Annotated in this window: 56 protein-coding genes and 1 tRNA gene (2 of these 57 cut by a window edge); 21 read left to right on the plus strand and 36 right to left on the minus strand. The window is 68.2% G+C overall.

Features of this window, described 5'->3' with window-relative positions; all coding sequences use genetic code 11:
* On the minus strand, positions 1-366 hold the 5' portion of the coding sequence (locus ESP70_RS01515; protein WP_149687617.1) for an MFS transporter. It extends 1,149 nt beyond the left edge of the window; 366 of the gene's 1,515 nt are visible here — the first part of the coding sequence; its start codon is at positions 364-366; its stop codon lies beyond the left edge, outside the window.
* Between the two features lie 143 nt (positions 367-509).
* Between ESP70_RS01515 and ESP70_RS01520 the strand changes: the two genes are divergently transcribed.
* Positions 510-1,328, plus strand: coding sequence for an MBL fold metallo-hydrolase (locus ESP70_RS01520; RefSeq protein ID WP_149687618.1), 819 nt, complete (start codon positions 510-512; stop codon positions 1,326-1,328).
* Here the strand turns inward: ESP70_RS01520 and ESP70_RS01525 are convergent.
* The 3 genes from ESP70_RS01525 to ESP70_RS19935 are packed head-to-tail and all read right to left on the minus strand — an operon-like array spanning position 1,325 to position 3,352.
* A complete protein-coding gene (locus tag ESP70_RS01525; RefSeq protein WP_149687619.1) occupies positions 1,325-2,194 on the minus strand; it encodes an NAD(P)H-hydrate dehydratase in 870 nt (289 codons plus the stop codon). The genes ESP70_RS01520 and ESP70_RS01525 overlap by 4 nt on opposite strands.
* Entirely contained in the window at positions 2,178-2,906 is a 729-nt protein-coding gene (locus ESP70_RS01530) for a histidine phosphatase family protein (RefSeq protein WP_149687620.1), read from the minus strand. Before ESP70_RS01530 ends, ESP70_RS01525 begins: the two co-directional genes overlap by 17 nt.
* A 41-nt stretch (positions 2,907-2,947) precedes the next feature.
* Positions 2,948-3,352 carry a hypothetical protein gene (locus ESP70_RS19935; RefSeq protein WP_188110433.1) on the minus strand — a complete coding sequence of 135 codons (405 nt, stop codon included), beginning with the start codon at positions 3,350-3,352 and terminating at the stop codon, positions 2,948-2,950.
* Positions 3,353-3,483: 131 nt separating this feature from the next.
* Between ESP70_RS19935 and ESP70_RS01540 the strand changes: the two genes are divergently transcribed.
* Positions 3,484-4,053: a 1-acyl-sn-glycerol-3-phosphate acyltransferase gene (locus ESP70_RS01540; protein ID WP_149687621.1), complete on the plus strand. Its 570-nt coding sequence runs from the start codon at positions 3,484-3,486 to the stop codon at positions 4,051-4,053.
* Here ESP70_RS01540 and ESP70_RS01545 read toward each other — a convergent pair.
* Together ESP70_RS01545 and ESP70_RS01550 are read right to left on the minus strand one after the other, a co-directional pair.
* Positions 4,050-5,450, minus strand: a complete 1,401-nt coding sequence (locus ESP70_RS01545) for a YncE family protein (protein ID WP_246161735.1) — start codon at positions 5,448-5,450, stop codon at positions 4,050-4,052. The genes ESP70_RS01540 and ESP70_RS01545 overlap by 4 nt on opposite strands.
* A 104-nt stretch (positions 5,451-5,554) precedes the next feature.
* Positions 5,555-7,603 (minus strand): DEAD/DEAH box helicase, encoded by a 2,049-nt coding sequence (locus ESP70_RS01550; protein ID WP_246161737.1) that lies wholly within the window; start codon positions 7,601-7,603, stop codon positions 5,555-5,557.
* A gap of 119 nt (positions 7,604-7,722) precedes the next feature.
* Here ESP70_RS01550 and ESP70_RS19940 point away from each other — a divergent pair, with 119 nt between their 5' ends.
* Both ESP70_RS19940 and ESP70_RS01555 read left to right on the plus strand, forming a co-directional pair.
* Positions 7,723-7,869, plus strand: a complete 147-nt coding sequence (locus ESP70_RS19940; RefSeq protein WP_188110434.1) for a hypothetical protein — start codon at positions 7,723-7,725, stop codon at positions 7,867-7,869.
* A gap of 184 nt (positions 7,870-8,053) precedes the next feature.
* Entirely contained in the window at positions 8,054-9,121 is a 1,068-nt protein-coding gene (locus ESP70_RS01555) for a DNA polymerase IV (RefSeq protein WP_149687623.1), read from the plus strand.
* On the opposite strand, the gene ESP70_RS01560 is transcribed toward ESP70_RS01555, so the two are convergent.
* The 6 genes from ESP70_RS01560 to ESP70_RS01585 form a co-directional block, all read right to left on the minus strand.
* Positions 9,118-9,681, minus strand: a complete 564-nt coding sequence (locus ESP70_RS01560) for a dihydrofolate reductase family protein (RefSeq protein ID WP_149687624.1) — start codon at positions 9,679-9,681, stop codon at positions 9,118-9,120. The two genes, ESP70_RS01555 and ESP70_RS01560, sit on opposite strands and share 4 nt — an antisense overlap.
* 93 nt (positions 9,682-9,774) lie before the next feature.
* The gene (locus ESP70_RS01565; protein ID WP_149687625.1) at positions 9,775-10,191 is read right to left on the minus strand and encodes a DUF1003 domain-containing protein; all 417 of its coding nucleotides are present in this window, start codon (positions 10,189-10,191) and stop codon (positions 9,775-9,777) included.
* Positions 10,192-10,251: 60 nt separating this feature from the next.
* Entirely contained in the window at positions 10,252-12,300 is a 2,049-nt protein-coding gene (locus tag ESP70_RS01570; RefSeq protein ID WP_149687626.1) for a vWA domain-containing protein, read from the minus strand.
* On the minus strand, positions 12,293-13,678 hold the full coding sequence (locus ESP70_RS01575) for a MoxR family ATPase (protein WP_149687627.1): 1,386 nt from the start codon (positions 13,676-13,678) through the stop codon (positions 12,293-12,295). Before ESP70_RS01575 ends, ESP70_RS01570 begins: the two co-directional genes overlap by 8 nt.
* 89 nt (positions 13,679-13,767) lie before the next feature.
* Positions 13,768-13,852 (minus strand) — tRNA-Leu (locus ESP70_RS01580).
* A gap of 484 nt (positions 13,853-14,336) precedes the next feature.
* The gene (locus ESP70_RS01585; RefSeq protein WP_246161739.1) at positions 14,337-15,614 is read right to left on the minus strand and encodes a DUF445 domain-containing protein; all 1,278 of its coding nucleotides are present in this window, start codon (positions 15,612-15,614) and stop codon (positions 14,337-14,339) included.
* Positions 15,615-15,666: 52 nt separating this feature from the next.
* Between ESP70_RS01585 and ypfJ the strand changes: the two genes are divergently transcribed.
* From ypfJ to hrpA, 3 genes are read left to right on the plus strand one after another with little or no spacing between them, the layout of a single operon-like run.
* Complete coding sequence (gene ypfJ / locus ESP70_RS01590; protein ID WP_149687628.1) at positions 15,667-16,569, plus strand: KPN_02809 family neutral zinc metallopeptidase; 903 nt, start codon at positions 15,667-15,669, stop codon at positions 16,567-16,569.
* 2 nt (positions 16,570-16,571) lie between these two features.
* Positions 16,572-17,333 (plus strand): CPBP family intramembrane glutamic endopeptidase, encoded by a 762-nt coding sequence (locus ESP70_RS01595; protein ID WP_246161741.1) that lies wholly within the window; start codon positions 16,572-16,574, stop codon positions 17,331-17,333.
* Between the two features lie 4 nt (positions 17,334-17,337).
* The gene (gene hrpA / locus ESP70_RS01600; RefSeq protein ID WP_149687629.1) at positions 17,338-20,937 is read left to right on the plus strand and encodes an ATP-dependent RNA helicase HrpA; all 3,600 of its coding nucleotides are present in this window, start codon (positions 17,338-17,340) and stop codon (positions 20,935-20,937) included.
* 142 nt (positions 20,938-21,079) lie between these two features.
* Here the strand turns inward: hrpA and ESP70_RS01605 are convergent, their stop codons facing one another.
* Positions 21,080-21,439: an FKBP-type peptidyl-prolyl cis-trans isomerase gene (locus ESP70_RS01605; protein WP_056396355.1), complete on the minus strand. Its 360-nt coding sequence runs from the start codon at positions 21,437-21,439 to the stop codon at positions 21,080-21,082.
* A 42-nt stretch (positions 21,440-21,481) separates the two neighbouring features.
* On the opposite strand from ESP70_RS01605, the gene ESP70_RS01610 reads away from it, so the two are divergent.
* The gene (locus tag ESP70_RS01610; RefSeq protein WP_149687631.1) at positions 21,482-22,525 is read left to right on the plus strand and encodes a zinc-dependent alcohol dehydrogenase family protein; all 1,044 of its coding nucleotides are present in this window, start codon (positions 21,482-21,484) and stop codon (positions 22,523-22,525) included.
* On the opposite strand, the gene ESP70_RS01615 is transcribed toward ESP70_RS01610, so the two are convergent.
* The 4 genes from ESP70_RS01615 to ESP70_RS01630 all read right to left on the minus strand — a co-directional run bounded on the left by ESP70_RS01615 (position 22,503) and on the right by ESP70_RS01630 (position 25,960).
* Entirely contained in the window at positions 22,503-22,832 is a 330-nt protein-coding gene (locus ESP70_RS01615) for a DUF952 domain-containing protein (RefSeq protein WP_149687632.1), read from the minus strand. The two genes, ESP70_RS01610 and ESP70_RS01615, sit on opposite strands and share 23 nt — an antisense overlap.
* Positions 22,829-23,278, minus strand: a complete 450-nt coding sequence (locus ESP70_RS01620; RefSeq protein WP_149687633.1) for a MarR family winged helix-turn-helix transcriptional regulator — start codon at positions 23,276-23,278, stop codon at positions 22,829-22,831. Before ESP70_RS01620 ends, ESP70_RS01615 begins: the two co-directional genes overlap by 4 nt.
* A 130-nt stretch (positions 23,279-23,408) precedes the next feature.
* Positions 23,409-24,629, minus strand: a complete 1,221-nt coding sequence (locus ESP70_RS01625; protein ID WP_149687634.1) for an acyl-CoA dehydrogenase family protein — start codon at positions 24,627-24,629, stop codon at positions 23,409-23,411.
* A gap of 14 nt (positions 24,630-24,643) precedes the next feature.
* Positions 24,644-25,960: an acyl-CoA dehydrogenase family protein gene (locus ESP70_RS01630; RefSeq protein WP_246161743.1), complete on the minus strand. Its 1,317-nt coding sequence runs from the start codon at positions 25,958-25,960 to the stop codon at positions 24,644-24,646.
* 188 nt (positions 25,961-26,148) lie between these two features.
* Here ESP70_RS01630 and def point away from each other — a divergent pair, with 188 nt between their 5' ends.
* Positions 26,149-26,754 (plus strand): peptide deformylase, encoded by a 606-nt coding sequence (gene def / locus ESP70_RS01635; RefSeq protein WP_246161746.1) that lies wholly within the window; start codon positions 26,149-26,151, stop codon positions 26,752-26,754.
* A gap of 73 nt (positions 26,755-26,827) precedes the next feature.
* Here def and ESP70_RS01640 read toward each other — a convergent pair whose 3' ends face one another.
* The gene (locus tag ESP70_RS01640) at positions 26,828-27,631 is read right to left on the minus strand and encodes a TrmH family RNA methyltransferase (RefSeq protein ID WP_149687636.1); all 804 of its coding nucleotides are present in this window, start codon (positions 27,629-27,631) and stop codon (positions 26,828-26,830) included.
* 18 nt (positions 27,632-27,649) lie between these two features.
* Here ESP70_RS01640 and ESP70_RS01645 point away from each other — a divergent pair, with 18 nt between their 5' ends.
* Positions 27,650-28,177, plus strand: a complete 528-nt coding sequence (locus tag ESP70_RS01645; protein ID WP_149687637.1) for a YbhB/YbcL family Raf kinase inhibitor-like protein — start codon at positions 27,650-27,652, stop codon at positions 28,175-28,177.
* A gap of 56 nt (positions 28,178-28,233) precedes the next feature.
* Here ESP70_RS01645 and ESP70_RS01650 read toward each other — a convergent pair whose 3' ends face one another.
* From ESP70_RS01650 to ESP70_RS01660, 3 genes are read right to left on the minus strand one after another with little or no spacing between them, the layout of a single operon-like run.
* On the minus strand, positions 28,234-29,349 hold the full coding sequence (locus ESP70_RS01650; protein WP_149687638.1) for an SPFH domain-containing protein: 1,116 nt from the start codon (positions 29,347-29,349) through the stop codon (positions 28,234-28,236).
* Complete coding sequence (locus ESP70_RS01655; protein ID WP_149687639.1) at positions 29,350-29,802, minus strand: NfeD family protein; 453 nt, start codon at positions 29,800-29,802, stop codon at positions 29,350-29,352.
* On the minus strand, positions 29,799-30,629 hold the full coding sequence (locus tag ESP70_RS01660) for an ABC transporter ATP-binding protein (RefSeq protein ID WP_149687640.1): 831 nt from the start codon (positions 30,627-30,629) through the stop codon (positions 29,799-29,801). Before ESP70_RS01660 ends, ESP70_RS01655 begins: the two co-directional genes overlap by 4 nt.
* 80 nt (positions 30,630-30,709) lie before the next feature.
* Between ESP70_RS01660 and serB the strand changes: the two genes are divergently transcribed.
* Positions 30,710-31,915 (plus strand): phosphoserine phosphatase SerB, encoded by a 1,206-nt coding sequence (gene serB / locus ESP70_RS01665; protein WP_149687641.1) that lies wholly within the window; start codon positions 30,710-30,712, stop codon positions 31,913-31,915.
* Here serB and ESP70_RS01670 read toward each other — a convergent pair.
* Positions 31,912-32,220, minus strand: a complete 309-nt coding sequence (locus ESP70_RS01670; protein WP_149687642.1) for an ArsR/SmtB family transcription factor — start codon at positions 32,218-32,220, stop codon at positions 31,912-31,914. The two genes, serB and ESP70_RS01670, sit on opposite strands and share 4 nt — an antisense overlap.
* A gap of 85 nt (positions 32,221-32,305) precedes the next feature.
* Between ESP70_RS01670 and ESP70_RS01675 the strand changes: the two genes are divergently transcribed.
* Positions 32,306-33,508, plus strand: coding sequence for an MFS transporter (locus ESP70_RS01675; protein ID WP_149687643.1), 1,203 nt, complete (start codon positions 32,306-32,308; stop codon positions 33,506-33,508).
* 99 nt (positions 33,509-33,607) lie between these two features.
* Here the strand turns inward: ESP70_RS01675 and ESP70_RS01680 are convergent, their stop codons facing one another.
* Complete coding sequence (locus ESP70_RS01680; protein WP_149687644.1) at positions 33,608-33,823, minus strand: dodecin; 216 nt, start codon at positions 33,821-33,823, stop codon at positions 33,608-33,610.
* A gap of 63 nt (positions 33,824-33,886) precedes the next feature.
* Here ESP70_RS01680 and ESP70_RS01685 point away from each other — a divergent pair, with 63 nt between their 5' ends.
* Positions 33,887-34,222, plus strand: a complete 336-nt coding sequence (locus ESP70_RS01685; protein ID WP_149687645.1) for a DUF3099 domain-containing protein — start codon at positions 33,887-33,889, stop codon at positions 34,220-34,222.
* Positions 34,215-34,403 carry an acetone carboxylase gene (locus ESP70_RS01690; protein WP_149687646.1) on the plus strand — a complete coding sequence of 63 codons (189 nt, stop codon included), beginning with the start codon at positions 34,215-34,217 and terminating at the stop codon, positions 34,401-34,403. The genes ESP70_RS01685 and ESP70_RS01690 overlap by 8 nt, the downstream gene beginning before the upstream one ends.
* On the opposite strand, the gene moaA is transcribed toward ESP70_RS01690, so the two are convergent.
* A complete protein-coding gene (moaA, locus tag ESP70_RS01695; protein WP_149687647.1) occupies positions 34,400-35,386 on the minus strand; it encodes a GTP 3',8-cyclase MoaA in 987 nt (328 codons plus the stop codon). The two genes, ESP70_RS01690 and moaA, sit on opposite strands and share 4 nt — an antisense overlap.
* 70 nt (positions 35,387-35,456) lie before the next feature.
* Here moaA and ESP70_RS01700 point away from each other — a divergent pair, with 70 nt between their 5' ends.
* Together ESP70_RS01700 and ESP70_RS01705 are read left to right on the plus strand one after the other, a co-directional pair.
* On the plus strand, positions 35,457-36,227 hold the full coding sequence (locus ESP70_RS01700) for an SURF1 family cytochrome oxidase biogenesis protein (RefSeq protein ID WP_188110435.1): 771 nt from the start codon (positions 35,457-35,459) through the stop codon (positions 36,225-36,227).
* Positions 36,224-36,877 carry an N-acetyltransferase gene (locus tag ESP70_RS01705; protein ID WP_149687649.1) on the plus strand — a complete coding sequence of 218 codons (654 nt, stop codon included), beginning with the start codon at positions 36,224-36,226 and terminating at the stop codon, positions 36,875-36,877. Before ESP70_RS01700 ends, ESP70_RS01705 begins: the two co-directional genes overlap by 4 nt.
* On the opposite strand, the gene ESP70_RS01710 is transcribed toward ESP70_RS01705, so the two are convergent.
* Positions 36,874-38,472: an ABC-F family ATP-binding cassette domain-containing protein gene (locus ESP70_RS01710; RefSeq protein ID WP_149687650.1), complete on the minus strand. Its 1,599-nt coding sequence runs from the start codon at positions 38,470-38,472 to the stop codon at positions 36,874-36,876. The genes ESP70_RS01705 and ESP70_RS01710 overlap by 4 nt on opposite strands.
* A 225-nt stretch (positions 38,473-38,697) precedes the next feature.
* On the opposite strand from ESP70_RS01710, the gene ESP70_RS01715 reads away from it, so the two are divergent.
* Entirely contained in the window at positions 38,698-41,592 is a 2,895-nt protein-coding gene (locus tag ESP70_RS01715; protein ID WP_149687651.1) for a hypothetical protein, read from the plus strand.
* A gap of 109 nt (positions 41,593-41,701) precedes the next feature.
* On the opposite strand, the gene ESP70_RS01720 is transcribed toward ESP70_RS01715, so the two are convergent.
* The 9 genes from ESP70_RS01720 to ESP70_RS01760 are packed head-to-tail and all read right to left on the minus strand — an operon-like array spanning position 41,702 to position 50,371.
* Positions 41,702-42,064 carry a metal-sulfur cluster assembly factor gene (locus tag ESP70_RS01720; protein WP_149687652.1) on the minus strand — a complete coding sequence of 121 codons (363 nt, stop codon included), beginning with the start codon at positions 42,062-42,064 and terminating at the stop codon, positions 41,702-41,704.
* A complete protein-coding gene (gene sufU / locus ESP70_RS01725; RefSeq protein WP_149688528.1) occupies positions 42,061-42,534 on the minus strand; it encodes a Fe-S cluster assembly sulfur transfer protein SufU in 474 nt (157 codons plus the stop codon). The genes ESP70_RS01720 and sufU overlap by 4 nt, the downstream gene beginning before the upstream one ends.
* 34 nt (positions 42,535-42,568) lie before the next feature.
* Positions 42,569-43,822: a cysteine desulfurase gene (locus ESP70_RS01730; protein WP_149687653.1), complete on the minus strand. Its 1,254-nt coding sequence runs from the start codon at positions 43,820-43,822 to the stop codon at positions 42,569-42,571.
* Entirely contained in the window at positions 43,819-44,583 is a 765-nt protein-coding gene (gene sufC / locus ESP70_RS01735) for a Fe-S cluster assembly ATPase SufC (protein WP_149687654.1), read from the minus strand. The genes ESP70_RS01730 and sufC overlap by 4 nt, the downstream gene beginning before the upstream one ends.
* Positions 44,584-44,588: 5 nt before the next feature.
* Positions 44,589-44,906 carry a non-heme iron oxygenase ferredoxin subunit gene (locus tag ESP70_RS01740; protein ID WP_149687655.1) on the minus strand — a complete coding sequence of 106 codons (318 nt, stop codon included), beginning with the start codon at positions 44,904-44,906 and terminating at the stop codon, positions 44,589-44,591.
* Positions 44,903-46,075 carry a Fe-S cluster assembly protein SufD gene (gene sufD, locus ESP70_RS01745; RefSeq protein WP_149687656.1) on the minus strand — a complete coding sequence of 391 codons (1,173 nt, stop codon included), beginning with the start codon at positions 46,073-46,075 and terminating at the stop codon, positions 44,903-44,905. Before sufD ends, ESP70_RS01740 begins: the two co-directional genes overlap by 4 nt.
* Positions 46,072-47,517 carry a Fe-S cluster assembly protein SufB gene (gene sufB, locus ESP70_RS01750; RefSeq protein WP_149687657.1) on the minus strand — a complete coding sequence of 482 codons (1,446 nt, stop codon included), beginning with the start codon at positions 47,515-47,517 and terminating at the stop codon, positions 46,072-46,074. The genes sufD and sufB overlap by 4 nt, the downstream gene beginning before the upstream one ends.
* Entirely contained in the window at positions 47,514-48,200 is a 687-nt protein-coding gene (locus ESP70_RS01755) for a helix-turn-helix transcriptional regulator (protein ID WP_149687658.1), read from the minus strand. The genes sufB and ESP70_RS01755 overlap by 4 nt, the downstream gene beginning before the upstream one ends.
* Positions 48,201-48,247: 47 nt before the next feature.
* Positions 48,248-50,371, minus strand: a complete 2,124-nt coding sequence (locus ESP70_RS01760) for an MMPL family transporter (protein ID WP_149687659.1) — start codon at positions 50,369-50,371, stop codon at positions 48,248-48,250.
* A 62-nt stretch (positions 50,372-50,433) separates the two neighbouring features.
* Here ESP70_RS01760 and ESP70_RS01765 point away from each other — a divergent pair, with 62 nt between their 5' ends.
* Entirely contained in the window at positions 50,434-50,919 is a 486-nt protein-coding gene (locus ESP70_RS01765) for a YbaK/EbsC family protein (RefSeq protein ID WP_246161748.1), read from the plus strand.
* 113 nt (positions 50,920-51,032) lie between these two features.
* Here the strand turns inward: ESP70_RS01765 and ESP70_RS01770 are convergent, their stop codons facing one another.
* Positions 51,033-52,325, minus strand: a complete 1,293-nt coding sequence (locus ESP70_RS01770; protein ID WP_188110436.1) for a DUF2786 domain-containing protein — start codon at positions 52,323-52,325, stop codon at positions 51,033-51,035.
* Positions 52,326-52,450: 125 nt separating this feature from the next.
* On the opposite strand from ESP70_RS01770, the gene ESP70_RS01775 reads away from it, so the two are divergent.
* Positions 52,451-53,506, plus strand: coding sequence for a DNA polymerase domain-containing protein (locus ESP70_RS01775; RefSeq protein WP_149687661.1), 1,056 nt, complete (start codon positions 52,451-52,453; stop codon positions 53,504-53,506).
* 60 nt (positions 53,507-53,566) lie between these two features.
* The gene (locus tag ESP70_RS01780) at positions 53,567-54,346 is read left to right on the plus strand and encodes a GTP pyrophosphokinase (RefSeq protein WP_246161749.1); all 780 of its coding nucleotides are present in this window, start codon (positions 53,567-53,569) and stop codon (positions 54,344-54,346) included.
* Between the two features lie 78 nt (positions 54,347-54,424).
* On the opposite strand, the gene ESP70_RS01785 is transcribed toward ESP70_RS01780, so the two are convergent.
* Positions 54,425-55,522: an ATP-dependent DNA ligase gene (locus tag ESP70_RS01785; protein ID WP_149687662.1), complete on the minus strand. Its 1,098-nt coding sequence runs from the start codon at positions 55,520-55,522 to the stop codon at positions 54,425-54,427.
* Positions 55,523-55,572: 50 nt separating this feature from the next.
* Between ESP70_RS01785 and ESP70_RS01790 the strand changes: the two genes are divergently transcribed.
* On the plus strand, positions 55,573-55,810 hold the start of the coding sequence (locus tag ESP70_RS01790) for an ABC transporter ATP-binding protein (protein WP_246161750.1). It continues 698 nt past the right edge of the window; 238 of the gene's 936 nt are visible here — the first part of the coding sequence; it begins with the start codon at positions 55,573-55,575; the stop codon falls past the right edge of the window.

The following is a 55,810-nucleotide window of genomic DNA, read 5'->3' on the forward strand; positions in this document are numbered from 1 at the left end:
GCCCTGCAGACCTCTCGCGGCGTAGAGCAGGCCGGCGGTCGACGCGACTCCGCCCAGCGCGGAGGCGCCCGCGAACCCGATCAGGCCGATGATGAAGGTGCGCTTGCGGCCGGTGTAGTCAGCGATGCGTCCGCCCAGGAGCAGCAGGCCGCCGAACGCGAGCGTGTAGGCCGTGACGACCCACTGCCGGTCGGCGTCGGTGATGTTGAGGTCCTGTTGCGCCGATGGCAGCGCGATGTTGACGATCGAGGCGTCGAGGATGATCATCAGCTGCGCCACGGCGATCACGCCGAGCGCGAGCCAGCGCTTGGGGTCGAGCGGCTCGGACGGTGCTCCCGAACCGGTGGTGGGGATGCTGTCGGACATGGGTTTCTCCCTGCAGATGGAGGGGATTTCCGAGGTGAAGCTGGATACCGACGAGCGTAGTGGCGGGATCGGACACAATTCGATGGTTCGTGCGAATCAATTGGCCCCGGTGCGCGCGGTCCGCCGTGTTCTACCGTGGGCCCATGAGCGACTTCTGGATCTGTCAGACCTGCGCCGTGGAGCACGCCGAGCAGGTGGACGTGTGCGCGATCTGCGCCGACGAACGGCAATGGGTGCCCGCTGAGGGGCAACTGTGGACGACCCTGGACGAGCTGACCGCAGGCGGCCATCGCGCCGAGATCGCTGACCTCGAGCCGGATCTGCACGCGATCACGACGACACCCTCGACGGGCATCGGCCAGCAGTCCAAGCTCCTGCGCACGTCCGCGGGCAACCTGCTGTGGGACCCGGTCGGCTACGTCGACGGCGACATCGCCGACCGCGTACGTGCGCTGGGCGACGTACGCGCGATCGTGGCGAGCCACCCGCACATGTACGGCGTGCAGGTCGAGTGGAGCCACCTGCTCGGCGGCGCTCCGGTCCTGGTCGCCGAGGCCGACCGCGAGTGGGTCGCGCGCCCCGATCCGGTCATCGAGACGTGGTCCGGCGACCTCGAGGTCCTGCCGGGCGTCACCCTGAGCCAGCCCGGCGGTCACTTCCCCGGCAGCGCTGTCGCACATTGGCGGGCCGGGGCGGAGGGACGTGGAGTCCTGCTGACGGGCGACACGATCTTCGCCAACCCTGACCGGACGTCGGTCAGCTTCATGCGGAGCTATCCCAACCGGTTGCCTCTCTCGGGAGCCGTCGTGAAGCGCGTGGCCGAGCACGTCGACCGGTTCGACTACGACCGGCTCTACGGCAACTTCGACAACGCGATTGCCGCGGACGCCAGGGCGATCGTGCGCCGTTCAGCGGAGCGGCACGCCGCGTGGGTCAACGGCGACTTCGACCACCTCACCTAGACCATCGCGATGGTGGCGGCGACCTCGTCGACGAGCTCGCGCGCGAGATAGCCCGTGCGCCCCATCCGGGGGACGAGCCGTTGTCCCGCCATGGCGTGCACGTACGTCCCCCAGCACGCCGCCTGCGCGGGTTCGGCTCCACGCGCCAGCAGGCCGGCCATGATGCCCGCTAGGACGTCGCCGCTGCCGGACGTACCGAGGCCGATGTCGGCGTTCTCGTCACGCCACGCTCCCCCGCCGGGCTCGGCCACGTGACCGTAGAGCGAGACCACCGCGCCGAAGCGCTCCGTCACAGCCGCTGCCTCCGCGTCGAGGTCGTCGCCGGGATCCCGGCCCAGCAGGCGTCCCGCTTCGTGCACGTTGGGCGTCAGGACCGTCGTCGGCGCGTGCTTGCCGAGCAGGTCCGGGTGCTCACCAAGAGCGCCCAACGCGTACGCGTCCACGACGAGTCTCGCGTCGCTGGAGACGGCGTCGACGACTCGTCGCACGATGGCGGCGGTCTGTTCGGGATCATCGAGGCCTGGACCGATCGCCACCACGTCCGCATGAGCGGCGAGCTCGAGCAGGTGCTCCGGCACGTCGCCCTCGACGGAGCCGCCGTCCGTGGTCGGCAGCCCGACGACCTTCGCCTCGGGGACGGCGATGCTCAGCGCTTGCGCGTTGTCGTCCGTGGTCGCGAGCTGCAGGCGGCCGGCACCCGCGCGCAGAGCCGATGTGCCAGCCAGCAGCACCGCTCCCGGCGTGAAGCGCGATCCGCCGACGACGAGCACGGTCCCGCGCGCTTCCTTGCCGCCGTCGGGCTCAGGGAGCGGCCAGTCACGCAGCAGCTGCGGCGTGATGACCTGGGCGTCAGACGGCCGGGGCATCGATGCCCTCCTCGGCCGTCGGGTGCGCCGCATCGTCCTGCTGGAGGTGCTGGACGTCGTTGAAGCGCTCGTTGACCCACTCGCCGTCCCACCGCCAGCTGCTGATCGAGCAGTTGGCGATCGGCGACTTCTTGGCGCTCGACATGAGCTCCTCCTCGTCGAGGCCCTCCAGGACGTACCGGAACAGCGAGACGACGGCATCGTGGGCGATGAACAGGACGCGTTGCTCAGGGTGGTCCTCGGCGACGTCACGCAGGAGGCTACGGAGGCGCAGCAGGACGTCGGCCCACGACTCGCCACCGGGCGGGCGGTAGTAGAACTTGCCCAGCCGCTGACGCCGCTCCGACTCCTCCGGGAACTTCGAACGGATCCCGTGGACCGTGTGGAGGTCGAGCACGCCGAGCTCCCGGTCGCGCAGCCGCTCGTCACGCACGGTGGGGATGTCGAGTCCCTCGAGCGCGATCTCGGCAGTCTGCTTGGTTCGCAGGTACGGCGACACGATGACGACGTCGGGCCGCTCTTCGTCGGACAGGTCGTCGAGCCAGCCCGCCACCGCCTGCGCCTGCTTCTCACCGGTGTCGGACAGCGGCACATCGGCGTCGCGTTCCGCGATGTCGATCAGGTCCGAGCCCTTCTCCTCCGCGGTCGCCGCCGCGACATTCCCGACGCTCTCGCCGTGCCTGATGATGCCGATCCACTCGAGCTGATGCATGGAGTGGCCCTAGCCGTCGGCCCGGCGGGCAATGCGTGAGCTCATGCTCGCAGGTCGTCCTTGGACACGTTCGTCGTCACCTCAGGACCGGTGCTGTGGACGACGGGATCGGCATCGACCGGGGCACGATCCTCGTTGAGCGCAGCCGCAGGCTTCTTCGGCGCCGACCTCGTGGCGGCACTCTTCTTGGCGGCCGCTCGCTTCGCCTGCGCCTTCTTGGCCGGCATCGTGTTGGTCGTGGCCCTCTTGGTCGTCGTGGTCGGCGACGGCGGCTGGCGGACCGGCTCGGTCTTGATCCGCGGCGACGGATCCTGCTCCGGGCTGCCTTGATGGTCCGGCAGGACCCGCTTGACGACGGCACCGGCTCCGCGCAGCCCGCCGCGGACGACTCCGCCGGCCACGTGCTGGGCGATCGAGACAGGGGTGTGCAGGATCTTCGGGATCACAGGTGGTGCTCCGTTCGGTCGGTGGGAGTGACGATCCGTTCGTACCCTTCCGACGCGCTGTCACACGTATGCCGTGCCGCCCACCCGCCCTGGCGGTCCCCGACCCGATGGCGCACCCATAGGATCGCGGGATGATCCGCCAGCGACTCGCCCGCTTCATCGTCCGCCGTGCGGGCTACGAGATGGTCGGCGAGGTGCCCGAGACCGGCATCCTCGTGGGCGCTCCGCACACGTCCAACTGGGACTTCGTGACGATGCTCCTCGTGATGTGGCACGACGGCGCTCATCCGCGGGTCCTGGTCAAGAAGCAACTGTTCCGCGGTCCGCTCGGCTGGTTGCTGCGCCGCTTCGGCGGCGTCCCCCTCGACCGCGACAACGCCTCGGGTGTCGTCAGCGACTTGGTCGAGGAGTCCCGCAACGGTGAGCCGTTCCGCCTGATCATCGCTGCCGAGGGCACCCGGACCAAGGGCGACTACTGGAAGTCGGGGTTCCTGCGAATCTCCCGCGAGACCGGTCTGCCGATCACGCTTGCGTTCTTCGACCCGCCGACCAAGACGATGGGCTTCGGGCCCACGTTCCACCCGTCCGACGACGTCAAGGCCGACATGGACCTGGTACGGGCGTTCTTCGCCGACAAGCACGGCATCAAGCCGGCGAACGCGACCGAGCCCCGGCTGCGGGACGAGACGCGCGCGCCCTAGGACGCCAGGTCTGCCGCCAGCGCCTCCGGGACGTACCCGTGGCGTATGCGCTGGGGGTGGTCGCCGACCGGCAGGTAGGCGATCTCCTGCTTGGTGTTGGTGTCGATCACCGCGACCGAGTCCGCCTCGCTCAGCGAGATCCAGCAGGTGTCGTTCAGGCTTTCGGTCGTCCAGTACGGCTTGCCGTACGAGTGGCCGGTCGTCTCGGTGTCGAAGATCGTGAAGTCGCCCGAGGCGCGGTCGACGAGCGCCGCGTAGTCGTCCATCGTCCCGGCCGCGCACAGCGTCGTGCCGGCCGCGTTGATCGACAACCCATGGTGAGCCGAGTCGTTGACGTACTGCTCGCGTGGCATCGTCGGAACCCGGTTGGGCAGCGGGATCACGCGCTTGACGGCGCCGACACGCGGCTCGGCGATGCCGCCTGCCGTGTAGCCGACCTTGCCGTCGATGTCGGGCGCTTGGGTGTCGAACTCCACCAGGCCGTGGAAGAAGGACACCTGGAAGTAGATGAACCGCTCGCCGGGGGCGACCGCCATCGGGCGTACGGCAGAGCTCATGCCGGGATGACCTGCCTCGGCGAGCTCTTTGCCGATGTCCCAGCGCTGCTTCACGGCGAAGCTGGCGTTGTCGACAACCTGGAACCAGCGATCTCCCTTGATCGTGTTGTGCACCAGGCTCAGGTCGAGCGATCCGAGGCTCGTCGAATCGCCCGGGAGGTAGACCCGGCCGATCGACGCGTGGAAGATCCGCGAGCCGTCCTTGCTGTACGTGTTCTCGTGCGGTGTCTCCCCTGAGACGAACGTCCGCAGGCGCTGGCCCATCGTGATGGTCTTGCCGCCGACGACCTCGTCGACCATGGAGTACTCGATGACCTGGCGGCTCATGGAGTCCGAGACCACCAACCGGCGCCCATCCGGCGACAACCCCATGTGGTCCGTACGGTGGCCGTCCATCTGCTCCTCGTGGACGATGCTGTTGGGTTCGCCCGCGACGGCCTTGGCGATGTCGATCCACACCACGTCGGCGAAGCTCGGCCGCGACACCGCCAGGTACTTGCCGTCGTTCGTCGTGAACATGTCGTCGACGTACTGGTCGTGGCCCTCACCCGGTCCGGCCTGCACGACGAGGTAGAACACGAGCTTGACGGGGTTGGTCCGGATGTCGTTGAGCTCCTGCGTCTTGTCGGGGATCAGGTTGATGCCGGACTTCAACATCTCGCGGGTGTTCGCGTCGACGATCGACGCGGTGCCCTGCCAGTTGTTGCCGACGAACATCACGTCGCGCAGCCCCGGAGCCACCGTGGCGACCTCAGGCGTGGCAGCGGTGGCCGGCGGCACGCTCAACAGGGTGGCGGCGACAGCCAGGACGGCCGAACCGATCGACAGGGCACGCTTCATGGCTGCTCCTTGCACGTGAGGCCCCGCGAACGTACGGGGTATCGCGTCGTCACCCGAGCTCCGACATGGACTGCTGCAGGTTCAACGACCCTGAGCGGCAGGCGTCACGTGTCCTGTTGCTGCTCCAGGGCGTCGGTGAGGAGTCCAACGAGCGCCTCGAGCTGCATGTCCGCCGATGCCGAGACCTCGTCGTCCGAGCCGTCGAGCGCCCTGGCGGCGAGTCCGGCCTTGCTGTCGAGGAGCTCCACGATGCGGGTGTCGATCGTCTGCGAGGCGATGATGCGCCACGCGGTGACAGGCTCGTCCTGGCCGATGCGGTGGACACGGTCGATCGCCTGGGTCTGCTCGGCGTCGGTCCACGACAGCTCGGCCAGCACCATGTTGGACGCGACCTGGAGGTTGATGCCCACGCCTGCGGCCGACAGCGAGCAGACCACGACCGCGACCTCGGGGTCGTCGACGAACGCGTCGATGTTGCGCTGGCGCACCTTGGGCGTCTGGTTGCCCCGGATCGACGAGTAGCGGATGCCGCGCCGTTCGAACGTCTCCTCGGCGAGGTCCATCACGTCGACGTGCTTGGCGAAGAAGACGACCTTGCCGACGTTGCGCGCGAGCTGCGCGGTGTAGTCAGCCGCGAGGCCGGCCTTGGCCTGGCCGATGCGCCGCATCATCGTGAAGACGTTCTCGTCGGTCTTGCCCGAGCTCTCGTCGCGCTCCCAGCCGGCCACCCGGCGGACGAGCTCGTGGTCGATGCCCTCGACCGTGATGCCGGACGTACGGTTGGCGAGCGCGCTCTCGTAGCGCTTGACGAGCCGCTGGGCGAGCACGCGTTCGGCCTCGCGGATCGACCGGCCGGCCTCGTCGTCGAGCTCCACCGGGAGGTCGGCGATGCGACGGGCGGGGATGTCGGACGCGACGTCGACCTTGCGGCGACGCACGATGCCCATGTCGATGACGCGTGAGCGGGCCGCGGCATAGAAGCCGGGGTCGATCGGCGTGAGACCGGTCTCCTCGAGCGAGCGCATGAGCTCGGCACGCGGCTTCTTGTCGTCGATCCAGCCGAGGAACTGCCAGATCGCGCGGAAGTCGTCGATGTCGTTGATCAGCGGGGTGCCCGTCAGGGCCATCATCAGCGGTCGCACCGTGCGGGCCCGGATGCGCTCCGACAGCTGCAGCACGTGCTGGGACCGCTGGGAGGACTTGTTCTTGATGAAGTGCGCCTCGTCGAGCACCATGCCGCGGAACCCGAGGTCACCCAACCAGCCGACGTGGCGGTCGAGGACCTCGTAGTTGACGATCACGATGTCGGCGAAGCCATCGATCGTGTGGCCGTCGCCGTGGATCACGGTGGAGGGCCGGTTGGGCGTCCAGAGCTCCGCCTCACGTGCCCAGTTGGTCTTGACGACGTTGGGCACCACGACGAGCAGCGGATAGGCGTTGGCAGCCTGGGCGGCGAGCAGCGCCTGTGCCGTCTTGCCCAGCCCGGGCTCGTCGGCCAGCAGGAACGTCCGGTGCCCGTCCTCGGCGGCGGCGATGACCTCGGCCTGGTGACGCATCAGCTCCAGCCCGACCGGCACCTTGGTGTCCGAGGGCTCCGGGAGCGCCATGCAGGCCTTGGACCCGCCGGCAGCGCGTTCGAACGCCGAGAACAGCGGACCGAGGAGCTCCCAGGTGGCGAGGCGCTGCGTCTGCGGCTTGGCGGCCTGCGCGGCCTCGAAGTCGGGCGGCAGGAACGGGTTGGCGAGCTGGCGCGAGACGACGGACTGCGGCACCACACGACGCTCGACCGGCGCGGCGACGGTGGTCTCCTCCGTCTCTGCGGCAGCCTCTGGCGTCTCCTCGACGCCGGCGGCCTGCAGCATGTCGTGCTTGAGCACGATGGCGGCGTCGGACACCTCGGCGTCCTCGGCCAGAAGCGAGAGGAGCGACGTGTCGCGAGCGGCGGTCTGCGCGAGGATCGTGCCGATCCCGTCGAGCCGTTTGAGCTTCTCTGCGCGCTGGGGCTCGGTCAAGGCGCCGTCGGCCTTGGCGCGGGTGCGCTCCTCACGAGCCAGGAGCGCGACGACCTGGAACTTGGTGCGGGTCGACGGCGACACACGGCCACGCTGGGCGCCGGCCTCGACCTCGCGTACGGCGCGGGCGAGCACCGACATGATGCCGTCATTGCCGACGCGAGCACGGCGCTGTGGTGCGGAACGGGTCGTCCCCGTCTGCCGCTGGCCTCTTCTGGCCAAGGTTCCTCCTCCGAAAGCCCGGCACGATGGTCGTGGCGATGCTGCAACGCCGCATCCGGGCATCGACCCGGGTCAGCGCCGACGAGCCCTGCCGGATCGTGGCCAATGGCCCGGTCACGTCGGGACTCGCTACTACCGATCGACAGGAGCGATCGGGCTGGTGCAACGCCCGCCTCGTGGAGTGATCCGGCCTGGAGCCGGTGCCACGGAACCGATCGTCGAGCGACGTACTCGTTCGACGAGCAGCGGTGCGGGGTTTGTTACGCGTTCCACTTTACTCGCATCCCGGGGCCACGCGCAGCCGACTCACCCATCGGGCACCGAAGACGCATCCTCGACCACGCCGACGTGATCCGGCAGGGTGAGGACATGAGCTGGGTGTTGCACGTCGACATGGACCAGTTCATCGCTGCCGTGGAGATCCAGCGTCGGCCCGAGCTGGCCGGTATGCCCGTGGTGGTCGGCGGCCGCGGCGACCCGAGCGAGCGGGGCGTGGTCTCGACCGCGTCCTACGAGGCGCGGCAGTTCGGGGTCGGCTCGGGCATGCCGTTGCGCATCGCGAAGCGCAAGTGCCCGGACGCCGTCTTCCTCCCGGTCGACGGGCCGGCGTACGAAGCGGTGTCCGAGACGGTCATGGCCACGCTGCGTTCGCTGAGCTGGGGTGGCGTGCCGGTTCAGGTGCAGGTCATGGGCTGGGACGAGGCGTTCGTGGGACCGGGACCCGGACACGGTGACCTCGGTGCACCGGAGGCCATGGCGGCGCTCGTGATGGACTCGGTGCTCGCCGCCACCGGCCTGCACTGCTCGGTCGGAATCGGCGACAACACACTGCGCGCCAAGAACGCCACCGACTTCGGCAAGCCCCGCGGGACGTACACCCTGACGGCCGCGAACTGGCTCGAGGTGATGGGCGACCGCCCCACCCGCGCGTTGTGGGGCATCGGCAGCAAGACCGCCGCCAAGCTGGCTGCGCTCGAGCTCGAGACGGTCGCGCAGCTGGCGGCGAGTGACCCCTCCGTGCTGGCCGCCGAGCTCGGCCCGACGATGGGTCCCTACTATCGCGGACTGGCGACCGGCGACTCCGCGCAACCGCTCGACCCCGAGCCATATGTTCCCCGCGCTCACGGGCGCGAGACGACATTCCAGACCGACCTCGACGACTGGGACGCCATCGCCGAAGAGGTGCGCGCGTTGACCGTGCGCGTGCTCGAGGACATCGATGCGGAGGGCCGTCCCGCTGCACGCGTCGGCCTCAAGATCCGGTTGGCCCCGTTCATCACCGTGACCCGCAGCCTGACGCTGCCGGCTCCGACGAACGACCGCCAGGCCCTGAGCAATGCCGCGGTCTCGCTGCTCGACCGCCTCGAGCCCGACCAGCGCGCGCGGCCGGTCCGGCTCTTGGGCGTACGGCTCGAGATGACCCCGCCGAGCGCCTAGCGGACGACGTCGTACACCTGCTTCTGGATGCCGTTGGAGTAGGTCTGCTGCTCCACGAGCCTCAGCATCGTCTTGTCCCGGTCGGCGCCGCTGAACAGACGCTTCCCGGCTCCAAGCAGCACGGGGAACACCAGAAGGTTGTAGCGGTCGATCAGGCCGGCATCGGCCAGGTTCCGGATCAGCGTCGCGCTGCCCGGGATCGCAATCGGTCCCCCGTCCGTCTGCTTGAGCTCGGCGACGTCGCCGAGCGAACGCAGGATCGTCGCCGGCCAACGCGGATCGTCCTGCTCGAGAGTCGTCGAGACGACGTAGCGCGGCATCGCGTTGTACCCGGCGAACTCCTCCATCGAGGGCCACACCGGCGCGAACGCCTCGTACGACGTACGGCCCATCACGAGGGCCGAGGTCTCTTCCTGCTCCTGGCCCTTGCCCTCGTAGACCGCGGGATCAAGCTCGATGTCCCGGAACGTCCATCCGGCATTGCGATAACCGGGCTCGCCACCGGGCGCCTCCACGACGCCGTCGAGGGACATGAAAGCGCTGACGATGAGATCACGCATGATGCGAACTCCTTCTGAGGTGTGAGGAACTTTCACCCTGTCCACGAACGATGGACGCCGCATACGACACCACAACACGAGATTTCTTCGTGATCAGCCCGAACGCGGGGCCTCGTCGATGACCCGACGGTGCAGCTCGGTCGTCAGCACGTGGATCTCGCGGGTGAGGTCGGTGTTGGTCTTGAGCTCCAGCTCCTGCTCGACGAAGTCGTGCTCGGCCTTGATCTTCTGGAACTCCGCCTGCCGGTTCTGGCCGATCATCACGAACGTCGACAGGAAGATCGCCTCGAGCGACACGACGAGCGTGAGCGTCGGCCACGGGTTCGACTCGACCCACAGCATCCACGCGACGAACACCGCGGCATGGAGGTAGACGAACGGCATCGAGCCGGCGAACGACGTGATGGCGTCGGCCACCCGCAGCTGGACGTTGTCGATCCTGCTCTGATGGAACGCCACGACCGCCGGGTGGCGAGGTGCTGACGTGGTGCTCGGGGTCTGATCGGTCATGGCGTTTCTCCTGGGGTTCGTGCCTTCTCGAAGTATGTCCCCTGGATGTCTGCCGGGCCGTCAGTCGACCCAGAAGCCCCGGCCGCCGCCGAACATGTCGCCATAGCCGCCGCCGAACCCGCCTCGCGGATTGCGGGAGCCGAGGTAGGAGCCCACGACGGCAGCGCCGAGATCGTCGAGCTCTGGGGCCACCACCGTGCCTCCGGCGCGTGTGGCCATCGAGTCGATGAACCGGGCCAGGCCGGGGTCCTCCCCCAGTCGGAAGAACGTCGTCTGGGCCCCCAGCCGCATCGACGTGTCGAGCTCCCGCACGGCGTACGCCACGGTCACCGGATGCGGCGGATAGCTGAAGAACACCTCACCGCTCGACTCCAGGTGCGAGGTCGGCTCACCGTCGGTGACGATGAGGAGCACCGGCTGCGCGTTGGGATGCTTGCGGAAGTGGCGGTTGGCCAGGAGCAGGGCGTGGTGCAGGTTGGTGCCCTTGTCGTACATCGCGTCGAGTCCCGTGAGTTCCTCGATCTCCATGACCTCGGCGTGGCGGCCGAATCCGATGAGCTGCAGGTCGTCGCCGCGGAACCGGCTCGTGATCAGCGTGTGCAGCGCGAGCGCGGTGCGCTTCATCGGCACCCAGCGGCCGTCCATCGCCATCGAGAACGAGGTGTCGACGAGCAGCGCCACGCACGCCTGCGTGCGCGCCTCGGTCTCCTGGACCTCGACGTCGCCGATCTCGATCCGGACCCCATCATCTGTCGCCCCACCTTCGCCGGCGGTGCGGGTGATCGCGTTGGTGATCGTGCGGGTGACGTCCCACGGCTCGGTGTCGCCGAACGCCCACTCCCGCGTCGCTCCTGATCGCTCCCCTGCGGCGCCGGCCTGGCGGAGGTCGCGGTTGCCCTGGCGGCCCGACATCGTACGAGCGACGTCGCGCAGAAGTGCCTTGCCGAGCTGGCGCATCGCCTTGGGCGTGAGCTTGAGCTGGCCGTCGGTGCCGCGCTTCATGGTGCCGGAGTCGCGGAGCGCCTGCTCGAGCTGCTGGAGCGTACGCGCGTCGACGACGGCCTCGTCACCCAGCTGGCGCGCGAGCTTGTCGAGGTCGAGATCGTCTATGCGCGAACCGTTGTAGGACTGGGACAGCTGCTCCGACAGCTCGTCGAGATCCGCGATGTCCTGGAAGACGCCGGTGCCGTCGCCGAGACCGAGACCCTCGTCGCCGCCCATCTGCTCCGAACCGCCCCAGTTCTCGCCAGGGCGAGCCGCCTGCAGGTTGCCGTCGAGCCGGGCGAGGGACGACATCAGGTCCGGTGAGCCGAATGCCTGCTGGGCCAGGGCGTCGAGCTCGTCGCGCTGCTCCTGCGTCATCGAGTTGCGCATGCGCTGAGCTGCGGCGGCGCGCTGAGCCAGAGAGTCGAGCAGCTCGTCGATGTTGCTGGGGTTCTCCGGGAAGAAGTCGCCGTGCTCGGCCATGAACTCGTCGAACTGCTCCTGGGTGTCCTCGCCGCGCTGGTGCGCCTCGAGGAGCTCATTGAGGTCGTCGAGCATCGCGTTGATCGCGGCCCGGTCCTCGTCGGTGGCGTTCTCGAGCGCGTTCTTCATGCCGGCGAACCGCTGGTCGAGCATCTCGCGACCCAGGAGGTCCTTGATCTTCTCGTAGTCCTCGCGGGCAGCGCTGCTCTGCCAGTCGTAGTCGCTCAGCTGGCTGACGGCCGCGGCCGGCGAGGGGGGCAGGTTGTCGAGCTGCATCTCGGCGAACGCCCGCTCGCTGTCATCCATCTCGACGTCACGGGCAAGCTGCTTGCGCTCCTCGAGAACGGCGCGTTCGAGCAGTTCCTTGACCTCGTTGAGCGTGCCGTCGAGGTTGTGCCGTTGCGTCAGCTCACGTCGACGCTCGGCCACCCGTCGAGCGATGTCGTCGAGCCCGGACTGGTCCCTGCCCCCTCGGCGCAGGAACTCCCGCATTGCCCGCTCGGGCGAGTAGCCGGCCATGACGTCCTCACCGATCGCCTCGAGCGCTTCGGCCAGGTCGACCGGCGGCGCGAGCGGATCCGGCCCGTCGACGTACTTGCCGTAGCGGGCGTCGCGGGTCAGCCGGCGATTGGCTCTAGCCATATATCGTCTCGCCCCCGCCGGTCTCCTTGCTGACCTTGCGAGCGAGGTAGAGCCCCTCGAGTGCCAGCTCGATCGCACCCGCCCGTTGACCGTCGTTGGTGGCGCCGAGGCGCTCGCAGACGTCGTCGTACAGCTCGGACTCGCCGAGCACCGGAAGACCGGTCAGGAAGTCACCCGCGGTGACCTGCTCGCCGGTCGTGACGATCGTGCCGTTCTCGATCGCGTCCACCAGGACGGTGAAGTCGATGCCGCGGAAGTGCGCGCGTACGGTCTCGGCGGTCGCGGAGCGCAGCAGGTGGTCGAGGATCTGGTCTTCGCGACCCTCCTCCCCCGACTCGAACTCGATCTTGCCGCCCAGCACGTCGACGGCGGTCTCCAAGTCGACCGGCCGGGCCACGGCCTCGTCCTCGCCCTGCCTGGTCGCACGGTGGATCGCCGCGGCGGCGATGGTCTCGGCGCCCGCGATCGCGAACCGGGCGCTGACCCCGCTCCGCTGGTCGACGGCCGTCGACTCACGCAACGCGCGGGTGAATCGGGCCAGGATCTCGACGAGATAGTCAGGCACCTCGGCGACCAGCTCAGCCTCCTGCCGGATCACGGCGACCTCGTCGTCGAGCTCGGTCGGGTAGTGCGTACGGATCTCGGTGCCGAACCGGTCCTTCAGAGGCGTGATGATGCGGCCCCGGTTGGTGTAGTCCTCGGGGTTGGCGCTCGCCACCACCAGCACGTCGAGCGGAAGCCGTAGGACGTAGCCGCGAATCTGGATGTCCCGCTCCTCCATGACGTTGAGCATCGCGACCTGGATGCGCTCGGCGAGGTCGGGCAGCTCGTTGATCGCGACGATCCCACGGTGGCTCCTCGGGATGAGGCCGAAGTGGATCGTCTCCGGGTCGCCCAGGCTGCGGCCCTCGGCGACCTTCATCGGGTCGACGTCGCCAATCAGGTCGGCGACGCTCGTGTCCGGCGTGGCGAGCTTCTCGGCGTACCGCTCGTCGCGATGGCGCCAGCTGACCGGCAGCTCGTCGCCGAGCTCGGCCGCGCGGCGCAGGCTGGTCGTCGTGATCGGCTCGTAAGGGTGCTCGCCGAGCTCGGACCCCTCGATCACCGGCGACCACTCGTCGAGCAGGCCCGCCAGAGTGCGCAGGAGGCGCGTCTTGCCCTGGCCGCGTTCGCCGAGCAGCACGATGTCGTGCCCGGCGATCAGCGCGCGTTCGAGCTGCGGGATGACGGTGGACTCGAAGCCGTGCAGGCCCGGCCACGGGTCGCGGCCCTCGCGGAGGGCGGAGAGGAGGTTGTCGCGGATCTCGGTGCGCAGCGTCTTCTGCACGTGGCCCGAAGCTCGCAGTTCGCCGACGGTTGCCAAGGTGGGAGCGGTCACGCGTACAACGCTACTGCGACGCGCAACGCTGGAGGCCGGTCCAGGAAAGTACAAGACCCCCACACCGGCGAGAGTGTGAGGGTCGTGCGTGTCCGAGGGGGGACTTGAACCCCCACGCCCCTTACAGGGCACTAGCACCTCAAGCTAGCGCGTCTACCATTCCGCCACCCGGACAAGCGCCTGTATGACGGGCGCGGTGCAGCACTGAACTTTAGCAAAGACCCGGCGGCGATCCGAATCGGGTCGGCCATCTGGTGTGCCATCTCGACGCGCTCGTTGGCATCGCGCGGAAAACCTTGGCACAATTAGTCGAGGCCCCGGAAAGTATGAGTTTCCGGGGCCTCATGGTGATCGAGCGTGATGATCTCTCTCATCCAGAATCCTTCGTCTTTCCCGCCAGTCACATCACTGACCGGCTGCCGTTGACTTGCGTCGCTGGCCATGGGATCGAATCTGGATTCTTTCCCGCTTTCCCGAAGGATTGCGTAGGTCATTTGTATGCCCCGGGCGACTCGGCGCGCAAGGGATTTCCCGAACTTTCTAGGGTATTTCTGGAGAATGTGTCACTTACCCACAGAGTGACCTACGTCACCCACAAGTCACGCGTTGTTATGCACATGTTTTCCACATTTCGTGGGCTCAGCGACGGCCGAAATCGTCAGAGCAACGACGAGATGGCATGGATCACGACGCCGGCCAGGCCGCCGACGACGGTTCCGTTGATCCGGATGAACTGCAGATCGCGGCCGACGTGCAGCTCGATGCGATCGGCGGTCTCCTTGCCGTCCCACCGGTTGACTGTCGCCGAGATGATCGTGGCGACCTCGCTGCCGTAGTGGTTGACGGCGTACGCCGCGACGTCCGAGATCGTGGCGTCGAGGCGGCGGTTCAGCTCGGCGTCGTCGATGAGGCGCTGGCCGAACCGCTCGATCTCCTCCAGCGCGCGGCGACGCAGCAGTCCGCTCTCGTCGGCAAGCGAACCGATCAACGCACGGCGAAGCGCGTCCCAGAGACGTACGGACGTGACACCGACCCGCGGCTGCGACAGCACTCGCTCCTTGAGGTTCTCGAATCGCGTACGTGTGGCGGCGTCGTGCTGGAGCCCCTGTGCCAGGTCCGTCAGCCACCGGTTGAGCGCGATGCGGGCGTTGTGGTCCGGCGTGCGGCCGATCTCGGCGACCCACTCCACGACCTGTTCGTGGACCCAGCCCGCGACGCGCTTGTCGAGCCACTGTGGGGTCCAGGACGGAGCGCGGTTCTCGATCAGCGCGGCGACCTCGTCCTCGTTGATCGCCAGCCACCGGCCGAGCTCGTCGAGGGCCAGGTCGACCAGGCCCCGGTGGGCGTCGTCCCGGAGGATCTCCTCGAGCAGCTGGCCGACGACCGGGCTGAGCTCCTCCTCCTTGAGCCGCGGGATCAGCGCCTCCTGGATGACGGCGGCGACATCGGTCTCCTTGACGTGCTGGAGGGCGTCGGAGAGCACACGCGAGCCCTCGGCGACGAGGCGTTCGCTGTGGCCGTCGGTGACGAGCCACTCCCCGACGCGGCGGCTGACGCCCGCAGACTGGATGCGCTCGCGGACGACGTCCTCACGCAGGAAGTTGTCCGCGACGAACTCCTGCAGGCTCTCGCCGAGAGACTCCTTGCGATTGGGGATGATCGCGGTGTGCGGGATCGGCAGGCCGAGTGGGTGCCGGAACAACGCCGTGACGGCGAACCAGTCGGCGATCGCGCCGACCATGGCGGCCTCGGCGCCGGCATTGACGTAGTCGAGCCACCCGTCCTGGTTGCGGGTCACCACGTAGATCACGGCGGCCAGCACCAGGAGCGACAAGGCCAGGGCGCGCATTCGCCGCAGGCCCTTCAGACGTACCGTGTCGCCGGCCGACAGGCCTTCTGGCATCTGGAAGCTCGTACCTGCATCTGTCGAGGTCACGCCACGACACTAACGGCGGCCGCTCGGCGCCGCTCTGCGTAGACTTCGCGGCATGACCTTCAACGAGGGCGCCGATCTGGACACGAGCCAGGTGACCGGCGGTGGCGGCGGAGTTCGTGGCGGTGCGGTGATCGGTGGTGGTGCCGGCGGCATCATCCTGCTGATCCTCGGCCTGATCTTCGGCGGCGACCTGACGGGCGGCACCGGCACCAACCCATTCGACACCTCGCAGATCCAGCCCGGTGGCAACACCTCGACGACGGACTTCTCGCAGTGCAAGACCGGCGCCGACGCCAACCGCGACGACACCTGCCGGATCATCGGCACGGTCAACAGCGTCCAGGCCTATTGGCGCGAGGCGCTGCCGGCCGACGTCCAGCGGCAGTACCAGGACGCCACCACCGTGATCTACTCCGGCACGGCGCAGTCGGCGTGCGGCGTCGCCTCCAACGCGACCGGCCCGTTCTACTGCCCATCCGACCAGCGGATCTACATCGACGCGAGCTTCTTCGACGAGCTGACGAGCCGCTTCGGAGCCGACGGCGGAGCGCTGGCGCAGGAGTACGTCGTGGCGCACGAGTACGGCCACCACGTGGAGAACCTGCTCGGCATCCTCGCCAAGGGGCAGGACGGCAAGACCGGCCCGCTCAGCGGCGGCGTACGCATCGAGCTGATGGCGGACTGCATGGCCGGCGTGTGGGCCAAGCACGCATCGAGCACCAAGGACGAGTCCGGCACGACGTTGTTGAAGCCGATCACCGACGACGACATCAAGTCGGCGCTGTCGGCCGCGGCCGCCGTCGGCGACGACCACATCCAGGAAGCGTCGACCGGCCGGGTCAACCAGGAGTCGTGGACGCACGGTTCGAGCGAGTCCCGACAGAAGTGGTTCATGACCGGCTATGACAGCGGCACCGTCAACCAGTGCGACACGTTCGCCACCAACGACCTCTGACGGTGCCCGATCGTTCGGTGTCCGACCGCAAGCTGAAGCTCGAGATCTGGATCGTCCTCGGTCTGTCCCTGGGGGCATCGGCCGTATATGCCGTCGTCGATCTGGCGGCGACGCTGAGCCGTGGATCCCTGAAGGACGCGACGGCGACCCTCAACGGCAGCCAGGACTCCCGCGAGTGGCTCGACCTGACCTACCAGCTGCTCGGGATCGGCTTCGCGATCGTCCCGGTGGTGCTCGCGCTCTACCTGATGACGCTCGACAAGGGCCAGCCGCCGTTGCGCGAGCGGCTCGGGTTCGACCGGGGCGGCAGACGGGACAACGTCGTCTGGGGAGCGCTGCTGGCTGCCGTGATCGGGATCCCCGGCATCGCGGTCTACTTCGCGGGGCGGAAGCTGGGGATCACCGCCGAGATCGTCACGAGCCCACTCGACTCGTACTGGTGGACCGTGCCGGTGCTGATCCTCGCGGCGGTCAAGAACGCCGTGATCGAGGAGTTCATCGTCGTGGGCTACCTGATGACGCGGCTGCGGCAGCTGAGCTGGAGCGTGCCGCGAACGATCGTGGTGAGCGCGTTGCTCCGCGGCAGCTACCACCTCTACCAGGGCTTCGGCCAGGCGTTCGGCAACTTCGTCATGGGGTTGGTCTTCGGCTACTGGTTCACCCGTACCAAGCGCGTCATGCCGCTGGTCATCGCCCACACGATCCTCGATGTCATCTCGTTCGTGGGCTACGGGTTCCTCCGCGACCACGTGAGCTGGCTGTGACGGTATGAAGATCGCGTACGACGAGGCGCTGCCGATCACGGCGCGCCATGACGACATCGCGGCTGCAATCCGCGATCACCAGGTCGTGGTCGTGGCCGGAGAGACCGGTTCGGGCAAGACCACGCAGCTGCCCAAGATTGCGTACGAGCTGGGCCGTCGCAGCATCGCGCACACGCAACCGCGCCGGATCGCCGCTCGCTCGGTGGCCAAGCGCATCGCCGACGAGTGCGACGTCGAGCTCGGTGCCGAGGTGGGCTACGCCGTGCGGTTCGACGACCGTACGAGTGCCGACACGGCGATCCGGCTCGTCACCGACGGCTTGCTCCTCGCCGAGGTGCACGGCGATCGACGGCTCGAGCGATACGACACGATCATCATCGACGAGGCGCACGAGCGGTCACTGTCGATCGACTTCCTGCTCGGCTACCTCAAGCAGCTGCTCCCCCGCCGTCCCGACCTCAAGGTCGTCATCACCTCGGCGACGATCGATGTCGAGCGCTTCGCGGAGATGTTCGATGCGCCGGTCATCGAGGTCAGCGGCCGGACGTACCCCGTCGAGATCCGCTACCGACCGCTCGCGGAGTCCGACGCGGGCGACATGCTCGACGGCATCGCCGACGCGATTGCCGAGCTGCCCCGTGACGGCGACATCCTCGTCTTCCTCTCCGGTGAGCGGGAGATCCGCGACGCCGCCGAGTTCCTCGCGGGCAAGAAGCTCCCTCGCACCGAGATCCTGCCGCTCTACGGCCGCCTCGCCGCCGGTGACCAACAGAAGATCTTCAGCGACCATCCCGGACGACGCATCGTGCTCGCGACCAACGTGGCCGAGACGTCGCTGACCGTCCCCGGCATCCGCTTCGTCATCGACCCCGGATTCGCCCGCGTCTCGCGCTTCAGTCAACGACTCAAGGTGCAGCGACTGCCGATCGAGCCGATCTCCCAGGCCAGCGCTGCCCAGCGTGCCGGTCGATGCGGTCGCGTCGCCGACGGCATCTGCATCCGCCTCTACGCGGAGGAGGACTTCGAGGGCCGCCCGGAGTTCACCGACCCGGAGATCCAGCGCACCAACCTCGCGTCGGTGCTGCTGCAGATGGCGTCGCTCGACCTCGGCGCGATCAAGGACTTCCCGTTCCTCGATCCGCCCGACTCCCGAGCGGTGACCGACGGCCTCAACCTGCTGTACGAGCTGGGCGCCCTCGGCACGCACCAGTCCGGCGCCCAGCGCCTGACCGCGATCGGCCGGTCGATGGCCACGCTGCCGACCGATCCTCGGCTCGGGCGAATGCTGCTCGCGGCCGACCGGCTGGGCTGCCTCGCCGACGTGCTCGTGATCGTCTCGGCGATGTCGATCCAGGACCCGCGCGAACGTCCCCTGGACCACCAGCAGGCGGCCGACGAGAAGCACAAGCGCTTCGTCGAGCCGGACTCGGACTTCCTGTCGTGGCTGACGCTGTGGAAGTACATCCGCGAGCAGCGCGACAACCTCTCGAGCTCGGCGTTCCGCAGGATGTGCCGCGACGAGTACCTGCACTATCTGCGCATCCGCGAGTGGCACGACGTGCACTCGCAGCTGCGCCGCACGGCCAAGGACCTCAAGCTCAAGCCCGGCAACCCCGGCGCCGACCCGGATCTCGTCCACCAGGCACTGTTGACGGGGCTGCTCTCGCACGTCGGCCTGCGGGACCTGGACGGCCGGGAGTTCCTCGGCGCCCGGCAGGCGAAGTTCATGATCTTCCCGGGATCCGGGCTGGCCAAGAAGCCGCCTCGGGTGGTGATGGTCGGCGAGCTCGTCGAGACCAGCCGGCTGTGGGGGCGTACCGCGGCCAAGATCCACCCAGAATGGGTCGAGGACGTCGGTGAGCACCTCGTCAACCGGTCCTACAGCGAGCCCCACTGGTCCCGGAAGCGTGGCGCGGTCATGGCCCGCGAACGGGTGCTGCTCTACGGCATCCCGATCATCGTCGACCGGCTCGTACAGTACGGCCGGGTCGATCCAGTCGTCTCCCGGGAGCTGTTCATCCGCCACGCCTTGGTGCAGGGCGAATGGCGTACGCATCACAAGTTCTGGGCCAAGAACCAGGCCATGATCCACGACGTCGAGGAGCTCGAGGAACGCCTGCGCCGCCGCGACCTGCGGGTCGATGACGAGACGCTGTACGCGTTCTACGACGAGCGGGTGCCCGAGCACGTCGTGTCGACACGACACTTCGACTCCTGGTGGAAGAAGACGCGCGTCGACCAGCCCGACCTGCTGACGTTCGACCCCGCGATGCTCGGCCGCGACGCGGACAGCGCCGAGGAGGAGTTCCCGCGCGAGTGGCACTCCGACGGCGAGGCCTACCCGCTGACGTACGCCTTCGAGCCCGGGATGGACGACGACGGCGTCACAGTCGACCTGCCGATCGACCGTCTGCTGACCGTCGACGACCGGGCCTTCGACTGGCACGTGCCGGGTCACCGCGTCGAGCTTGTCACCGAGCTCATCCGTTCGCTGCCCAAGGCGCTGCGCCGGGAGTTCGTCCCGGCCGGCCAGTTCGCGCCTCGGCTCGTCGACGCAATGGACGCTGACGCTCCGGACCTCAGCGAGGAGCTGGCCCGGCAGATGCGGCTCCTCAACGGCACGGTCGTACGCCCGGAGGACTTCGACTTCAGCGCTCTCCCCGGACATCTTCGGGTGACGTTCCGCGTCGTGGAGAACGGTGTCGAGCTGTCGCGCGGCAAGGACCTCGCCACGCTGCGCACCGAGCTGGCGAGCCATGTCAGGGCCGACCTGACGGCGGTGGCCCGCCAGGAAGAGCGATCAGGACTGCTCGCCTGGACAGTCGGCGACATCGACCGGACGATCGAGGCTGGCCAGGTCACCGGCTATCCCGCCCTGGTCGACGAAGGCGGATCGGTCGCGCTGCGGGTGCTGGACTCCAGGGCTGAGCAGGCCGCGGCGATGCGTCGTGGGCAGGCTCGCCTGTTGTCGTTCTCGTTGGCGACACCGGTGCCGCAGCTCGGACGCTCCCTCGACCTGCGAGCCAAGCTGTTGCTGTCGACCGGTCCCCACCGGGCCGCCGCCGCCGTCATCGAGGAGTGCTGGCTTGCTGCCCTCGAGGAGCTGCTCGTACGCCATGGCGGCCCGGTCTGGACCGAGGAGGCGTTCGACGTGCTCCGTGAGAAGGTGCGCGCCGAGGCGTACGACGAGACCGAGCGGGCCGTCCGTACCGTGCTCGACGTACTGACTGCGCTCGGCGAGGTCGTACCCACACCGGCGACCGAGGCCGGCGAGGACGTCCGCGTGCAGCTGTCGTGGCTCGTCTATGCGGGATTCATCCGCGACGCCGGGGTGACGCAGCTGCGCCGCCTCCCGCTCTACCTCGAAGCCGCCCGCCGCCGACTGACAGCGTCGCTGACGGACGACCTGCTGGCCGCTCAGGAGCTCGAGGCACGATTCCACGAGCGTACGGCCGCGATGTCAGCCTGGGCGCGCCTCTCCCCCGACGTCCAGCACGTGCGCTGGGCGTTGGAGGAGCTGCGCCTGAGCCTGCTGGCCCAGAACCTCAGGACGGCGTTCCCGGTGTCCGTCAAGCGCGTGACAGCCCTGGTGGACGCGCTGTAGCGCTGCTCGGCCGTTTACCAAGAGGTCGGGGCAAACTTCGGCCTCTGGCGGAACTCCGCAGGGCGAACAGCCACTCCGCAAGGCGCGCGAGCCTTGAGGAGTGGCTGTTTGCCGTGACCTCTTGGTAAACCGTCCCCAGGGGTCAGACCCCCAGCAGGTCGATCACGAAGACGAGAGTCTTGCCCGAGAGCCGGTGACCGCCGCCGGCCGGGCCGTACGCGAGCTCGGGCGGGCAGACGAGCTGACGCCGGCCGCCGACCTTCATGCCCGGGATGCCCTGCTGCCACGCCGCGATCAGCTGCGGCAGCGGGAACTTCGCGGACTGGCCGCGGTCCCACGAGGAGTCGAACTGCTCGCCGGTCTCGAACTCGACACCGACGTAGTGCACGTCGACGAGTCCGCCGGGCACCGCCTCGGGTCCGTCGCCGACGATGAGGTCCTTGATCTGGAGCTCGGTGGGCGGAGGGCCCTCGATGAAGTCAACTTCAGGCTTGTCAGTCATGTGCACGATCCTGTCACACGGGTTCGCTGCAACAATGGCCAGATGCGCGCCACGGTCCTCCACGCCCCTCATGACATCCGCCTCGACGACGTGGCTGCTCCGCAGCTCCACGACGACGGTGACGCCATCGTGCGCGTCGTGGCCGCGTGCGTCTGCGGGTCCGACCTGTGGCCCTATCGCGGCATCAACGAGATCAGCGAGCCGATGCGCATCGGCCACGAGTTCGTGGGTGTCGTCGAGCAGGTCGGCGCGGGTGTCTCGTCGCTGAATGAGGGCGACTTCGTCATCGCGCCGTTCATGTACTCGGACAACACCTGCAAGCTCTGTGAACGCGGCATCCACACGTCGTGCGTCAGCGGTGGCTTCTGGGGCGTCGACGACCGCCAGGGTCGACCGGTGGACGGCGGGCAGGGTGAGCTCGTACGCGTGCCGCTCGCCGACGGCACCCTGGTGTCGACGGCGCAGCCCGACGAGGCGATGGTGCCGCACCTCCTGACGCTGTCCGACGTCTTCCCGACCGGGCACCACGCAGCGATGCTTGCCGGTGTCCAGCCGGGCAGCACCGTCGCGGTCGTCGGCGACGGCGCTGTCGGTCTCTCGGCGGTGCTCGCGGCGAAGCGCCTCGGCGCCGGCCGCATCGTTGCGATGTCCCGTCACGACGACCGGCAGCAGCTGGCGCGCGAGTTCGGTGCCGACGAGATCGTCGCGACGCGCGGCAAGGAGGGCGCCGCCGAGGTCCGGGAGATGCTCGACGGCATCGGCGCAGACCATGTGCTGGAGTGCGTCGGCACCGAGCAGAGCATGGCGCAGGCCATGCAGTGCGCCAGGCCCGGCGGCCGGATCGGGTTCGTCGGCGTCCCGCACGGCGTAGAGGTCGACGTTCGCGGGATGTTCTATCGCAACCTCGGCATCGCCGGCGGCGTCGCACCCGCACGCGCCTACATCGAGGAGCTGCTGCCCGACGTCTTGTCAGGCGCGGTCTCCCCCGGGCGCGTCTTCGACCAGACGCTGCCGCTCGACCGGGTCGCCGATGGCTATCGCGCGATGGACGAGCGTACGGCCATCAAGTCGCTGCTGACGCTCTGAACGGTTCGGCGGACACCACGGCATCGACGTTGAGCGGGCCGTAGATGTGCGGGAACGGCAGCGCCTCCCCCTCGACCGGATCGAGCTGCCACGGCGAGGTCAACAGGTCGGTGTCGATCGTCAGCAGCCGCAGCGGTTCGGCGACGTCGCGGTAAAACCGCTCGTGCACACCGGCGACCTGTTCGGCCTGCGAGCAGTGGATGAAGCCCACCTCGGACACGTCCAGCCCCAAGGTCGACACGGTGTACGTACCGGCGGCAACTGCTGAAGTCCAGGCGTCGTCGGTCGCGAGGTGGAAGATCCTCACGGGATCTGTTCGGCTGCGTCGTTGAGGCGGGCGAGGCTACGGGCGAACGTGCTGATGTCGTCATCGGTCCAGCCCGAGATGATCGCGGAGAACCGCTGGTGGCTGCGCTTGCGATAGGCCTCGAGCTTGGCGCGTGCCTCTGGCTCGGCGACGAGCAGCTGCGCCCGGCCGTCGTCCGGGTCGGGCACGCGGGCGACCAGGCCAAGCTTCTCCAGCGCGGCGATCGCCCGGCTGGCGGTCGACTTGTGCACCCCGAGCCCCTCGGCCAGCTCCGAGCCTCGGATGCCATCAGGCGCGTCGCAGATCGCGATGAGGAACAAGAACTGCCCATAGTCGAGCGAAGGGTGGATCTCGGGAATCTGGCGGAGTGAGCGGGCACGGACTCGCCGCACGAACCGGGTCAGCTCGTACTCGACGTCGAGGTCGTTCGGCAGATCGTTGCTCATCCCGCCAGCCTATAGAAGAAGCCGGCGCAATCGTGACAGGTCAGCGCACCTCGGAACGGGACGGCTCCGCCGTGGCGCCCTCCCGCTCCGCTGGCACGCTTCGACCTTCGCTCGCAGAGCTCGCTCAGCCTCAGCGCAGCTCGGACGAGGTGAGGTTGAGCAGGCGGCGAGCCACGATGAGCTGCTGGATCTGCTGCGTGCCCTCGAAGATGTCGAGGATCTTGGAGTCCCTCGCCCATTTCTCGACCAGCTCGGTCTCGCTGTAGCCGAGAGTTCCGGCCAGCTCGACGCAGCGCAGGGTGATCTGGTTGCCCACCCGGCCGGCCTTCGCCTTGGCCATCGACGCCTCCATCGAGTTGGGCTTGCGGTTGTCCGCCAGCCACGCGGCCTCGAGGGTCAGCAGCAAGGCGGCCTCCCAGTCGGCCTCCATCGCGATGAACGTCGCCGCAGCGTACGACTGCGACTGCACGGGACGGTCGTAGTCGATGACGACGCCGGCGTCCTCCAGCAGGCGCCGGATGTCCTCCAGCGCCGCCCTGGCACAGCCGACGGCCATGCCGGCGACGAGCGGACGCGTGTTGTCGAACGTCGCCATGGCGCCGGCGAAGCCCTGCTTCGTGTCGATCTCCGGGTTGCCGAGGAGGTTCTCCGCCGGCACCCGGCAGTTGTCGAGCACGATGACCGCGGTGTCGGACGAGCGGATGCCAAGCTTGTGCTCAAGGCGCTCGACCCTGATGCCGGGAAGGCTCTTGGGCACGAGGAACGACTTGATCGCGGCGCGGCCGAGGCTCTTGTCGAGCGTCGCCCAGACCACGACCGAGTCGGCGCGGTCGCCGGCGGTCACGAAGATCTTCTCGCCGTTGAGGATGTAGGCGTCGCCGTCCTTGACCGCGGTCGTGGTGATCGCGGCGGAGTCGGAGCCGAAGCTCGGCTCGGTGATCGCCATCGCCGCCCAGGTGCCCTTGAAGCGCTCGAGCTGCTCCTCGTTGGCCACCGAGGCGATCGCGGAGTTGCCGAGGCCTTGACGGGGCATCGAGAGCAGGAGGCCGACATCGGCCCAGCACATCTCGATGATCGAGAGCACGGACGACATGTTGGTGCCGTTGTTGACCTTGCTGCCTTTGTCGTTCTCGTCGGCGTCGTCACGGCGTACGCCTGCGGCGCCGGCACCCTGGCCCTGCCCGGAGTCGCCCATGCCGTCGACCAGCGAGGCGAGCAGGTCCAGCTCCTTGGGGTACGCGTGCTCGGCGAGGTCGTACTTGCGCGAGTTGGCACGCAGGAACTCTTCGGCGACCTGGTGCGCCTGCTTGATGAACGGGCGGAACTTGCGGGGAGTCTCGAGATTGATCATGAGTGATTCCGTCCTCAGACGAGGACTGCTCCTTCCATCAGGCCGATGGCTCGCAGGTCGCGGTACCACCGTTCGACCGGGTGCTCCTTGACGAAGCCGTGGCCGCCGAGCAGCTGGACGCCGTCGGTGCCGATCTTCATGCCGTACTCGGCGGTCAGGCGTCGCGCGAGGGCGACCTCTCGGGCGTAGTCGCCGCCTTGCTCGGCCCGCGATGCGGCTCGCAGGGTCGTGAGGCGCATGCCCTCGAGCTCGATCGCGATGTCGGCGACCATGAACGCCACCGCCTGGCGGTGGGCGATCGGCTCGCCGAACGCCGTGCGGGTCTTGACGTAGTCGGAGACGTAGTCGAGGACGGCCCGAGCCGCGCCCAGCGCCAGGCCGGCCCAGGCGAGGCGCGAGAGGCGAACGCACTCGCGGTAGTCGTCGACGGTGCCGTCGCCCAGGATCGCGTCGGCGGGGATCTCGACGTCGGTCAGCACGAGCCGGCTGAGGCCTGCGGCGCGCAGTCCCATGCCGGGATCGGCCTCGATCGTCACGCCGTCGGTGCTCGACTCGAGCAGCACCAGCGTCGGGCCGCGGCCCTCGATGTCGACGGCGACGACGAACAGCTCGGCCTCGCTGCCGCGCACCACTGCGGACTTGACGCCGTTGAGCCGGAAGCCGGTGTCGGTCTTGGCCGCCTTGGTCTGCAGCTCGAACGGGTCGAACAGGGGGCGGGGCTCGACGACCGCGAGCGCTGCGGTCGGGATGTCGTCACCAGCGAACGCCGGGAGGTAGGTCTGCTGCTGAGCATCCGAGCCCCACAGCGAGATCGCGGTCGCGACGGCGGCCGGTGCCAGGCACGCGACGGCCTGGCCCATGTCACCCTCGGCGAGCGCCTCGGCGACGAGCACGCCGGTGACCGCCGAGCGATCCTCCGACAGCCCGCCGAGGCTCTCGGGAATGTTGAGCAGCGTCAGCCCGAACTCGCTGGTCTGCGCGAGGACTTCCTTGGGCGTGTCGTTGGCGGACTCGGCCGCCTCGGCGCCGGGCCGGAGCACCTCGGCGGCGAACTCCTTGATGACCCCGACGATCATCTGCTGGTCCTCGGTGGGTTCGAGGTCGAACACGCCGCTGTCGGACGTACGGGCGAGACGCTTGGGCTTGCCCGTGCTCTTGACCCGCTTGAACGTGCGCGTCGTGGCGCCGGCGACCCGGAAGCCGCTCTTGGCGCCTTGGTAGACGGCGCGCTCGGTCGTCTTGCGCAGCTTGAGCTTGTCGATGGTCGGCGAGCTGGCGATGCGGTTGAGCACCGCCAGACCGATGCCCATGGGATCTCGGCGACTGGCCACAGGAACTCCTCGGACTGGATGTGAAGGGGCGAGGTTGGACTGAGTTGCCCACCCGCTCCGCCAACTGTAACTGCGAGTTGCAGTTTGACATACCCATGGTATCCGAACTCACATCGCAGGACCAGCGGTTGCCGCGACTCGGCGGATCGGTAGCCTTGTCCAGTCCTGAGCGAAGGAGCCCAGAGCCCGTGCCTGCTTCACAGTCCCGACCGCTGCCCGGAGGCGGTTCCGTACGCCCCATCACCCGCTGGGGCACGCCCGTCATGCACCGAGAGCTCGAGGACGTCACGGTGTTCGACGATGAGCTCGAGACGCTCGTCAAGGACATGGTCGCCACGATGTACGCCGCCAAGGGCGTGGGGCTCGCCGCCAACCAGGTCGGGGTCGACCTCAAGGTGTTCGTCTTCGACTGCCCCGACGACGACAACAACCAGATCACCGGTGTCGTGTGCAACCCCGTGCTGCACCTGCCCGAGGGCAAGGACCGCAACCTCGAGGACGAGGACGAGGGCTGCCTCTCGCTCCCCGGCGCGTTCACGTCCTGCGCCCGCCCTGACCGGGCCCACGTCACCGGCGTGGACCAGACCGGCGCGCCGGTCGAGTTCGTCGGCGACGGGCTGCTGGCGCGTTGCCTGCAGCACGAGACGGATCACCTGTTCGGCACGGTGTTCGGCGACCGGCTGCCCGAGCGGTCCCGCAAGAAGCTCTACAAGCAGCACCAGGAGCTCGCCGACAACTACCCGGAGGACTGGCCCATCACGGTGCTCGTCGACGACCCGGTGATTGACCGCTAGGTCTCACTGCCTGCGGCGGTGGATGTTCCACCGCTTGCGAGCTCATGGGGTGGAGAATCCACCGCCGAGGCGCTCAGCGCGAGCGCAGCTCCCAGCAGGCCACGGCCACGGATGACGCGACGTTGAGCGAGTCGATGCCGGCCGCCATCGGGATCGTCACCCGGTGATCGGCCGACTTCTCCCAGTGCGGGCTGAGCCCGTGACCTTCGGAGCCGACGATGAGGGCGAGTCGTTCGACGTCGTGCGGCACCTGGTCGATCGGCACCGAGTCGGCGGCCAGCGTCATCGCGTACGTCGTGAAGCCGGCCTCACGCAGCACGTCCGGTGCGGTGTACCAGTCCTCGACCCGCGCGTAGGGCAGCCAGAACACCGAGCCCATCGACACCTTGATCGCGCGGCGATAGAGCGGGTCAGCGCAGCGCGGCGACAGCAGCACGGCGTCGAACCCCAACGCCGCGGCGGCGCGGAAGGCGCCACCGACGTTGGTGTGGTCGGCGAGGTCCTCCATGACGATGACTCGGCGCGCGTCGGCCAGCACCTCCTGCGGCGAGGCCAGCTCCGGGCGTTGGAGCGCAGCGAGCGCTCCGCGGTGCACGTGGAAGCCGGTGAGCTTCTCGATCGACGCGTCGTCGAGCACGAAGCACGGCACGTCGCTGGCGTCGAGCAGGTCGGCGAGCCCGTCGAGCCAGCGTGGCGACATGAGGAACGAGCGCGGCTGGTGTCCGGACTCGATCGCCCGGCGGACGACCTTCTCGCCCTCGGCGAGGAACAGTCCGCGGTCCGCCTCGAGCCGCAGCCTCAGCTGGACGTCACGCAGGTCGACGTAGTCGCGCAGTCGAGGATCCTCGAGGTCGTCCAGTAGTACGATCTCGGCCACCGGGCTAGCCTAACGAGCATGAGCCTTGACCGTCCCGTCACACCCGATCCCTATCCGCTCCTGCCGTCCACGGAGTCGTTCTCCGTGACGAGTTCTGACGTCACCGACGGCCAGCCCCTCAAGGACGACCAGGTCAACGAGTTCGGCGACACGTCGCCGCAGCTGTCCTGGTCCGGCGCTCCGGAGGGCACCAAGTCGTACGTCGTCACGTGCTTCGACCCGGACGCGCCGATCGTCTCCGGCTTCTGGCACTGGGTCGCCGTCGACATCCCGTCCGATGTCACCGAGCTCACCGCAGGCGCCGGTGCGTCGGACGACTCGCTGCCCGGCAGCGCGTTCCACCTACGCAACGACGGAGGCGGCTTCGGCTACATGGGCGCCGCTCCCCCGGCCGGAGACCAGGTGCACCGCTACTTCTACGTCGTGCACGCCGTCGGAGAGGACAGCCTCGGCGTCGACGCGTCGGTCTCGCCCGCGGTCGTCGGCTTCAACCTCGCGTTCAAGACGCTGGGCCGCGCCATCATCCACGGCACCTACCAGCACTGAGCAGACCGTTCCTTGAGCCTGTCGAAAGGTCCGTTCGACAGGCTCAAGGAACGAGGTCAGGCCTGCGGCGGCTCGGGTGCCGCAGGCGGCTCAGGCGTACCGGTTTCGGGCTGAGCCGGCGGCGCACCCGCACTGGGGCTCACCGGGCTCTCCGCAGCCTTGGCGGCGTCGAGCGCCTCCTGCACGGCGTCAGCGGTGGCCTGCTCGTCAGGAGCGTCGTCGACGATCGGCGCGTCGAAGTCGACCCGCGTCTTGCTGCCGCCTCCGTCGACCGGGATCTTGCCGAGCGTGCCGCCCAGTGTGCCCAGCGCCTTGGTCAGCTCGGCCGGGATGATCCACGTCGTGGCGTTGTCGCCCTCAGCGATCTTGGGGAGCATCTGGAGGTACTGGTAGGACAGCAGCTTCTGGTCGGGGTTGCCGTCGTGGATGGCCTGGAAGACCGTCTGGATGGCCTGTGCCTCACCCTGCGACCGCAGGATCTGCGCCTGGCGATCGGCCTGGGCCGTGAGGATCTGCGCCTGGCGCTGACCCTCGGCGGTGAGGATCGCGGACTGCTTCTGGCCCTCGGCGGTCAGGATCGCCGACTGGCGCTCGCCCTCGGCCGTGAGGATCGCGGCACGCTTGTTGCGCTCGGCGCGCATCTGCTGCTCCATCGCGTCGATGATCGACGGCGGCGGGTCGATGCCCTTGAGCTCGACACGGTTGACGCGGATGCCCCACTTGCCGGTCGCGCTGTCGAGCTCGCCACGCAGGCCGGAGTTGATCTGGTCGCGACTGGTCAGGGCGTGCTCGAGGCTCATGCCACCCGTGATGTTGCGCAGCGTCGTCATGGTGAGCTGCTCGATCGCCTGGATGTAGTTGGCGATCTCGTAGGTCGCGGCGATCGGGTCGGTGACCTGGAAGTAGATGACCGTGTCGATCGACACCACGAGGTTGTCCTCGGTGATGACGGGCTGCGGCGGGAACGAGACGACCTGCTCGCGCAGATCGATGACGTAGCGCACCTTGTCGATGAACGGCACGACGATGTTGAGGCCGGCCGACAGGGTCGTGCGGTACTTGCCGAACCGTTCGACGATCCCGGCACGCGCCTGAGGCACGATCTTGACCGTCATCGAGACGAAGACGATCGCCAGGACGGCGATGAGGATGAGCACGATCAGTGCTGTCATTCAGGACTCCTTGATGGTGACGACGGCGGTGGCGCCGTCAATCCGGGTGACGAGGACTTCGGTGCCAGTGTCGTACGTCTGACGGTCGTCGGCCGCGCGGGCGGACCAGACCTCACCGGCGAGCTGGATGCGGCCGTGCGTGCCGCCGACGGGCTCGAGGACGACTGCCGAGCGGCCGACGAGCGCGTCATGCCCGGTCATGAGCGTCGGACCGTCGTGCAGGCGCTCGACCAGAGGAGGCCTGACGAGGAACAGCATCGCCACGGCCACCAGCGCGAACACCACGATGGCGAGATAGACATTGACCCCGAACGCCGTGGCGAGCGCAGCCGCCAGCGCTCCGATGCCGAACATCAGCAGCACCAGGTCGAGGCTCAGCAGCTCGACGATGACCAGCAGGAGCGCGATCGCGAGCCATACAGCCCAACCGTTGTCGATCAGCCAGTCGTTCATGATGCCTCCCCTGTGCCATCGCCGCGATCCGCGCGATGTCCGTATGCTGCCCGGCGAGCGTTGTAGCGGCCACCTTCGTGCTGGAGCTGGATGCGTGACCCGAAGGTCGTGCTGAGTGTCTCGCCCGTGAGCGTCGACTCGATCGGCCCCTGCGCCACCACCCTGCCATCTCGGAGCATGAGTACGTGGGTGAATCCGACGGGAATCTCCTCGACGTGGTGCGACACCATCACCAGCACCGGCGCGTCCTTGGCGAGCGACAGCACCTCGAGGCTCGCCATGAGGTCCTCGCGGGCACCGAGGTCAAGGCCGGCAGCGGGCTCGTCGAGCAGCAGCAGCTCGGGATCGGTCATCAGTGCACGGGCGATCAGGACCCGCTTGCGCTCGCCCTCGGACAGGGTGCCGAACGTACGGTTGGCCAGCCCCGTGATGCCCATCTCGCCCATCATCTGGGTGGCGCGGCGGTAGTCCTCCTCGTCGTACCGCTCCTGCCAGCGGCCGAGCACGGCGTGGGCCGCCGACACGATCGTGTTGCCGACGGACTCCGTGGGCGGGATGAGGTCGGCGACCGCGGTGCTGGTGTGGCCGATGCGGGTGCGCAGCTCGAAGATGTCGACCTTGCCGAGCTTGCTGCCGAGGATGCGGACCTTGCCCTTGGACGGGTGCATCGCGGCGCTGATGATCTGCAGCAGCGTCGTCTTGCCGGCGCCGTTGGGCCCGAGGACGACCCACCGTTCGCCCTCCTCGACCGTCCAGCTGACGTCTTCGAGCAGGACCTTGCCGGGCCGTACGACACTCACCTTCGAGAGCTCGAAAGCGGCAGGCATACACACTCCTGGTCGTAGTTGGTGGCGGTGGAGTCAACCTATCGCGGCCACGCTCGGCGTCAGCGATAGCCTCGGGTGCGATGACTGATCCCGTGCCCACTCTGCACTTCAACGATCCGACCGTCCTGGTCACCCTCACGGGCCCCGACCAGAGCGGTGTGACGACGCGCCTGTTCGCCGACCTCGAGCCGTACGGTGTGGAGGTCATCGACGTCGAGCAGCTCGTCGTACGCGGTCGCCTGATCCTCAGCGCCCTGCTGACCGTGCCCGAGGACACCGCGCACCTCGAGGTCACGGTCCACGAGGTCGGCGCGGCGTTCGGGCTCGAGGTCACGGTCGAGTACGGCACCGGCGACAACCGGGCCCGCAGGGTCGGTCGCGCGCAGGTCGTCATCCTCGGCGCCCCCCTGCGTCCCGCGGCGATGGCGGCGCTGGCCCAGCGGATCAAGGACGACGGCGGCAACATCGACCGCATCGTGCGCATGGCCCGCTATCCGGTGACCGCGATCCGCATGGAGGTCTCCGGTGCGGATCCGGACCAGCTGCAGGCCGATCTCGCCGCGGTCGCGTTCGAGCAGGGCGTCGACGTCGCGGTGCAGGAGAACGGCATCCTGCGACACGCCCAGCGCCTCGTCGTGATGGATGTCGACTCGACGCTGATCCAGGGCGAGGTCATCGAGATGATCGCCGCCCATGCGGGCTTCGAGGCCGAGGTCGCCGCCGTGACGGAGTCGGCGATGCGCGGGGAGCTGGACTTCACGGAGTCGCTGCACGCACGCGTGGCGTTGCTCGAAGGGGTTTCCGAGTCAGCTCTCGACGAGGTCTACGACTCCCTGACATACGCCCCGGGCGCCCGCACCATGATCCGTACGCTCAAGCGTCTCGGCTACCGGTTCGCGCTGGTCAGCGGCGGGTTCACCCGCATCATCGAGAGGATCGCCGCCGAGCTCGACATCGACTACTACGCCGCCAACGAGCTCGAAGTCGTCGACGGTCGACTGACCGGCAAGATCGTCGGCGACATCGTCGACCGGGCCGGCAAGGCCGAGGCGCTGCGGCACTTCGCCGAGCAGGCACGCATCTCGGTCAAGAACACCGTGGCCATCGGCGACGGCGCCAACGACCTGGACATGCTCGCGGCGGCCGGCCTCGGCATCGCCTTCAACGCCAAGCCGCTCGTCCGCGACCAGGCGCGAACCTCGGTCAACGTGCCGTACCTCGACGCGATCGTCTACCTGCTCGGCATCACGCGCGAAGAGGTCGAAGCCGCCGACGCCGCTGACTAGCTGCCGAGCACGGAGTCGAGCAGGCCCGGGAACCGGACGTCGAGCTCGTCCTTGCGGAGGCTGACGAGGCGGCCGCGACCGTTGGGGACGTTGCGGACGATGCCGGCCTCACGGAGCACCTTCATGAGGTGCGACTTGGTGGACTTGGGCAGGCCGGGGTTGGTCGCACCGCAGGCCGCCATGTCGAGAGGGCCAGCGGCGACCTCCCGCACGATCTCGAGCCGCGCCGGGTCACTGAGGGCGAACAGCACGTCGGTCAGCGTGATGTCCTCGATCGCCGGGTGTTCCAGCTCATACGTCGCCATGGTTCGATAATACTTGAACAGTTGTGACGACCGGCGTAACGTGATGGTTCCAATCTTTTCGAACCAAATTGCTCCAGAGGAATTCATGACCGTCACGCTTGATGCCCCTCAGCTCGTACGCCGCAGCAGCGCCGCTTTCGCTCTGGGCCTGTTCGCCTTCGTCGCGATGATGATCGGCGCGAGCGCGCCGTCGCCGTTCTACCCCGTCCTCCAGCAGGAGCTCGGCTTCTCGTCGGCCACGCTGACTGGCATTTTCGCGGTCTACGCGATCGCGCTCCTCGTGACGCTGCTCGTGACCGGCTCGCTCTCGGACCACATCGGCCGCCGCCCGATGATCTCGGTGGGGTTCGCGGTGCTGGCCCTCAGCATGGTCGTGTTCTGGCACGCGGACTCAGTCGGGGCGCTGTTCCTTGCGCGCACGGCCCAGGGTGCGGCCAGCGGCCTGCTGATGTCGTCGCTGAGCGCGGCGGTCGTCGACCTGGAGCCCGAACACCGGCCCGGTGCGGCGGCGACGTTCAACAGTGTGAGCCCGCTCGCGGGTCTGGCGCTCGGTGCCCTGTTCGGCGGCATCGTCCTCGACCAGTCGTCGCAGCCGCTGGTCGCGGTGTTCGGAACCCTGACGGCCGTGTACGTCCTGCTCGCGGCGATCGTGTGGCTGCTGCCGGAGACCTCGCCGCGTCGTGAAGGACTGCTGCACTCGCTGCGCCCCCGGGTCGGCGTCCCGGTCGCCGCTCGTCCGGCCTTCCTCCGCAGCACCCCGGCGCTGGTCGCCGGCTGGGCCACCGGTGGGCTCTACCTCTCGCTCGGCGCACCCATCGCAGCTCGCGAGCTCGGCGGGACGGACCACATCGAGCAAGGGCTCGTCGTCACGGTGCTGACCGGTGTCGGCGCCATAGCCTGCTACGTCGCTCGCCGAGCGCCGTCGCGAAGCATCACGATCTTCGGCACGTCGGCGCTCGCGCTCGGTACCGTCCTGTCGCTGGTCGCCCTCGCCGCCGGATCCCTGTGGGGGTTCCTCGCTGCGGCCGTCATCGGCGGTGCAGGCTTCGGCACGGCGTTCCTCGGCATCATGCGGTCGATCACGCCGGTCGTCGGCCCTCACGAGCGGGGCGAGCTGTTCGCCGCCGTGTTCGTCGTGAGCTACCTGGCGTTCGGCATCCCCGCAGTTGCTGCCGGCATCGCGGCGCCGCACATCGGCCTGGCCACCACCACGTACGTGTACGGCGGCCTCGTGGTCGTGCTGTCAGCCGCCGCTGCCGGTCTGCGCAGGTTCGGGTCGACGGATTAGAGGTTGCGCTGCGGCGTCGGCGTACGAGGTTTCGTCACCTGACGCCTTCGGCGTGATCGCTCAACCTGAGTTCACGCTCGCTCGCAGAGCTCGCTCGGTTTACTCATCGTCCTCGAGGCGGAAGCCGAGCTTCATCGTCACCTGGTAGTGCGAGACCTCGGTGTCGGTGACCTGTCCGCGGATGTCGGTGACCTCGAACCAGTCGAGGTGGCGCAGGGTCTTGCCGGCTCGCTTGATGCCGTTGTCGACGGCCTCGGTGATGCCGTCGGAAGAGGTGCCGACGATCTCGGTCACGCGGTATGTGCGATCAGTCATGCCCCGAGCGTACGACCCCGGACTCCATCCGGCGGACGCGCCTGTGCGACGTAGAGTGGAGGTGTGCCCACAGAACCGCGGAAGCAGCAGGTCTTCTCGATCACGACTGCGGCCGAGTCGCAAAGTGCCGACCGAGGTCGGCGCGAGCGACGCTACGCGATCTCGATGGGCATCCGGACCGTCTGCTTCATCGGTGGGGTCATCGTCCTGACGGCCGTGCCGTCGCCGTGGTCCCGTCTCGGCTGGATCCTGTTCGTCGGCGCGGTGTTCCTGCCCTACACCTCAGTGGTCCTGGCCAACTCCGGCGTGCGCAAGAAGGGCTCAGGACCGTCGCCGTTCGGCCCGGAGGCCAAGGGCCAGATCGAACCACCCGCGGCTCCCCCGCTCGACCGTGAGTGACGTCCTGACCTGCTCGGCCAAGGGCTGCACCGTCGAGGCGCAGCACCAGCTGCTGTGGAACAACCCCAAGATCCACACGCCTGACCGGCGCAAGATCTGGCTCGCCTGCGACGAGCACGAGGAGTCGCTGCGCTCATTCCTGTCGGCCCGTGGCTTCTGGAAAGAGACGCAGCCGGTCTAGCCGCCGATCGACGACATCGGCCGCGACGACTGCAGGAAGGTCGGGTCGTCGATGCCGTGACCCGGCAGCTTGGTCATCATCGCGGCGGCCCAGCGACGCGCGATCTCCTCGTCGGAAGCGCCCGTGCGCAGCGCTGTCCGCAGGTCGGACTCCTCGCGCGCGAACAGGCAGTTGAGGATCTGCCCGTCGGCTGTCAGGCGTACGCGATTGCAGTCGCCGCAGAACGGCCGGGTGACCGAGCCGATGATGCCCACGGTGTGCGGTCCGTCGTCGACCAGGAACTTCTCGGCCGGCGCCGAGCCGCGACCGTCGAGCCCGGTCAGCCGGAAGTGCTCGCCGAGCAGCGTCAACGTCTCGTCGGCAGTGATCATCGCCTCGCGGTTCCAGCCGTGCTGGGCGTCGAGCGGCATCTGCTCGATGAAGCGCAGCTCGTAGTCGTGCTTCATGCACCAGCGCAACAGATCCGGCGCCTCGGCGTCGTTGATGCCGCGCAGCAGCACGGCGTTGACCTTGACCGGCGCGAGACCGGCTTCGCGAGCCGCAGCGAGGCCGTCGACGACGTCGTGGAGCCGGTTGCGACGGGTGATCTGCTCGAAGGTCGCCGGGTCCGTCGTGTCGAGGCTGATGTTGACGCGGTCGAGGCCTGCGGCGGCCAGCGCCTTGGCGGTGTGCTTGAGGCCGAGGCCGTTCGACGTCATGGCCGTGCGGGGCTTGGACGGCAGCGCCTTGGTCGCGGCGACGAGCTCCGGCAGGCTTCGGCGAAGCAGCGGTTCTCCCCCGGTGAAACGTACGTCGCGGACACCGAGGATCTCGACCCCGATGCCGATCAGGCGCATCAGCTCGGCGTCCGTCAGCGTGTCCTCGCTCGGCATCCAGTCGAGGCCTTCGGCCGGCATGCAGTACTGACACCTGAGGTTGCAGCGATCGGTCAGCGACACGCGCAGGTCGGTGGCGACTCTGCCGTGCGTGTCGATGAGCTGCATGGACACCATCCTAGGCGGCCGCACGCCACCCGGGGGACGAGACGTTGGCCCGCACAACTACCGTCGACACGTGTACCGCTTCCTGCTGAGCATGCGGTGGATCGGATTCGCGGTCTTCGTCATCGTGCTCGCCGCCGTCTGCACCCGTTTGGGCTTCTGGCAGATCCATCGACTCGAGCATCGTCTTGAGCAGAACAAGATCATCACGGCCCACCTGAAGGCCGACCCCGTCGACCTGACCCAGGTGCTCAAGCCCGGTGGCGAGGTCGATGACCAGAGCGAGTACACCCGCGTACGAGCCACGGGCACGTATGACGTGGAGCACCAGGTGACCGTCAAGTTCTCCACGCGCGACGGTGCCCCCGGCGTCGACGTCGTCACGCCGTTCGTGCTGTCGTCCGGCGATGCGGTGCTGGTCGACCGCGGCTGGCAGGAGACCCAGAACACCGTGACCCGTCCCGTCGTGCCCGATCCCCCGTCGGGCGAGGTGACGATCACCGGGTGGCTGCGCCAGAACAACGGCGCCGGCAACGATGCCGTACGCCCTGTCGCCGGCCAGATCAGGGCGATCTCGAGCATCGGCTTCGCGGACTCCGTGCCCTACAAGCTGCTGGGTGGTTACCTCAACCTGCGCTCCGAGGACCCCGCGGCGGCCAAAAAGCTCGCCGCCGAGCCGGAGCCCGAGCGCGGTCAGGGTCCGCACTTCTTCTACGCCCTGCAGTGGTGGTTCTTCGCCCTGCTCGCCGTCGTCGGCTACTTCTGGTTCGCCAGGTCGGAGGCCAAGGAGCGCCGCAACCCCACGCGCATCGACGGATTCGCGGACAGCAGTCCCCCGCGATGAGCCACCCGCTGGCCGGGATCATCAAGGACGCCGCAGAAGGTCGCTTCCTCCCTGTTGACGGAGAGTACCACCGGGTCACCCCGTGGAAGCCCGGGCTCGAGGCTGTCGTCGCGTTCACGGGCCATGCCGTCTTCGCGGTCGACGCGAAGACGACCGATGAGACCCTGGCCGACCTGGGCGCAGACGGTTTCGGCGGAGCACACGACCCCCGGCTCATCGCCGAGCTGGCCGGGCCTGATGGCTGGATCGACAGCCTGGACGTCCTGCTGGTCGGCAGGGGCGCGGGGCCCACAGGTCACGGACTGGTGGCCCGGCCCGACCTCGCGACACATCCTCGGGTGCACTTCGCAGCCAGCAACCGTGATGACGTGCAGGTCTTCGGGTTCGAGGACCAACAACGGTCGACGGTCGTCGTGCTGGCCCGCGGCCTGGCCGGGCTGCCCGAGATCAGCTTCGAGCTCGACCCGGAGCACCGCGGCGGCGAAGGAACGGCACTGATCGAGGACGCGCTGAGGCTCGTCCCCGAGGGTGAGCTGGTCGTCGCGGCCGCTGCCCCGGGCAACGCCGCGAGCCTGCGCGCACTCCTGTCAGCAGGCTTCGTTGCCTTGGGCTCGCTGCAGCTCTTCCGGCGTGCGTCGAGCGACCGCTAGGCCAGCGTGACGAGGTCGGCGTAGTCCTCGGACCAGTGGTCCTCGTCGCCGTCGGGCAGCAGCAGCACGCGATCGGGCTCGAGTGCCAGGACCGCGCCCTCGTCGTGCGAGACGAGCACGATCGCACCCTCATACGTACGAATGGCCCGCAGGACCTCTTCGCGCGACGCGGGGTCGAGGTTGTTGGTCGGTTCGTCGAGCAGCAGCACGTTGGCACTGGACACGATGAGGCTTGCGAGGGCCAGACGGGTCTTCTCGCCGCCTGACAGCACGCCGGCGGGCTTGGAGGTGTCGTCGCCGCTGAACAGGAACGAGCCGAGCACGCTGCGCGCCTCGGTGTCGGTCAGCTGCGGAGCCTGGGCCTGCATGTTCTCCAGCACGGTGCGCGAGGTGTCGAGGGTCTCGTGCTCCTGCGCGAAGTAGCCGATCTTGAGGCCATGTCCCGGGATGATCTCGCCGGTGTCCGGGGTCAGCGTGCCGGCCAGCATGCGGAGCAGCGTGGTCTTGCCGGCGCCGTTGAGGCCCAGCACGACGACGCGACTGCCCTTGTCGATCGCGAGATCGACGTCGGTGAAGATCTCCAGCGAGCCGTACGACTTGGAGAGTCCTTCGGCCATCAGCGGGGTCTTGCCGCAGGGCGCCGGCTTGGGGAACTTGATGTTGGCGACCTTGTCCTGCACTCGCTCGCCCTCGAGCCCGGCAACGAGCTGCTCGGCACGCCGCAGCATCTGCTGAGCCGTGGCGGCCTTGGAGGCCTTGGCGCGGAACTTGTTGGCTTGGCTGGTCAGCTGGTCGGCCTTCTTGACCGCGATGGCGCGCTCACGCTTGCGACGGTGCTCGTCGGCCTCGCGCTGCTTGACGTACGACTTCCAGCCCATGTTGTAGATGTCGATCGTCGCGCGGTTGGCGTCGAGGTAGAGGACCTTGTTGACGGTCTCCTCGATCAGCTCGACATCGTGGCTGATGATCACCAGCCCGCCGCCGAAGTTCTTGAGGAACCCGCGCAGCCAGACGACCGAGTCGGCGTCGAGGTGGTTGGTCGGCTCGTCGAGCAGCAGCGTCTCGGCGTCGGAGAACAAGATGCGCGCGAGCTCGATGCGGCGGCGCTGACCACCGGACAGCGTCGACAGCGGCTGCTCCAGCACCCGGTCGGGCAGCCCCAGCGCGTGGGCGATCGTCGCCGCCTCTGACTCGGCCGCATACCCGCCGCCGGCGCCGAACACCGTGTCGGCGCGGGTGTAGGCCTTCATCGCCTTCTCGGCGATCGCCGGGTCCGGTGAGCCCATGTCGATCTCGGCCTTGCGCATCGCCGTGAGCGCCTCGTCGAGCCCACGCGCACCGAGGATGCGGTCGCGCGCGGTCGTCGCGAGGTCACCGGACTTGGGATCCTGCGGGAGGTAGCCGATCTTGCCGGTCGAGGTGATGGATCCCTCGGCGGGCTGGCCGTCGCCGGACAGCATGCGCGTCAGGGTCGTCTTGCCGGCGCCGTTGCGGCCGACGAGGCCGATCTTGTCGCCCTTGTCGACGCGGAAGGAGACGTCAGACATCAGGACGCGCGCGCCGAAGCGCAGCTCCACATTGGAGACGGTGAGCATGGGGGTGACTTTCAGATCAGGGTGTGCGAAAAGGCGGCGTTGGTACGCCGAACTCATTCCCGCTGATGAAAACTCACCTCACCAGTCTACGGGCTGAGTGAGAGTTCTCGAGACTGTACGAGTGTGCCCCCGACCACAGGCCGAGGCGGGCATCGCCAAAGCACCCACGACCGCCGCGTCATCGCGATAGGCTGGCACAATTGTCCGCCCAGGCGAGGAGCAGCAGTGAGACCTCGTGGCATCACTGCTGTCGTGGCGGCAGTGGCCGTCGTGCTTGCGGTGGCTCAAGCCCCACATGCGGAGGCAGCGACAACGAGCTCGGTCTCGCTGTCCGCTTCCGCGGCCAAGGTCACAGTCGGTTCGAGCGTCAGCTTGCGGGCGGCGGCACCCCGTGGCCGGTTCGCGAGCACCGACAAGGTCCTCTTCCAGCGGAAGGTCAGCGGCACCTGGCGCGGCATCGCCTATCGCACCCTGGGCAGCGACGGCCGGACCGCGCTGAGCGTCAAACCCGCACTTGGCACCGGCTATTACCGGGTCCTCAAGCCTCGCACCACGAAGTTCACTCAGGCAGTCTCCACGACAGTCAAGGTCGTGTCGGTCAGGATCACCAGCAGCGTCGTCCTCACGGCTGGATCCACCGCAGTCTCCGAGGGGGCAACGGTCGACTTCACCATTCAGTCGCCGGCCTCCGCGTACACACCAGGCGAGACCGTGCAGCTCCAGACCCGGAGACCCGGCGAAGCGTGGGCAATCAGCAAGACTCTCAACCTGACCTCCGGCGGCACAGCCGCGGCCGCCCTCACGCCACCACTCGGTACGTCCGAGTTCCGCGCGGTGAAGCCCCAGACCGATCGTTACTCAGCGGCGACCTCGACTCCCGTGACGGTCACCGTCTCTGACAAGCCGGAGCCGGTGGACCCCGTGGTCACGGTGAACGGCACCGGCACGTCCCTGGCAGTCACGACGTCCGACCCGGTCGCGAGGGCCACGTTCAGCGTCAACGAGGGCGAGAAGGTGGCACTCGCGACAGCTGACATCGCCGGGATGTCCCAGCCGACGGTCTCCGTGCAGGATCCCGACGGGGTCGACATCCCGTTGGCGACCCTCGGGAACGTCTCGATGAACACGCGGTGGTCGTTCGTCGCGCCACGCTCCGGGACGTTCACCGTGCTGCTGAGTGCCGCTGGTGGCGGGGCTGGCAGTACCCGGCTCGTGGTGACGACTCCGCTGACGCACGCCGCCGCGGTCAACGGCGCACCTCAGGCCCTGACGGCCACGCCCCTGCCCGGCCGCGAGCTTCGTGTCACCTTTGCCGCGGACAACGGTGAGTACCTGTCGTCCGTCATCGGCAACCCGGTGCAATGGAACCAGCACGCGATGAGGCTGGTGGACGTCGCCACGGGCGAGGAGGTCGAGATCGTCGAGCGCGACGTTCAATTCGGTATGTGGAAGATCCCGGCCGACAGCGACTACCGCCTTGAGCTCGAGCCCTACGCGGCCGACGCCATGGCCGGCGACCTGTCCGTGTCGGCGTCACGTCCCGCTGTGGCCACCGTCAACGGGCCCACGATCGAGGCATCGATCGACCGACCGGGTGACATCGAGGCCTACGCCGTCGACCTCACGGAAGGTCAGACGGTGACTCTGGGCGTGACATACGACGGCGTGGATGACAACGCGGCGTACCTGGTCGAGATCCGCGGCGCGGGAGACGCCCCCTACGGCTCCGTGATGGGTGCCCAGGGCCTCAACGATCTGAAGGTGTGGGAGACCGGCACGTATGTGCTCCTCCTGCGTGGCAAGGGCCTGACAACGCCGACATTCCGCCTCGACATCTCCACTCCGCTCGCCATCGCGCCAGAGCTGAACGGCGATCCGGTGCACGTCTCGACCGTGCACGCGGGGCGGGTGGTCGAAGGCACCGTCGCCGCCGATGCCGGCGACGTCATCTCGCTCCACACCGCGAACGCCACGTACGGGCCGACGAACCCAGGTCGTCCTGTGTTCGACCAGGTCCGTCTCGTCAACGTGGCCTCGGGCCAGGGCGTCTCTCCCGTCGATGGCCGGACTGACTACACCACGATCTGGCAGGTGCCCCTGAACGGTGAATATCGGCTGGTCTGGTCGCCCACCTCGGCCTACACGATGACATTCGACCTGTCGGTCCTGCGAGCAGTGCCCCAACCGTTGAATCCCAACAGTCCGACCTCGAACGTGGCCATCGACCGGCCCGGCGCGGTAGAGGCGTTCACGGTCCCGGTCACCAAGGGTGACCGCCTGGCAGTCGCAATCAGCAGCAGCGACGAGTCCCGCTACCACCTCAACGTCTCCGGGGCAGCCGGCGATGCCGAGCTCTACATGACGGAGCGTGAGGCGCTCGTCGCCGCCAAGACCGGTGTCGTGAACCTCGTGGTGCAGGGACCGTCCAGCGGGACGGGTGCGGCACCACTGCACCTGGACGTCACCACGCCCGCGCGCAAGACCGCAGTGCTCGACGGGTCTCCGGTGACCATGACGACCGGGCAGAACGCCGGGCGCGAGATGTGGGCCGAGTTCACAGCCGGCAAGGACGACTACGTGTCGTACGCCCTCGCCAATCGCGTGCGCTGGAGCACTCGACAGGTCCGCCTCGTCAACGCGTCCACAGGACAGTCCGTCTGGCGCGTCGGTGCCGGCGAGAGGTACCAGGCAGATCCGTTTGAGACGTGGAAGATCCCCGCGGACGGCTCCTACCGCTTCGAGCTGGAGCCGGCGGCGGCCACGACGATGTCAGCCGATCTCACCGTGTCCAAGACGCGTGCCGTACCGATCACGGTCGATGTGACGACGAAGCGGGTCAGTCTGGCGCGTGCGGGCGCTCCGGCCGTGTACACGTTCAGCGCCAATGCGGGTGTCGCGCTGGCCCTCGCCCAGAACGGGACGTTCCCGGGTCTGGACACGCCGTCCGGTGCGGATCTGGTGGTCGAGACGCCGTTCGGCAGCACCTTGCTGCGCACGCAGGTCGGCCCCACGATCACGTATAGCTCCATGACGCCGGAGTCCACCGGCACCTACACGCTGGTCGTCCGTCCGAAGGACGGAATGACCGGCACGATGAGCTTCCGGCTGTCGGCGCCCTGAGCCTTCAGCTGGCGTTGGGGAGTCAGCTCACGGGGTTTCGTCATCTGGCGGCTTGGCCGCGATCGCTCAATCTGGTCTCGGCGCGACGCGCGCTGAGCGCGAATCGACCTCAACCAATGTTGAAGCCGAGGGCTCGCAGCATCTCGCGGCCGTCGTCGGTGATCTTGTCGGGGCCCCACGGCGGCATCCAGACCCATTCGATCCGGAAGTCGTTGACGATGCCGTCCAGGGCAGCGCGGGTCTGGTCCTCGATGACGTCGGTCAGCGGGCACGCCGCGGAGGTGAGGGTCATGGAGAGCACCGTGTTGCTGTGCTCGTCGACATCCGCGCCGTAGACAAGGCCCAGGTCGACGACGTTGATGCCGAGCTCGGGGTCGACGACGTCCTTCATGGCCTCGAGGACGTCCTCCTTGGTCGTGCCACCCTGAGGGGTCAGCTCGACGTCGGGCAGATCGCTGTGATCGGTGGTCATTTCGGGTCTCCCGTGCTTGCAGTGTCTGAAGATGTGGTGACGAGCGCCTGCGAGACGGCGTCCTTCCAGGCCATCCAGCCCAGCAGCGCGCACTTGATGCGGCCGGGGAACTGGGCGACGCCGGCGAACGCGATGCCGTCCTCGAGGACGTCCTCGTCGGGCTCGATCTTGCCCTTGCCGTGCATGAGCGTGTTGAACTCGTCGAGGATCGCCATGCCCTCCTCGACGTTCTTGCCGACGATCAGGTCGTTGAGCACCGAGGTCGACGCCTGACTGATCGAGCAGCCCTGGGCGGCGTAGGACACGTCCGAGACGGTGTTGCCGTCGAGGTGGACACGCAGCGTGATCTCGTCGCCGCACGTCGGGTTGACGTGGTGGACCTCGGCCTCGAAGGGCTCGCGCAGTCCTGCGCCGTGGGGTCGCTTGTAGTGGTCCAGGATGATCTCCTGGTAGAGCGAATCCACGTTCATGGCATCAGTCATGACTCAACCTCCGCTGTGCCGTTCACGAGAAGTACTTCTTCGTATGGTGCAACGCCTCGACCAGGGCATCAATTTCCTGAGTCGTCGTGTAGAGGTAGAACGACGCGCGGGTCGTCGACTGCACCCCGAAGCGCTGGTGGGCCGGCTTGGCGCAGTGATGGCCGGCGCGTACGGCGACGCCGCGCGAGTCGAGCAGCTGCGACACGTCGTGCGGGTGGATGTCGCCGAGCGTGAAGCTGATCGCTCCCCCGCGGTCGACGGCTTCCTTGGGCCCGACGATCGTCAGGCCGTCGATCTCCTGCAGGGCACCCAAGGCGTATGCCGTGATGGCCTGCTCGTGGGCGGCGATGTTGTCCATGCCGATCGCCGAGAGGTAGTCGACCGCTGCCCCGAGTCCGACCGACTGCGCGATCGGCGGTGTGCCGGCCTCGAAGCGTGCCGGCGGCGGAGCGTAGGTCGACTGCGCCATCGTGACGGTCTCGATCATCTCGCCACCGCCGAGGAACGGCGGCAGCTCGGCGAGCAGGTCGTAGCGACCCCAGAGGACACCGATGCCGGTCGGGCCGACCATCTTGTGGCCCGTGAACGCGACGAAGTCGGCACCCAGCGCGGCGACGTCGACCGGCAGCTGCGGGACGGCCTGTGAGGCGTCGACCACGACGAGGGCGCCGACCGAGTGCGCCTTGGCGATGATCGTCTCGAGCGGGTTGATCGTGCCGAGCATGTTGGACACCCACGCGACCGACACGACCGCGGTCTGCTCGGTGATGAGCTGGTCGATGCCCTCGAGGTCGAGGCGACCTTCGTCCGTCACGCCGAACCACCGGAGGCTCGCGCCCGTGCGCTGGCTCAGTTGCTGCCACGGCACGATGTTGGAGTGGTGCTCCATCTCGGTGATCACGATCTCGTGGTCCTGGCCGATGCGACCGGAGTCGCCCAGTACGCGGGCCACGAGATTGAGCGCCTCGGAGGCGTTCTTGGCGAACACGACCTCGTCACGACTGGGTGCGCCGATGAACGCGGCGACCTTGTCGCGGCCGAGCTCGAACGCGGCACTCGCCTCGGCACCCAGCTGGTGCATCGCGCGGGCGACGTTGGCGTTGTGCTGCCGGTAGTGGTCGTCGATCGCGTCGATGACCTGCACCGGTTTCTGCGAGGTGTTGGCACTGTCGAGGTAGACCAGCGGGAAGTCGCCGGCCAGGCGACGCCCCAGGATCGGGAAGTCCTCCCTGATCCTGGCGACGTCGTACGTCTGGGTGCCCTCGACGACGGTCATGCCTGTGCCGCAGCCTTCACGTACTTGTCGTAGCCCTCGGCCTCGAGCTGGTCGGCGAGCTCGCGGCCACCGCTCTCGGCGAGGCGTCCCGCGACGAACACGTGGACGTAGTCGGGCTTGATGTACTGCAGGATGCGCGTGTAGTGCGTGATCAGCAGGACACCGCGGTCACCCTGGGTGCTGTAGCGGTTGACGCCGTCGGAGACGACGCGCAGGGCGTCGATGTCGAGGCCCGAGTCGGTCTCGTCGAGCACCGCGAACTTGGGGTTGAGCAGCTCGAGCTGGGCGATCTCGTGGCGCTTCTTCTCGCCACCGGAGAATCCCTCGTTGACGCTGCGCTGCGCGAACTCCTTGTCGAGCGTGACTCGCTCGAGCGCCTCGTTGACGTCCTTGACCCAGGTGCGGAGCTTGGGTGCCTCGCCGTCGATCGCGGTCTTGGCCGTGCGGAGGAAGTTGGCGACAGAGACGCCGGGGACCTCGACGGGGTACTGCATCGCGAGGAACAGGCCGGCGCGGGCACGCTGGTCGACCGTCATCGAGAGGATGTCGACGCCGTCGAGCGTCACCGTGCCGCTCGTGACGTCGTACTTGGGGTGGCCGGCGATCGAGTAGGCCAACGTCGACTTGCCGGAGCCGTTGGGGCCCATGATGGCGTGGACCTCGCCGGAGTTGACCGTGAGGTTGACGCCTTTGAGGATCTCCTTGTCGCCTTCCTCGGTCTTGACCGAGACGTGGAGGTCCTTGATCTCAAGGGTGGACATGTGCTTCAGCTCCTGGGTGAGAGGTCGACCATGACGGTGTCGCCCTCGATCTGGGTGGGGTAGGTGGGTACGGGTTCAGTGGCGGGGAGGTTGACCGGCTTGCCGGTGCGGGCGTCGAAGCGCGAGCCGTGCAGCCAGCACTCGATCTCGCAGCCCTCGACCTCGCCCTCCGACAGCGGGATCGACGCGTGCGAGCACTCGTCGCGCAGCGCGTAGACATCGTCCCCGTCGCGCAGCAGGGCGATCTCCTCGCCGTCGACCTCGACGGCGAGGACCCCCCCTTGGGGTACGTCGGCCAGTGCGGCCGCGGCGACGAAGCTCATCCGATGCGTCCTACGTGCTCGGCCAGCTCCTCCTCGATGGAGGCGACCAGGCGCTCCTGCAGGGCCGGCACACCGATGCGGCGGATGATGTCGTTGAAGAAGCCGTGCACGACGAGTCGGCGGGCCTCTTCCTCGGCGATGCCGCGGCTCTGCAGGTAGAACAGGTGCTCGTCGTCGAACCGGCCGGTCGTGGACGCGTGGCCCGCGCCCTCGATGTCGCCGGTCTCGATCTCGAGGTTGGGCACCGAGTCGGCCGTGGCGCCGTCGGTCAGCACGAGGTTGTCGTTGCTCTCGTACGTCAGGATGCCCTGGGCCTCCTTGCGGATCAGGACGTTGCCGATCCAGACCGTGTGGGCGTCCTTGCCCTGGAGCGCGCCCTTGTACTCGACATTGCTCTTGGTGCGCGGTGCCGTGTGGTCGACGAACAGCCGGTGCTCGATGTGCTGGCCGGCGTCGGCGAAGTAGACACCAAGCATCTCGACGCTTCCGCCGGTGCCGAGGTAGTCGGCCGACGTGCTGGCGCGGACGACATCGCCGCCGAGCGAGACCGCGATGTGGCGGAGCTCGGCGTCGCGGCCGACCCTGGCGTGCTGGGTGACGACGTGGACGCTGTCGTCGTTCCAGTCCTGGATCGTGACGAACGTCAGCTGGGCGCCGTCCTCGAGGACGACCTCGATGTTCTCGGCCCAGGTCGCTGAGCCGTCATAGTCGACGACCACAACGGCCTTGGAGAACTGGCCGGCGCGTACGAGCAGGTGTCCTGCCGCAGCCTTCTCCAGTCCCTCGCCGTGCAGGCGGATCGTGGTGGGCTCGGCGATCTCGGCGTTGGCCGGGATCGTCACCTCGAAGACCGAACGAGCGGCTTCCCAGGCGCGTGCGGACACGCGATCGACGGGCACGTAGCCCGAGACACCGCGAGCCGAGTCGGCAGCGGGCACGGAGACCGCGGTGACGCCCTCAGCGGCGTCGACCTCGACCTTGAAGTCTTCGCCGTCGAGCGGGGTGTCCTGGTGCAGGCCGCGGAGGCGCTTGAGCGGCGTGAATCGCCAGATCTCCTCGAGGCCCGACGGGACCGCGTGGTCCTCAAGATTGAAGGACCCCGCAGGGTGCAAGTGCGACTCGACCGGCGAGAGCTCCAGCGCTTCGGCGACGGTTTGCGTGGCGGTCAACCGACAGCCCCTTCCATTTGCAGTTCGATCAGACGGTTGAGCTCGAGGGCGTACTCCATCGGCAGCTCACGCGCGATGGGCTCGACGAAGCCGCGCACGATCATCGCCATGGCCTCGTCCTCCTCCATGCCGCGTGACATGAAGTAGAAGAGCTGATCGTCGCTGAGCTTGGACACCGTGGCCTCGTGGCCCAGCGTCACGTCGTCCTCGCGGACGTCGACGTACGGGTAGGTGTCGGAGCGGCTGATCTGGTCGACCAGGAGCGCGTCGCACTTGACCGTGCTGGCCGAGCCCTCGGCGCCCTCGAGCACCTGCAGGAGGCCGCGGTAGGACGTACGTCCGCCGCCACGGGCGACCGACTTGCTCAGGATCGAGCTCGACGTGTTGGGCGCGGCGTGCACCATCTTGGCGCCGGCGTCCTGGTGCTGGCCCTCGCCGGCGAACGCGATCGACAGCGTCTCGCCGCGCGCGTGCTCGCCCATGAGGTAGACAGCCGGGTACTTCATCGTGACCTTGGAGCCGATGTTGCCGTCGACCCACTCCATCGTGGCGCCCTCTTCGCAGACGGCGCGCTTGGTGACGAGGTTGTAGACGTTGTTGGACCAGTTCTGGATCGTCGTGTAGCGGACGCGGGCGCCCTTCTTGACGACGATCTCGACGACGGCCGAGTGCAGCGAGTCGCTGGAGTAGATCGGCGCGGTGCAGCCCTCGACGTAGTGCACGTACGAGCCCTCGTCGGCGATGATCAGCGTGCGCTCGAACTGGCCCATGTTCTCGGTGTTGATGCGGAAGTAGGCCTGCAACGGGATGTCGACGTGGACGCCCTTGGGGACGTAGATGAACGAGCCACCGGACCACACCGCCGAGTTGAGCGCAGAGAACTTGTTGTCGCCGACCGGGATGATCGTGGCGAAGTACTCCTTGAAGAGCTCCGGGTGCTCCTTGAGTGCCGTGTCGGTGTCGAGGAAGAGGACGCCCTGCTCCTCGAGATCCTCACGGATCGAGTGGTAGACGACCTCGGACTCGTACTGAGCGGCGACGCCGGAGACCAGACGCTGCTTCTCGGCCTCGGGGATGCCGAGGCGGTCGTACGTGTTCTTGATGTCGTCAGGCAGGTCGTCCCACGTCGCAGCGACCTTCTCGGTCGACCGCACGAAGTACTTGATGTTGTCGAAGTCGATGCCACTGAGGTCGGAGCCCCACGTCGGCATGGGCTTGCGACCGAAGAGCTTCAGGCCCTTGAGGCGAAGGTCGAGCATCCACTCGGGCTCGTTCTTGAGCGCCGAGATGTTGCGGACGACGTCCTCGCTGAGTCCGCGCTGCGACGTTGCGCCGGCGTCGGTCTTGTCGGCCCAGCCGAACTCGTAGCGGCCGACATCCTTGAGGCCCGGATTGGCCTCTTCGATGGCATTGGGTGCGTTGGTCTCTGACGTGGTCGTCATGAGGGCAGCCTCTCTGCTGGGTTGTTCTTGGGCAGGTGGGTCGTGCAGACACCGTCGCCGTGGGCGATCGTGGCGAGCCGCTGCACATGGGTGCCGAGGAGACGCGCGAACATCTCGGTCTCGGCCTCGCACATCTGGGGGAACTCCTCGGCCACGTGGGCGACCGGGCAGTGGTGCTGGCACATCTGGGTGCCGGCGGGGGTCGAGCCGACCGATGCGGCGTAGCCGTCGGAGCTCAGGGCCTCGGCGAGCACCCGGGGGCGCTGGTCCGGCTCGGCCATGGCGAGCAGCGGGCGGTAGCGCGCCTCGATGTCGGTGAGCCGGTGGCGGGCGAACTCCATGACGGCGTCGTCTCCCCCGGTCTCGGCGAGGTAGCGGAGGGCGCCGGCGGCCAGCACGTCGTAGGCGTGGCCGAAGTGGTCGCGGCCCGCGTCGGTGATGACGAAGACCTTGGCGGGACGTCCGCGGCCGCGCTGGCCTGTGACGCGCTGGTCACGCGCCTCGAGGACACCGTCGGCCAGGAGCTGGTCGAGGTGCCGGCGTACGGCGGCCGGCGTCAGGCGCAGCTGGACCGCGAGGTCCGCTGCCGTCGACGGGCCGTTCTGGAGGATCGTCGTGGCGACACGTTCCCGGGTCGGAGCGTCGTCGACCACCGACGCGTCATCCGAACCGGTGTATTTCACAAGACAAGTGTGCCTTTATTCACCAAGGCTAATCAACGAAGGTCAACCTAACCCCGTGCGTCGACGCGAACCGCCTTCTCCTCCTCCGTCTCGTCACCGTGACCCGGCCACCACGCCGCGTGCCCGATGAGGGCTGTGAGCGCAGGCGTCAGGAACATCGCCATGACGAACGCGGCCACGAAGATGCCGAACGACAGCGCGAATCCCATCGAGGTGATGAGCGAGTTGCCGCCGAGCATCAAGGCCGCGAACGTGCCGGCGAGGATGACGCCGGCCGCAGCGATCGTCGGACCGGCGTGCCGTACGGCCTGCGCGGCCGCGTCGCGGGGACTTCGCCCTTCGCGAGCCTCCTCGCGGAGCCGGGCGATCATCAAGATGTTGTAGTCGGTGCCGAGGGCCACGACGAACAGGTAGATGTAGATCGGCAGCATGAAGATCAGCCCGTCGAGGCCCTGGATGTGCTGGAACACAATGACCGTGGCGCCGAGTGTCGCGCCGAAGCCGAGGCCGACGGAGACCATGAGGTACAACGGAGCGACCAGGCTGCGCAGCAGCAGCGCCAGGATGATCATGATCACCACCGCGGCCACCGGGAACACGATCGAGTAGTCGCGGTTCATGGCCTTCTGCATGTCGACGAACACCGACGTGGTGCCGCCCACGAACGCCTCGGTGCCCTCTGGTGCGGCCTCGTGTGCAGCATCGCGAATAGGTCCCTTGACGTCCGCGATCGCCGCGTCAGAGGTCGGGTCGTGGTCGAGCAGGGCGTTGTAGACCGCGGTGCGGCCGTCCTCCGACAGCGTTCCCGGCGAGACCTGGGCGATGCCCTTGGTTCGGCCGAGGTCGGCGGCGAACGCGTCGACGGTCGTCTGGTCGAGCTTGTTGTCAGAGCTCAGCAGGACGGTCGTCGGGTCGGTCACACCGGCGGGCAGGCCCTTCTCGAGAGTCTTGATCGCCTTGGTGGACTCGACGTCCTTGGGCAGGCTCGAGTTGAAGTCGAACGACGGGTTGAAGCCGATCGTGAACGAGGCGAGCACCGCGAGCAGGAGTCCGGCGGCGCCGGCAAAACGTACGGGATGCTTGCCGAGCGACGTGCCGATCGAGGCGAAACGGGTGCCCGCAGGCTCGTCGCGCCACTTCTTGGACGGCCAGAACAGGGCTCGGCCCAGCAGTGTCAGCAGGGCCGGCACCAGGGTGAGCGCGGCGAGGAGGGTGACCGCGACCGCGATCGCCAGCGCCGGGCCGATCGACCGGAAGATGCTCAGGCTCGACAGCACCAGCGCCATGAACGACACGATCACGGCGCCACCGGCGGACGCGATCGCCTCTCCGGCCCGCTCGAGAGCCGTGCCGATGGCGATCTTGGTGTCCTCGCCGGTGCGCAGTCGCTCCCGATAACGGAAGAGCAGGAACAGGATGTAGTCGGTGCCGATGCCGTAGAGCACCACGATCAGGATGACCTGGATCGAGCTGTCGGCCTTGAGGTCGAAGATGTCGTTGGCCCAGGCGATCAGACCCGTGGCGATGAATGACACGAGCGTCACCACGACGATCGGCAGCAGGCAGATGATCACGCTGTGGAAGATCAGGGCCAGCAGCACCACGATCAGCACGATCGTGGCCAGGCCGACGATCTCCATGGTCTTGGCGGACGAGTCCTCGGAGTCGACGCTCTGCGGAGCGGCTCCGGTCATGCGGAGCTGCAGTCCGGTGTCCTTGACGAGCGGCTTCGCGTCCTTGCGCAGGTCCTTGGCCGCGTCCATCGACTGCGTGTCGTAGCCCGTCGCGTTGTCGGCCAACCCCACGACGGCGATCTGGACGAGCTTGTTGTCCGAGGGCGGCTGCACCGTGCCCGGCACGAACGCCTTGTCCAGCTTGCCGTTGAGCTCATCGACCACCGACTCGACCTTGGCGCTGTCCTCGGCTGTGAGCTTGCCGCCGTCCTTGCGGTCGAAGACGAGGATCGCGCCGGGCTGGCCCTGGCTCGGAAAGGCCTTCTCCTGCAGGTTGGCTGCTTTGATCGACTCGTAGTGCTTCGGGAGGAACTCGGCCTCGTCCGTCGTTGCGGTGAGCCCCGGCGCGGTCGTGATGACGACCACGGCGAGAGCGACCCACGTGCCGAGCACGATCCAGGGACGACGGGTTACGAAACGGCCGAGTGCAGAGAACATGTCGCAAAAACTATCGTTCCGGGTGTCGCGGACGTGAGTGGGGTCAGGATACGTTTCGCATCGTGACCGAACATGCCTCCATCACCCGGTTCCGGGCCGAGCTCGAGAGCCGCGGCGGGACCGGCCGCATCGTCGTGCTGCCCGACTCGGTGCACACTGCCGCTCTGGCCGCCGATGCGCTGGGCTGCGAGGTCGGCGCGATCGCCAACAGCCTGCTGTTCGCGGCGACGACCCTCGCAGGCGACACCGAGCCGGTCCTCGTGCTCACCTCGGGAGCACATCGCGTCGACACCGAGAAGGTGGCCGCCTCGATCGAGGTGGCGGCGCTGAAACGGGCGAAGCCGGAGTTCGTACGCGAGCACACCGGTCAGGTCATCGGCGGCGTCTCCCCCATCGCCCACCCCTCGCCGATCCCGACGTTCCTGGATCCGGCGCTGCGGGCGTACGGCGAGATATGGGCCGCAGCCGGGCACCCCGCTGCGGTGTTCTCGACGACGTACGACGAGCTGCGTCAGATGACCGGCGCGCGGGAGATCGCGGTCAACTGACCATCAGGGTCCGGTGAGGGACCTGCTCCCCGTCGCCTCGGGCTTGCTGCTCGCCGGGCTGGTGCCGCTGGTCCGGGCGTCGGGCCTGGATCTGGTCCACGCGGCCTGAGGGCTCAGCCTTCGATCGATCCCGCCGGGAGCACGGCTGCGTCGGCCGCTCGCATGCCGGCGTCCCACCCACGGGCGTCGAACGTCGCGCGGCGGGATCCGGACGTGACGTGCGGGAACAGCCGATCGAACTCGTCGTCGATCGCCTCGGCCTGGCGCTGGAACACGGGCACGAGATCCGTGCCGTAGGCAGAAGTGGCCTCGGCATTCGACGCAGCGAGTCGCTCGCCGATGCGAGTCGCATAGGCGCTGAGGAACGCCTTGCGGAACCCGGACGATCGCTCGCCGGCGCTCGGCCTGGCCTCCTGACCGGCTTGGGTCATCGCCCTTGTGGCCTGCACCAGCGCAGACGTGAACAGCATCTCGACCTGTTCGAGGTCGGTGGGCACACCCAGGAGAGTCATCGACGAGGCGAAGTCGTTCCACACCGCCCGGGTGCGGTTGGCTCGCGCGACCACGTCGAGCAGGCGCGCCTTCTCCAACGCGTACGGATGATCGATCAGCACGCGGATGCCCTGCACGTCGACGGGGTCGCCCGCGTCGTCATGCAGCAACGCCTCGTCGATCGCGTGCCGGGTCATGATGTCCTGCGCCTTGGCGGTCAGGGCCTCGGCCTCGGGGGCGAACTCGGTCGACTCTGCCTTGGCCAACAGGGCGCGCACCCGGACGATGGTCTTGGCGTGCCCCTCGTTCGTGTGCATCGACGCCTGTCGTCGAACGCGCCCCCACTGGGATGGCGGCGGGACGAGCAGCTGGGAGCGCGGCAGGTCGCGGATGAAGTCGAGGGCGACCAGCGCGGTCTCCCACTCGGCGTGTGACGCATCGCCGTCGGGGCTCAGCAGCGTCGCCGAGCCGTCGTGCCGTGCGGCCAGCAGGCCGAGCTGGGTGCGCCACGTGTCAGGTGCCTGCTGCATCGCGTCGGATCGCCGGGCGTCGACGAGGACTGCGCGGGAGAACCATGCGGCGGCTGCGGCTGAGGTGTGCCGGCGGAGCGCGTGCACGAGCTCTTGTGGTTGCCATCCGTACTCCCAGGCGCGGCTGATGCGCGAGAGCACCTCGCCGGCGACCAGGCTGGCGGGGTTGAGCTGAGGGCTCTCGGCCGCAGCCGCCAGCTCGTTGAGCAGCTGGATGCGGGGCCCCGCGGCGCGTGGCGCGGCGGCGGCATAGCGAGCGGCCATCGAGATCAGGTCGTTCAGCTCGGCCAAGGTGACGGACCCAGCCTCCGGCGCAGTGTGACGCGGTGCGCTCCCGTGCGATCGCCGACGGGCCTCACGGCGTTCGCGGCTGTTCTTCCCCATGGATCCATCCTTGCTGGATCGCCCGCCATCTGAAAATCCGCCGTCGGAGTCGGTGGAGATCGACGAGCAGCGACGCGATCTGTGGACGGACACCCGCCAAGTGCTCACGCCCATAGAGTGGCTCCATGGCGAGCGATGCGGTCGAGATCGAGGCCGGCGGGCGTGACGTCCGCGTCTCGAGTCCGACGAGGGTGATCTACGAGGCGACCGACTTCTCCCCCGAGGTCACCAAGCTGATGGTCGCGGAGTACTACGTCGCGGTCGAGAACGGCCTCATGCGGGCGCTTCGCAACCGTCCGGTCGCCCTCGAGCGGTGGCCCAAGGGCGTACGTGAAGGCATGGTCATGTCGACACGTGCTGACAGCCACGGCGACGCGTTCTACCAGAAGCGGATGATGCGCGGCGCGCCTCCGTACGTCGAGAGCACGCGCATCCTGTTCCCGTCGGGCCGGGTCGCCGATGAGATCTGCATGACCGAGATCGCCACGGCGGCATGGGCGGCACACATGGGCGCCATCACGTTCCACCCCTGGCCGACCCGCCGCGACGACAACGACCGCCCCGACGAGCTGCGCATCGACCTCGACCCGTTCGGTTCGGCGACGTTCGGCGATGCCGTACGCATTGCTGGTGTCGCGCGGGAGCTGTTCGAGGAGCTCGGCATCCGGGCGTTCCCCAAGACCAGCGGCAAGCGCGGCATCCACGTCTACGTACGCATCGAGCCGAGGTGGACCTTCACCGACGTACGCCACGGCGCGATCGCGATCGCCCGCGAGCTCGAGAAGCGTACGCACGGCGTCACGACAGCCTGGTGGAAGGAAGAACGCGAGGACAACGTGTTCGTGGACTTCAACCAGAACTGCCGCGACCGGACCATCGCCTCGGCCTACAGCCTGCGACCTGCTCCGGGCGCCCCGGTCTCGACGCCGGTGTCGTGGGACGAGCTGGCGACTCTCGACGACCCGCGCGTCTTCACGCTGCACACCGTGCCCGAGCGTCTGGCCTCCAGCGGTGACGCGTGGGCAGAGATCGACGACGTGCACCACTCGTTGCAGCCCCTGCTCGACCTGTGGGACGCGCATCCGGTCGAGATGCCGTATCCGCCGGAATACCCGAAGATGCCGGGCGAGCCCAAGCGCGTCCAGCCGAGCAAGGCCAAGAAGGTCGTCGAGGACGCCTGAACCACGACATTCATGGGGCCCTCACAGGCGTACCCGGTGTTGTCTGCCTACAGTGGGCTGGTGGACCCGACGCCTGCCCGGATGGACCTGGGGCGACTCATCGAACGGGCTGACGGTGACTTCGCCTCGCAGGACGCGCAGCAGCTCCGCCAGGACTTCACCCGGTTCATGATGCGCTACAAGTTCGGCATGGAGGAGATCGTCACCAAGCTGTCGATCCTCCGCGACGAGTTCGCCCACCTGCACGACAGCAACCCCATCGAGCACGTCTCGTCGAGGCTCAAGAACCCCGAGTCGATCGTCGAGAAGATGGGCCGCAAGCAGTGCGAGCCGACGTTCGAGTCGATCGCCGAGCGCATCACCGACATCGCCGGCGTACGCGTGACGTGCAGCTTCGTGTCGGACGTCTACACGATCTTCGACCTGCTCACCGGGCAGTCGGACGTCAGAGTCGTCGAGGTACGCGACTACATCAAGACGCCGAAGCCCAACGGCTATCGCAGCCTGCACGCGCTGGTCGAGGTACCGGTGTTCCTCAGCGACGGTGAGGTGCCGGTGCTCGTCGAGGTGCAGCTGCGGACGATCGCGATGGACTTCTGGGCGAGCCTCGAGCACAAGATCCACTACAAGTACCGCGAGGACGTGCCTCAGTCACTCCTCGACGGGCTCAAGGAGGCGGCCGAGACCGCCGGCGAGCTCGACGCGACGATGGAGCGGCTGCACACCGAGGTCAAGACCGCCGGCGAGCTGCCCGAGGCGCTCAAGGACGAGCTGACCAAGAACACCAACGCCGTCCCGGACGCAGAGCTGATCGAGCGACTACGCCGCCTCAGCGGCTGAGCCGACCGAGATGTGGATCGTGTTGCACCACCGATCACCATGCGGTGGTGCAACGGCATCCACATCTCGGCGACTCGGTCAGGTCAGGATCTGGCTGAGGTCGTACTTCGCGACCTCTTCGAGCTGCTCGTACGTGCAGGAGCCCGGCTCACGATCGGGACGCCAGCGCTTGAACTGCGCCGTGTGGCGGAACCGGGCGCCGTCGCCGATGCCTTCCATGTGCTCGTAGCCGACCTCGGCGACCCGCGTCGGCGACAGCGTCACGAACGACAGGTCCTTGGTGCCGGTCCAACGGCTCTGCCCGCCGGGCAGCCGCGAGCCGGCCTGGGCGTCGGCATCCTGCCACTTGCCCCACGGATGCTCGGACGTGTCGACGATCAAGGGCTCGAGCTCGGTGATCAGCTCGGCCCGGCGCGCCTCGGTGAACGACGCGGCGACGCCGACATGCTGCAGCTGACCGTCGTCGGCGTAGAGCCCGAGGAGCATCGATCCCAGCAACGGGCGCTCCGGCGTCGAGGTCTTGTGCAGCCGGTAGCCGGCCACGACCACGTCGGCTGTGCGCGAGTGCTTGACCTTGAGCATCGTGCGGCCGTTGGGCGCATAGGGCTTGGCGAGTGCCTTGGCGACGACGCCGTCGAGCCCGGCGCCCTCGAAGATGCCGAACCACTCCTCGGCCTCTGCCGCGTCGGTCGTCGTGCGCGTGACGTGGATCGGATCAGCCGCCGACGCCAACGCCTCCTCGAGGCGCGAACGACGTACGGAGAACGGCTCGGCGAGGAAGGACTCCCCGTCGAGCGCGAGCAGGTCGAACGCCACGAACGACGCCGGCGTGCGCTCGGCCAGGGTCGCGACACGTGAGGCGGCGGGGTGGATGCGCTGCGACAGCGCATCGAAGTCGAGCCGCCCGTCGATCGCGATGAAGATCTCGCCGTCGAGCACGCACCGATCAGGGGTCTCGGCCTTGACCGCGTCGACGATGTCGGGGAAGTAGCGGGTCAACGGCTTGGTCGAACGGCTCGCCAGCTCGACCTCGTCACCGTCGCGGAACACGATGCAGCGGAACCCGTCCCACTTGGGCTCGTAGGACAAGCCGCCCTCGACCGAGTCGGCAGCCGGCACGCCCTTGACCGACTTGGCCAGCATGGGTTGGAGCGGAGGCATGACGGGGAGATCCATGAGCGACAGCCTAAGGCTGGGGCCGGACAGCCGACATCTACACTGAGCAGGTGACAGAGCCGGCCAAAAACGTGCCCGCCGTCGAGGTCGTCGATCTCGTCATGCGGTACGGCTCGGTGACTGCCGTGGACGGGCTCAGCCTCACTGTCGAGCCGGGCACCGTGACCGCGATCCTCGGACCCAACGGCGCCGGCAAGACCACCACGATCGAGACCTGCGAGGGCTTCCGCACCCCCCAGAGCGGCACCGTACGCGTGCTGGGCCTCGACCCGATCTCCGACGGCCGCA

The sequence above is a fragment of the Aeromicrobium ginsengisoli genome, assembly GCF_004134905.2.
Classification (GTDB): domain Bacteria; phylum Actinomycetota; class Actinomycetes; order Propionibacteriales; family Nocardioidaceae; genus Aeromicrobium; species Aeromicrobium ginsengisoli.

Bases quoted from the DNA above. Each gene is read 5' to 3' on its own strand.
- ESP70_RS01520 (WP_149687618.1), top strand. From the start codon at position 510: ATGAGCGACTTCTGGATCTGTCAGACCTGCGCCGTGGAGCACGCCGAG.
- ESP70_RS01525 (WP_149687619.1), bottom strand. From the start codon at position 2,194: ATGCCCCGGCCGTCTGACGCCCAGGTCATCACGCCGCAGCTGCTGCGT.
- ESP70_RS01530 (WP_149687620.1), bottom strand. From the start codon at position 2,906: ATGCATCAGCTCGAGTGGATCGGCATCATCAGGCACGGCGAGAGCGTC.
- ESP70_RS01540 (WP_149687621.1), top strand. From the start codon at position 3,484: ATGATCCGCCAGCGACTCGCCCGCTTCATCGTCCGCCGTGCGGGCTAC.
- ESP70_RS01545 (WP_246161735.1), bottom strand. From the start codon at position 5,450: ATGAAGCGTGCCCTGTCGATCGGTTCGGCCGTCCTGGCTGTCGCCGCC.
- ESP70_RS01550 (WP_246161737.1), bottom strand. From the start codon at position 7,603: ATGTCGGTGCTCGCCCGCGCCGTACGCGAGGTCGAGGCCGGCGCCCAG.
- ESP70_RS19940 (WP_188110434.1), top strand. From the start codon at position 7,723: ATGCTGCAACGCCGCATCCGGGCATCGACCCGGGTCAGCGCCGACGAG.
- ESP70_RS01555 (WP_149687623.1), top strand. From the start codon at position 8,054: ATGAGCTGGGTGTTGCACGTCGACATGGACCAGTTCATCGCTGCCGTG.
- ESP70_RS01560 (WP_149687624.1), bottom strand. From the start codon at position 9,681: ATGCGTGATCTCATCGTCAGCGCTTTCATGTCCCTCGACGGCGTCGTG.
- ESP70_RS01565 (WP_149687625.1), bottom strand. From the start codon at position 10,191: ATGACCGATCAGACCCCGAGCACCACGTCAGCACCTCGCCACCCGGCG.
- ESP70_RS01570 (WP_149687626.1), bottom strand. From the start codon at position 12,300: ATGGCTAGAGCCAATCGCCGGCTGACCCGCGACGCCCGCTACGGCAAG.
- ypfJ (WP_149687628.1), top strand. From the start codon at position 15,667: ATGACCTTCAACGAGGGCGCCGATCTGGACACGAGCCAGGTGACCGGC.
- hrpA (WP_149687629.1), top strand. From the start codon at position 17,338: ATGAAGATCGCGTACGACGAGGCGCTGCCGATCACGGCGCGCCATGAC.
- ESP70_RS01605 (WP_056396355.1), bottom strand. From the start codon at position 21,439: ATGACTGACAAGCCTGAAGTTGACTTCATCGAGGGCCCTCCGCCCACC.
- ESP70_RS01610 (WP_149687631.1), top strand. From the start codon at position 21,482: ATGCGCGCCACGGTCCTCCACGCCCCTCATGACATCCGCCTCGACGAC.
- ESP70_RS01620 (WP_149687633.1), bottom strand. From the start codon at position 23,278: ATGAGCAACGATCTGCCGAACGACCTCGACGTCGAGTACGAGCTGACC.
- ESP70_RS01625 (WP_149687634.1), bottom strand. From the start codon at position 24,629: ATGATCAATCTCGAGACTCCCCGCAAGTTCCGCCCGTTCATCAAGCAG.
- ESP70_RS01645 (WP_149687637.1), top strand. From the start codon at position 27,650: ATGAGCCTTGACCGTCCCGTCACACCCGATCCCTATCCGCTCCTGCCG.
- ESP70_RS01650 (WP_149687638.1), bottom strand. From the start codon at position 29,349: ATGACAGCACTGATCGTGCTCATCCTCATCGCCGTCCTGGCGATCGTC.
- ESP70_RS01655 (WP_149687639.1), bottom strand. From the start codon at position 29,802: ATGAACGACTGGCTGATCGACAACGGTTGGGCTGTATGGCTCGCGATC.
- ESP70_RS01660 (WP_149687640.1), bottom strand. From the start codon at position 30,629: ATGCCTGCCGCTTTCGAGCTCTCGAAGGTGAGTGTCGTACGGCCCGGC.
- serB (WP_149687641.1), top strand. From the start codon at position 30,710: ATGACTGATCCCGTGCCCACTCTGCACTTCAACGATCCGACCGTCCTG.
- ESP70_RS01670 (WP_149687642.1), bottom strand. From the start codon at position 32,220: ATGGCGACGTATGAGCTGGAACACCCGGCGATCGAGGACATCACGCTG.
- ESP70_RS01675 (WP_149687643.1), top strand. From the start codon at position 32,306: ATGACCGTCACGCTTGATGCCCCTCAGCTCGTACGCCGCAGCAGCGCC.
- ESP70_RS01680 (WP_149687644.1), bottom strand. From the start codon at position 33,823: ATGACTGATCGCACATACCGCGTGACCGAGATCGTCGGCACCTCTTCC.
- moaA (WP_149687647.1), bottom strand. From the start codon at position 35,386: ATGCAGCTCATCGACACGCACGGCAGAGTCGCCACCGACCTGCGCGTG.
- ESP70_RS01705 (WP_149687649.1), top strand. From the start codon at position 36,224: ATGAGCCACCCGCTGGCCGGGATCATCAAGGACGCCGCAGAAGGTCGC.
- ESP70_RS01710 (WP_149687650.1), bottom strand. From the start codon at position 38,472: ATGCTCACCGTCTCCAATGTGGAGCTGCGCTTCGGCGCGCGCGTCCTG.
- ESP70_RS01720 (WP_149687652.1), bottom strand. From the start codon at position 42,064: ATGACCACCGATCACAGCGATCTGCCCGACGTCGAGCTGACCCCTCAG.
- sufU (WP_149688528.1), bottom strand. From the start codon at position 42,534: ATGAACGTGGATTCGCTCTACCAGGAGATCATCCTGGACCACTACAAG.
- ESP70_RS01730 (WP_149687653.1), bottom strand. From the start codon at position 43,822: ATGACCGTCGTCGAGGGCACCCAGACGTACGACGTCGCCAGGATCAGG.
- sufC (WP_149687654.1), bottom strand. From the start codon at position 44,583: ATGTCCACCCTTGAGATCAAGGACCTCCACGTCTCGGTCAAGACCGAG.
- ESP70_RS01740 (WP_149687655.1), bottom strand. From the start codon at position 44,906: ATGAGCTTCGTCGCCGCGGCCGCACTGGCCGACGTACCCCAAGGGGGG.
- sufB (WP_149687657.1), bottom strand. From the start codon at position 47,517: ATGACGACCACGTCAGAGACCAACGCACCCAATGCCATCGAAGAGGCC.
- ESP70_RS01760 (WP_149687659.1), bottom strand. From the start codon at position 50,371: ATGTTCTCTGCACTCGGCCGTTTCGTAACCCGTCGTCCCTGGATCGTG.
- ESP70_RS01770 (WP_188110436.1), bottom strand. From the start codon at position 52,325: ATGGGGAAGAACAGCCGCGAACGCCGTGAGGCCCGTCGGCGATCGCAC.
- ESP70_RS01775 (WP_149687661.1), top strand. From the start codon at position 52,451: ATGGCGAGCGATGCGGTCGAGATCGAGGCCGGCGGGCGTGACGTCCGC.
- ESP70_RS01785 (WP_149687662.1), bottom strand. From the start codon at position 55,522: ATGGATCTCCCCGTCATGCCTCCGCTCCAACCCATGCTGGCCAAGTCG.